This window comes from Sphingomonas sp. CCH15-F11 (assembly GCF_001557005.1).
In the GTDB taxonomy this organism is placed as follows: Bacteria; Pseudomonadota; Alphaproteobacteria; order Sphingomonadales; family Sphingomonadaceae; genus Sphingomonas.
Genome location: NZ_LSKG01000099.1, coordinates 1 through 57,392, shown reverse-complemented (window position 1 = coordinate 57,392; position 57,392 = coordinate 1). Strand labels below are relative to the sequence as shown.

At 61.5% G+C, this 57,392-nt stretch carries 53 protein-coding genes and 1 pseudogene; 31 read left to right on the top strand and 23 right to left on the bottom strand.

Annotated features, from left to right (window positions below; translation table 11 throughout):
- Together AX709_RS18910 and AX709_RS09040 are read left to right on the top strand one after the other, a co-directional pair.
- Window positions 1–456: pseudogene (locus tag AX709_RS18910) on the top strand (ATP-dependent nuclease); the annotation flags it as partial.
- Between the two features lie 3 nt (window positions 457–459).
- On the top strand, window positions 460–2,232 hold the full coding sequence (locus AX709_RS09040) for a UvrD-helicase domain-containing protein (RefSeq protein ID WP_066548974.1): 1,773 nt from the start codon (window positions 460–462) through the stop codon (window positions 2,230–2,232).
- A gap of 17 nt (window positions 2,233–2,249) precedes the next feature.
- Here the strand turns inward: AX709_RS09040 and AX709_RS09035 are convergent, their stop codons facing one another.
- The 3 genes from AX709_RS09035 to traA form a co-directional block, all read right to left on the bottom strand.
- Window positions 2,250–3,767: an argonaute/piwi family protein gene (locus tag AX709_RS09035; RefSeq protein ID WP_066548972.1), complete on the bottom strand. Its 1,518-nt coding sequence runs from the start codon at window positions 3,765–3,767 to the stop codon at window positions 2,250–2,252.
- A complete protein-coding gene (locus tag AX709_RS09030) occupies window positions 3,764–5,224 on the bottom strand; it encodes a toll/interleukin-1 receptor domain-containing protein (protein WP_197432027.1) in 1,461 nt (486 codons plus the stop codon). Before AX709_RS09030 ends, AX709_RS09035 begins: the two co-directional genes overlap by 4 nt.
- A gap of 344 nt (window positions 5,225–5,568) precedes the next feature.
- Window positions 5,569–8,391, bottom strand: coding sequence for a Ti-type conjugative transfer relaxase TraA (gene traA / locus AX709_RS09025; protein ID WP_082731712.1), 2,823 nt, complete (start codon window positions 8,389–8,391; stop codon window positions 5,569–5,571).
- A 105-nt stretch (window positions 8,392–8,496) separates the two neighbouring features.
- Here traA and AX709_RS09020 point away from each other — a divergent pair, with 105 nt between their 5' ends.
- From AX709_RS09020 to AX709_RS09005, 4 genes are read left to right on the top strand one after another with little or no spacing between them, the layout of a single operon-like run.
- Complete coding sequence (locus AX709_RS09020; protein WP_197419100.1) at window positions 8,497–8,820, top strand: conjugal transfer protein TraD; 324 nt, start codon at window positions 8,497–8,499, stop codon at window positions 8,818–8,820.
- Between the two features lie 16 nt (window positions 8,821–8,836).
- A complete protein-coding gene (locus tag AX709_RS09015) occupies window positions 8,837–9,091 on the top strand; it encodes a conjugal transfer protein TraD (protein WP_066548969.1) in 255 nt (84 codons plus the stop codon).
- Window positions 9,092–9,126: 35 nt separating this feature from the next.
- A complete protein-coding gene (locus AX709_RS09010; protein WP_156454228.1) occupies window positions 9,127–9,660 on the top strand; it encodes a thermonuclease family protein in 534 nt (177 codons plus the stop codon).
- 32 nt (window positions 9,661–9,692) lie between these two features.
- Window positions 9,693–9,878 (top strand): DUF6771 family protein, encoded by a 186-nt coding sequence (locus AX709_RS09005; RefSeq protein ID WP_066548968.1) that lies wholly within the window; start codon window positions 9,693–9,695, stop codon window positions 9,876–9,878.
- Between the two features lies 1 nt (window position 9,879).
- Here the strand turns inward: AX709_RS09005 and AX709_RS09000 are convergent, their stop codons facing one another.
- Window positions 9,880–10,200: a DUF736 domain-containing protein gene (locus AX709_RS09000; RefSeq protein WP_066548967.1), complete on the bottom strand. Its 321-nt coding sequence runs from the start codon at window positions 10,198–10,200 to the stop codon at window positions 9,880–9,882.
- 404 nt (window positions 10,201–10,604) lie between these two features.
- Between AX709_RS09000 and AX709_RS08995 the strand changes: the two genes are divergently transcribed.
- Window positions 10,605–11,096, top strand: coding sequence for a MucR family transcriptional regulator (locus tag AX709_RS08995; protein ID WP_066548964.1), 492 nt, complete (start codon window positions 10,605–10,607; stop codon window positions 11,094–11,096).
- Window positions 11,097–11,118: 22 nt separating this feature from the next.
- Here the strand turns inward: AX709_RS08995 and AX709_RS08990 are convergent, their stop codons facing one another.
- Window positions 11,119–12,117: a nucleotidyltransferase and HEPN domain-containing protein gene (locus AX709_RS08990; protein ID WP_331709710.1), complete on the bottom strand. Its 999-nt coding sequence runs from the start codon at window positions 12,115–12,117 to the stop codon at window positions 11,119–11,121.
- A 588-nt stretch (window positions 12,118–12,705) separates the two neighbouring features.
- Between AX709_RS08990 and AX709_RS08985 the strand changes: the two genes are divergently transcribed.
- From AX709_RS08985 to AX709_RS08945, 11 genes are all read left to right on the top strand, one after another.
- On the top strand, window positions 12,706–12,909 hold the full coding sequence (locus tag AX709_RS08985) for a helix-turn-helix transcriptional regulator (RefSeq protein ID WP_066548959.1): 204 nt from the start codon (window positions 12,706–12,708) through the stop codon (window positions 12,907–12,909).
- Between the two features lie 708 nt (window positions 12,910–13,617).
- The gene (locus tag AX709_RS08980) at window positions 13,618–15,795 is read left to right on the top strand and encodes a type I secretion system permease/ATPase (RefSeq protein WP_066548957.1); all 2,178 of its coding nucleotides are present in this window, start codon (window positions 13,618–13,620) and stop codon (window positions 15,793–15,795) included.
- Window positions 15,796–15,822: 27 nt separating this feature from the next.
- Entirely contained in the window at window positions 15,823–17,214 is a 1,392-nt protein-coding gene (locus AX709_RS08975; RefSeq protein WP_082731711.1) for an HlyD family type I secretion periplasmic adaptor subunit, read from the top strand.
- Window positions 17,211–17,816, top strand: coding sequence for a hypothetical protein (locus AX709_RS18610; protein ID WP_156454227.1), 606 nt, complete (start codon window positions 17,211–17,213; stop codon window positions 17,814–17,816). Before AX709_RS08975 ends, AX709_RS18610 begins: the two co-directional genes overlap by 4 nt.
- A 4-nt stretch (window positions 17,817–17,820) precedes the next feature.
- Entirely contained in the window at window positions 17,821–23,661 is a 5,841-nt protein-coding gene (locus AX709_RS08970) for a peptidoglycan DD-metalloendopeptidase family protein (protein WP_082731710.1), read from the top strand.
- Window positions 23,662–23,705: 44 nt separating this feature from the next.
- Entirely contained in the window at window positions 23,706–24,158 is a 453-nt protein-coding gene (locus AX709_RS08965) for a toxin-activating lysine-acyltransferase (protein WP_066548953.1), read from the top strand.
- Between the two features lie 3 nt (window positions 24,159–24,161).
- Window positions 24,162–24,701: a tetratricopeptide repeat protein gene (locus AX709_RS19565; RefSeq protein WP_082731709.1), complete on the top strand. Its 540-nt coding sequence runs from the start codon at window positions 24,162–24,164 to the stop codon at window positions 24,699–24,701.
- 324 nt (window positions 24,702–25,025) lie between these two features.
- A complete protein-coding gene (locus tag AX709_RS08960) occupies window positions 25,026–25,739 on the top strand; it encodes a hypothetical protein (RefSeq protein ID WP_066548985.1) in 714 nt (237 codons plus the stop codon).
- Window positions 25,736–26,944, top strand: a complete 1,209-nt coding sequence (locus AX709_RS08955; protein ID WP_231727475.1) for a M48 family metalloprotease — start codon at window positions 25,736–25,738, stop codon at window positions 26,942–26,944. The genes AX709_RS08960 and AX709_RS08955 overlap by 4 nt, the downstream gene beginning before the upstream one ends.
- Complete coding sequence (locus AX709_RS08950; RefSeq protein ID WP_066548952.1) at window positions 26,941–27,540, top strand: hypothetical protein; 600 nt, start codon at window positions 26,941–26,943, stop codon at window positions 27,538–27,540. The genes AX709_RS08955 and AX709_RS08950 overlap by 4 nt, the downstream gene beginning before the upstream one ends.
- Entirely contained in the window at window positions 27,467–27,940 is a 474-nt protein-coding gene (locus AX709_RS08945) for an excalibur calcium-binding domain-containing protein (RefSeq protein WP_331709708.1), read from the top strand. The genes AX709_RS08950 and AX709_RS08945 overlap by 74 nt, the downstream gene beginning before the upstream one ends.
- A 173-nt stretch (window positions 27,941–28,113) precedes the next feature.
- Here AX709_RS08945 and AX709_RS08940 read toward each other — a convergent pair whose 3' ends face one another.
- The 3 genes from AX709_RS08940 to AX709_RS08930 form a co-directional block, all read right to left on the bottom strand.
- Window positions 28,114–29,337: a tyrosine-type recombinase/integrase gene (locus tag AX709_RS08940; protein ID WP_066548949.1), complete on the bottom strand. Its 1,224-nt coding sequence runs from the start codon at window positions 29,335–29,337 to the stop codon at window positions 28,114–28,116.
- A 909-nt stretch (window positions 29,338–30,246) separates the two neighbouring features.
- Window positions 30,247–30,768 carry an aspartyl protease family protein gene (locus AX709_RS08935; protein WP_082731706.1) on the bottom strand — a complete coding sequence of 174 codons (522 nt, stop codon included), beginning with the start codon at window positions 30,766–30,768 and terminating at the stop codon, window positions 30,247–30,249.
- Window positions 30,769–30,825: 57 nt separating this feature from the next.
- A complete protein-coding gene (locus AX709_RS08930; RefSeq protein WP_082731705.1) occupies window positions 30,826–33,453 on the bottom strand; it encodes a TonB-dependent receptor domain-containing protein in 2,628 nt (875 codons plus the stop codon).
- Between the two features lie 159 nt (window positions 33,454–33,612).
- On the opposite strand from AX709_RS08930, the gene AX709_RS08925 reads away from it, so the two are divergent.
- From AX709_RS08925 to AX709_RS08905, 5 genes are all read left to right on the top strand, one after another.
- Window positions 33,613–34,338, top strand: coding sequence for a response regulator (locus AX709_RS08925; protein ID WP_066476950.1), 726 nt, complete (start codon window positions 33,613–33,615; stop codon window positions 34,336–34,338).
- Window positions 34,335–35,705 (top strand): sensor histidine kinase, encoded by a 1,371-nt coding sequence (locus AX709_RS08920; protein WP_066476953.1) that lies wholly within the window; start codon window positions 34,335–34,337, stop codon window positions 35,703–35,705. Before AX709_RS08925 ends, AX709_RS08920 begins: the two co-directional genes overlap by 4 nt.
- A 117-nt stretch (window positions 35,706–35,822) precedes the next feature.
- A complete protein-coding gene (locus AX709_RS08915) occupies window positions 35,823–36,272 on the top strand; it encodes an acyl-CoA thioester hydrolase/BAAT C-terminal domain-containing protein (protein ID WP_066548942.1) in 450 nt (149 codons plus the stop codon).
- A 139-nt stretch (window positions 36,273–36,411) separates the two neighbouring features.
- Entirely contained in the window at window positions 36,412–37,155 is a 744-nt protein-coding gene (locus AX709_RS08910; RefSeq protein WP_066548938.1) for a class I SAM-dependent methyltransferase, read from the top strand.
- Window positions 37,156–37,258: 103 nt separating this feature from the next.
- Window positions 37,259–37,855, top strand: a complete 597-nt coding sequence (locus AX709_RS08905) for an HAD-IA family hydrolase (RefSeq protein ID WP_231727474.1) — start codon at window positions 37,259–37,261, stop codon at window positions 37,853–37,855.
- A gap of 640 nt (window positions 37,856–38,495) precedes the next feature.
- On the opposite strand, the gene AX709_RS08900 is transcribed toward AX709_RS08905, so the two are convergent.
- Entirely contained in the window at window positions 38,496–38,807 is a 312-nt protein-coding gene (locus AX709_RS08900) for a UrcA family protein (protein WP_197419101.1), read from the bottom strand.
- Window positions 38,808–39,016: 209 nt separating this feature from the next.
- On the opposite strand from AX709_RS08900, the gene AX709_RS08895 reads away from it, so the two are divergent.
- Together AX709_RS08895 and AX709_RS08890 are read left to right on the top strand one after the other, a co-directional pair.
- Window positions 39,017–40,063 (top strand): helix-turn-helix domain-containing protein, encoded by a 1,047-nt coding sequence (locus AX709_RS08895; RefSeq protein ID WP_066548934.1) that lies wholly within the window; start codon window positions 39,017–39,019, stop codon window positions 40,061–40,063.
- A 76-nt stretch (window positions 40,064–40,139) separates the two neighbouring features.
- Window positions 40,140–40,958, top strand: coding sequence for a sterol desaturase family protein (locus AX709_RS08890; protein WP_066548931.1), 819 nt, complete (start codon window positions 40,140–40,142; stop codon window positions 40,956–40,958).
- A 150-nt stretch (window positions 40,959–41,108) separates the two neighbouring features.
- On the opposite strand, the gene AX709_RS08885 is transcribed toward AX709_RS08890, so the two are convergent.
- From AX709_RS08885 to AX709_RS19175, 3 genes are all read right to left on the bottom strand, one after another.
- Window positions 41,109–41,825 carry an MOSC domain-containing protein gene (locus AX709_RS08885; RefSeq protein WP_066548930.1) on the bottom strand — a complete coding sequence of 239 codons (717 nt, stop codon included), beginning with the start codon at window positions 41,823–41,825 and terminating at the stop codon, window positions 41,109–41,111.
- A 112-nt stretch (window positions 41,826–41,937) separates the two neighbouring features.
- Complete coding sequence (locus AX709_RS08880; protein WP_231727473.1) at window positions 41,938–42,498, bottom strand: GNAT family N-acetyltransferase; 561 nt, start codon at window positions 42,496–42,498, stop codon at window positions 41,938–41,940.
- A gap of 77 nt (window positions 42,499–42,575) precedes the next feature.
- A complete protein-coding gene (locus AX709_RS19175; RefSeq protein ID WP_231725983.1) occupies window positions 42,576–42,704 on the bottom strand; it encodes a helix-turn-helix domain-containing protein in 129 nt (42 codons plus the stop codon).
- On the opposite strand from AX709_RS19175, the gene AX709_RS19170 reads away from it, so the two are divergent.
- Window positions 42,642–42,971, top strand: coding sequence for a hypothetical protein (locus tag AX709_RS19170; RefSeq protein ID WP_231725984.1), 330 nt, complete (start codon window positions 42,642–42,644; stop codon window positions 42,969–42,971). The two genes, AX709_RS19175 and AX709_RS19170, sit on opposite strands and share 63 nt — an antisense overlap.
- 134 nt (window positions 42,972–43,105) lie before the next feature.
- Here the strand turns inward: AX709_RS19170 and AX709_RS08870 are convergent, their stop codons facing one another.
- The 6 genes from AX709_RS08870 to AX709_RS08845 all read right to left on the bottom strand — a co-directional run bounded on the left by AX709_RS08870 (window position 43,106) and on the right by AX709_RS08845 (window position 48,119).
- Window positions 43,106–43,537, bottom strand: a complete 432-nt coding sequence (locus AX709_RS08870; protein WP_066476979.1) for a VOC family protein — start codon at window positions 43,535–43,537, stop codon at window positions 43,106–43,108.
- A 151-nt stretch (window positions 43,538–43,688) separates the two neighbouring features.
- Window positions 43,689–44,699 (bottom strand): alpha/beta hydrolase, encoded by a 1,011-nt coding sequence (locus AX709_RS08865; protein WP_066548928.1) that lies wholly within the window; start codon window positions 44,697–44,699, stop codon window positions 43,689–43,691.
- An 83-nt stretch (window positions 44,700–44,782) separates the two neighbouring features.
- Window positions 44,783–45,682, bottom strand: a complete 900-nt coding sequence (locus tag AX709_RS08860; protein ID WP_066548923.1) for an alpha/beta hydrolase-fold protein — start codon at window positions 45,680–45,682, stop codon at window positions 44,783–44,785.
- A complete protein-coding gene (locus AX709_RS08855; RefSeq protein ID WP_156454225.1) occupies window positions 45,673–46,809 on the bottom strand; it encodes a hypothetical protein in 1,137 nt (378 codons plus the stop codon). Before AX709_RS08855 ends, AX709_RS08860 begins: the two co-directional genes overlap by 10 nt.
- Window positions 46,806–47,117: a PadR family transcriptional regulator gene (locus AX709_RS08850; protein ID WP_066548919.1), complete on the bottom strand. Its 312-nt coding sequence runs from the start codon at window positions 47,115–47,117 to the stop codon at window positions 46,806–46,808. The genes AX709_RS08855 and AX709_RS08850 overlap by 4 nt, the downstream gene beginning before the upstream one ends.
- Window positions 47,118–47,366: 249 nt before the next feature.
- Window positions 47,367–48,119 carry a helix-turn-helix transcriptional regulator gene (locus AX709_RS08845; protein ID WP_066548979.1) on the bottom strand — a complete coding sequence of 251 codons (753 nt, stop codon included), beginning with the start codon at window positions 48,117–48,119 and terminating at the stop codon, window positions 47,367–47,369.
- 107 nt (window positions 48,120–48,226) lie between these two features.
- Between AX709_RS08845 and AX709_RS08840 the strand changes: the two genes are divergently transcribed.
- The 5 genes from AX709_RS08840 to AX709_RS08825 all read left to right on the top strand — a co-directional run bounded on the left by AX709_RS08840 (window position 48,227) and on the right by AX709_RS08825 (window position 53,539).
- Window positions 48,227–48,679: a VOC family protein gene (locus AX709_RS08840; RefSeq protein WP_156454224.1), complete on the top strand. Its 453-nt coding sequence runs from the start codon at window positions 48,227–48,229 to the stop codon at window positions 48,677–48,679.
- Between the two features lie 414 nt (window positions 48,680–49,093).
- On the top strand, window positions 49,094–50,224 hold the full coding sequence (locus AX709_RS08835) for a helix-turn-helix transcriptional regulator (RefSeq protein WP_231727472.1): 1,131 nt from the start codon (window positions 49,094–49,096) through the stop codon (window positions 50,222–50,224).
- An 82-nt stretch (window positions 50,225–50,306) separates the two neighbouring features.
- Complete coding sequence (locus AX709_RS08830; RefSeq protein WP_066548913.1) at window positions 50,307–51,020, top strand: CPBP family intramembrane glutamic endopeptidase, BDIM_20840 family; 714 nt, start codon at window positions 50,307–50,309, stop codon at window positions 51,018–51,020.
- Between the two features lie 173 nt (window positions 51,021–51,193).
- The gene (locus AX709_RS18605) at window positions 51,194–51,367 is read left to right on the top strand and encodes a hypothetical protein (protein WP_156454223.1); all 174 of its coding nucleotides are present in this window, start codon (window positions 51,194–51,196) and stop codon (window positions 51,365–51,367) included.
- 492 nt (window positions 51,368–51,859) lie between these two features.
- On the top strand, window positions 51,860–53,539 hold the full coding sequence (locus tag AX709_RS08825) for a hypothetical protein (RefSeq protein WP_066548911.1): 1,680 nt from the start codon (window positions 51,860–51,862) through the stop codon (window positions 53,537–53,539).
- Between the two features lie 83 nt (window positions 53,540–53,622).
- Here AX709_RS08825 and AX709_RS08820 read toward each other — a convergent pair whose 3' ends face one another.
- From AX709_RS08820 to AX709_RS18905, 5 genes are all read right to left on the bottom strand, one after another.
- On the bottom strand, window positions 53,623–54,069 hold the full coding sequence (locus AX709_RS08820) for a hypothetical protein (protein WP_066548910.1): 447 nt from the start codon (window positions 54,067–54,069) through the stop codon (window positions 53,623–53,625).
- A 4-nt stretch (window positions 54,070–54,073) separates the two neighbouring features.
- Window positions 54,074–55,513, bottom strand: a complete 1,440-nt coding sequence (locus tag AX709_RS08815; RefSeq protein ID WP_066548908.1) for a hypothetical protein — start codon at window positions 55,511–55,513, stop codon at window positions 54,074–54,076.
- Window positions 55,514–55,597: 84 nt separating this feature from the next.
- On the bottom strand, window positions 55,598–56,038 hold the full coding sequence (locus AX709_RS08810; protein WP_156437633.1) for a hypothetical protein: 441 nt from the start codon (window positions 56,036–56,038) through the stop codon (window positions 55,598–55,600).
- Between the two features lie 137 nt (window positions 56,039–56,175).
- On the bottom strand, window positions 56,176–57,042 hold the full coding sequence (locus AX709_RS08805; RefSeq protein ID WP_066548905.1) for a DUF1521 domain-containing protein: 867 nt from the start codon (window positions 57,040–57,042) through the stop codon (window positions 56,176–56,178).
- A gap of 45 nt (window positions 57,043–57,087) precedes the next feature.
- Window positions 57,088–57,392 (bottom strand): hypothetical protein (locus AX709_RS18905; protein ID WP_197432026.1); only part of this gene is annotated, 305 nt, incomplete at its 5' end.

Genomic DNA, 57,392 nt, shown 5'->3' with positions numbered 1-57,392 from the left:
GTCGCCGTGCACGGTGTCCATTTCGGGCCGTTCTCGCGCCTTTTCGCAGAAGGCTGCTTACCCAAGAAATGCGCCATCGTTGGCGACGCTGATCAGCCGGAAGCAGTCCCGGAGGGTGACGACGTGCCGATACGGCCGAACCTCGCAGAGCTCGTTGGCCCGTATGTTCGCGTGTTTGTCGGCGCGACGACGTTTGAGCGTGAAATCACGCTTGAGCAGAATCTGGGGATGCTCATTGCAACGGCTGGCGATCTAGGCGCGCCGCGTATTCGCGGCGATCTGGAAATGCACCAGCTACTCGGCGGCGCAATACCCGAAGCCGTCAAAGACAAGGTGCTGCGCACGGCCAAGCGTTTCGGCAAAGGTCGATTTGCACAGGTCGCCAATCGCCATGTGGCTCAGGCGGGCGCGCTGCCCCAATACATTATCGACGCCGTGAACTGGCTGCGGGAGTAAGTCGTGACAAGCCTCACTCCCCAACAGGCAGAGGCAGTCGCGCACGGCGGCAACATGATGCTCACCGCTTGCCCCGGCAGCGGGAAAACGCGCACGCTGATCGCCAAGCTGGTCGCTGAAATCGAGGGCGTCCGAGGATCACCCAAGCAAATCTGCTGCATCACCTATACGAACACCGCCGTTCAGGAAATCGAGCAACGCACACGTGAGCAGATGCAGCCAGATGACGAGCGCCACTTCGTCGTCTCAACCATCCATGCGTTTTGCCTGAATGATGTGGTCAGGCCGTTTGGATGGTTGCGGCCGGATTTGGCGGCCTGGCGAAGGATTCTAACGCGCGAGAATCCTGATTTTGACCTCATATGCGGCGCTGCCGCCGCGCAAGTGAATTTGCTGCAATTGACGATCAACGACCTAGACGCGTTTGAGAATCTGTCCCTTGATTCCAATGGGCAGATTGTTGGTCAGGCCGCCGAAAACGACGCCGTCGCCCGAGCCGCGCCGTTCTTCTGGGCCGAGTGTCAGGCACGCGGCTACATCACTTTCAACAGCATCATCTACGGAGCCTATCAGCTCCTGCGTGACTATCCGGTGATCGCCGCTGGGCTGTGCGCTCGATACCCATGGTTCCTGATCGACGAATTTCAGGACACGACGGAACTTCAAATCGAAATCCTGCGGCTGCTCCATCGAACGGGTCGGTCACGGTTCTTTGCGGTCGGTGACCTTCACCAATCCATTTTTGGCTTCACCGGTGCCCGCCCGGAGTTGGTTGCGCCGTTCGCAAATGACATTGGTGCTCGAACCGATCTGTCGCTGTTTGGAAACTTTCGTTCCAGTCAGCGCGTGGTCAATCACGCCGAGCGTCTGTTTGGGCGGGTTCCCGCAATGGCCGCCGTCGGCAGAGACCGAGATTATCCGGTGGACCCGTTCCTGATACGGGGCGTGTCAGCCTTCGCCGCCATTACCGAGAATTTTCTACCGGCCTTGGCGGCGCAGAACATACCCATAGGATCGGCGACGATCTTGGCGAAGGATTGGAAATCGCTCATCGCGTTGTCGCGACAGCTCCGCGACTTTGGGACGCCCGTTGTCGGTCCCGGAGCTCGGCCCTATCGCCGCTCGCGTCTGTTCGCGGCGTTAGCCGAACAGCTGTGCGGCGCGGTAACTGATCCCAACCCCGAGACGACGCACCAGCTTGAGCGAGCGTTGTTCCACGCAGTCCAGGAACTCACCGGCAGTGCACGGCTCGACATTTCTTCATACGACGGAAGGCGCGTGATCATCAGGCTATTGCGCGAGGCTGAGCGCCTTGCCGCGCCCGGCGGCGGCGCTCTCGCCTGGCTTGACGCGATGTCGACGAGCACCGGGCGGATTCTGCAGGACGCCGACTATGTCGGCGCGCAGCAAGCGGGCCTATTCTTCGCGTCGGTGCAAGAAATGAAGGCCGATATGGTTCGTCAGGAGATCGACACTGCGAACCTGAGCATTGACGATCTGGGACTCTTTGCCAGCCCGACCCGTGCGCTGCGGTTATCGACCATCCACTACGCAAAGGGCCGGGAATATGATGCAGTTGCTTTGATCGGCCTAAGAAGCGGATCGTTTCCGTTCTTTCGCGCTCGTACCCCCGAGGCAATCGAAGCCGAAAAGCGCCAGTTCTATGTTGGCGTGACGCGAGCGCGGAAGCTGCTGATGTACGTCGCCGAGCAGGATCGACACGGGAATCCACCGAGCATGTTCCTTGGTCCGGCAGGCGTAAATGTCGTGCAGTAAATGGGCGGGTTTCCCACTCAAATATAATGACGGAACGGAAGCGGCGGCAGATCGCTTACCGGCGCGGCTGTAAGAATCTCACCTACGGCGTCCGCAAACTTGAGCGTTACAGGTAGACCGTCAGCAAACACGCACGCATTAAAATTGACCTTCGTAAGCCCTAACACGTCGATCATGACCTGCTGAAGGTCGCCCGTTCCGCGAGTGATTTCGATGCTCAGTGGATTGGGCGTTTCCCAGCCCGGATAGGTATCCAGACGCGGCACAAATCCCTTCGTCCAAAGGTAGCCCCGCCGATCTGACACCAGCATGGCGGTGCCGCGCAGCACCGGCTTCTTGCCCTGTCGATAGAGCTTCAGATCACCCGTTGAACGGATGCGCACGCCAACAAGATTGGTTTCGGGCGGAACGACCGAACAGAAACCGTCCCACTCCTCGTGATTGAAGCGCGTTTTGCCGTGGATGAACAATTCGGCGGGAGGCTTCCCGTGTATATCGGTGTAGGCATCCACGACGAGCCGCATGAGGTCGGCCGCCTTCTCCTTAGAAAGGTGAAACTCCTCGCCGATCTTAGAATACCAAGGGCCGACCGCGCCGCGAAAGACCACGCCGTCGCCGCTGTCCAAAAACATCTGAGCGCCGCAGCACGCGTTGCCACTTTCGGGCGAAGTCTCATCTTTCTTGAAGACCAACCCGACATAGCACACGCCCGGGCGCACCGAAGCTAGCCGCCAAGGCTTGCCGCTCGCTTTGAAGAATGCCGTCGTGCAGAGGTTCCACGCTACAGTCGCTGGATCTTGCGGCGTGCGGATCATCCGCCCATCGACAACGAACTTCTCAGGCGTGAGCGTCGTGTCGCGCACGATCTGCAAGACGACTTGCTTTTCCAGCAGCCGGGCCTTGAGCTGATGATGGAAGTTCAGATCAAACCGATACATATCCGCCGCCTCACGCTCTTCGACGAAAAGGCTGCCTGTCTCCATGATTTTGCGGGCGGTCTTGCGATTGAACAGCGAGGTCGATTGTCCGCGCTCCGCTTTCGGGATGGTCGATTTCGGACGACCGTAGCGATGCACCTCTTCCGGGATGACAACGAACCACAGCGCAGGCGGCGCCTCATTCTGGCGAAGGTTTCGCCGGATCGCGTCCTCGAAAATAGATACGGCCTTGTAGATAGCCTCGTGGCGATTTTCGATCCGGATGGCCTTGCTCAGCTGGGCCTCATCCACTGTCAGTTCAACAAGTGCCTTCTCGGGCCACTTCGTCCCAAACACCGCTTGGAAGCCCGGCCAACTTGCATGGTGTGCGACCTCGGCGTTAGCCGAAGGAATGTAGCCCCTGATCCGTTTCGACCACTCGTGGAAGCTAGCAATGCAGTCGGCAGTACCCACGATACCGATACGCATTTCAGCAGGATTGGCGTGGTCTGCGAGCGGCCCGAATAGAAACAGGCCATCCTTGGGATGCTCCATTTGTTGGCCGTAACCAAACCCCAACAATGGCTCGGGGAGTTGCACGATCGTCCGCGCAGTCATGCGATTTCTCCCTCGTCCATTTCATCGGCGAAAAAGACGTCTTCACCATCGTCGAGGTCATCAGCCTCAACGTCGTGATCCGCGTTTTCGTCGTCATCCGAAATGGCGATTGAGTCACCGACGATCGACAATTGAGACTCGAAGGAAACCAGCCGGCCTTCAATGCGTGCGACTTTATCTGACCCGAGCGGCAGCAGGATATGCTCACTGTCACCCGCCAGATAGGTGACGAATGCCGTCAGCAAGCCGTACCAGCGATCGTTCCACCAGTTCTTGCAGAAGCTGCGACGCAGCCCCGCAGCCTTCGCCTTGCTATCGAGCGGCGTTCGTCCGTCCGTAGTGAAGACAACCTGCGGTCGAAATACGAAGTGGGGATCATCGCCCAGGGTGGCGTATGCGGATACGGCAAAGTGCCAATAGACCTGCCGCTTCTTGCTGTACCCGACGAGCCATTTCTTCCGCCGCTTTCCAGCGCCATCGACGTAACCGACCTTATTTCCGTCGATGAGATCGAGCGGCACGTACCAGCCGGTGCTGTTGGCGAACTCGTACGGCAGGAGGCCGCTATCCTTGGCGAATTTTTCCCACGCCTGACGCAGGAGGTTCGTGAGCATATTGGATGCGTCGCCGCGTCGCACCTCAGGTCCGGTCTGGCGCTCACCATTCAGGAATTTCTGAAGATCGAACTCGTAGGCGTGTTCCACGCCGATCGACGGTGCATCATCCATCAAGATGTTTGGCGCGTCGGAGAAAGTTAGCCCCAATCGATCGAGCGGTACGATGGGTGTGCCTAACCCGGCGAGCGCCTTTGCCACCGCTTTGGAGTCGGCTGCGAAGCGACAGAAATTGATCTGCGCAGGGAGCTCAACAATACGCAGCCAATTGCTCGAAAGCTGTTCTGGCACCTGCGCGACTGCGCCGCTCTGACGAAGGCGGAACGATCTCCATTGATCGAAAGCGTGCGCGGGAGCGCATTCTTCCTTAGGCACGCCAGCCTTTTCCAAGGCGTCCTGCAACCGGGACAGGCCGTCCGCCCAATTCCCAGCGAAATTGATCGCATTCAGGCGAATGAGCTGTTCGGGGAAATCCGAATACGGAAGATCGTCGAGACGAATAGGGATGACGAAGGAAGGCTTCTGCAACTTGCGACCAGTACCGACCGCAAGCGCAATCTCATCGAGCACGCCATCCTTTTTGTACGAGGCGCGCGATAGCACGGTAACGACCGTCGCCGCGTCATCCTTGATGGCGGTGCCGATGTCTCGCCAGAATGTCTCACCACCGACCAGCTGCGAGACATCCGCCCACACCTCGTAGCCGGCTCCTGCAAGGCGGGTAGCCAACCACGAAACGAACTCATTATCTTCGGGATTGGCATGGCTGATAAAAACCAGCTTGCGAGAAGCAGCAGCGGGTTCTGCTGCCTTCGCAATGATCTGTGTATCGTTTGCTGCCAAAAGGCTGCCCCCAGATTTTTTATCGAAAGAGGAAAAACATACCACGCCGTAGAGTGAATCGTAATGCAAATTAGAACAAATCAGGTTCGTTCCGCGGCCTTTCGGCCCGCGCTCTGGGCGCGCTTGGAACCGTTTGGTTTCCGCCTTCCGGTGACGATCGCTTGCGGTGAGCTAAGGGGCTTTGCCTCCGCGCACTTCTAGGCGCCTAGCTCTTCAGACTAGCTGGATCAGACTCTACCCAATCACAACTTTCGATTTTCACTGTGCCGCAATGTCGGCTTTCAGGATGGCTCGTTAGTGTTCCGAACGGCCGATATTGGGGCGCGAAGCGGACCCCATGCTCTTCATCGACCGAGCCCCCTTCCCCGCCCCAAGTCGATCCCATGGTTGAACGCGAGCTCGGCACCCAGCCTGCGCCCGGTATCGATCGAGATGCCCAGCTGCGCCTTGCGTGCTGCAAGGATGGATTCCAGCTGCGGGTCACGTTCGAGGCTCTTCGCCAAGCCCGCCATTTGGTTCTGCGCTGATTTCCTGCTCGCAAGATCCCCGCTCACATAGGCGCGTTCGGCCTGGGCGCTGAGCCTGGTCCAGCGTTCGACGAACCGGTCGGCTCGATATGCGGGATCGGTGCGCATGCGGGCTTCGTGCCGCAGCGCTGCGTTGGTGCGCGTGAAGTTGCCGCCTGATGCGTCTTCGGCAAGCGTCCGATCGTTCTTGTACGCGGCTTCGAGATCGATCGACGCATGCGCCCGCAGCCCGTTCAGATCGTGCCGGGCTTTGGTCAGTTCCTCTATCTGGTCGGGGGTGGCAGCAAGCCCCTGGTCGAACCGCTCGAAGATGTTGGCCACTGCGCGGGCGTGGCGCTGGACGATGGCCCGCCGCTGGTGCGCTTCGTCCTCGGGCGATCTGGCCAGCTCCGGCGCTTGTTGGACCGGCAGGCGCAGGCCATCGAACATGCCGCGCATCTTCTCGGGCACCTTGCGCGCCAGTTCGGCGACGCGCTCGCGGAACCTGATGCTGCGCGCATCGGCGAAGCGCTGCTCCGGCTCGCGCGCATAGTCACTCGCCATGTCCTTGGCCCGGTCTCGCGATAGCGTGCGAACGAGCCTGCCCTGATCGGCAAAGTCGTCCTGGCCATAGTGCAGGTCGACCCGGTCGCGGTGGCGCGACAGCGCGACATAAGCGGCATGGCTATCCATGCCGGGCGTGGCCAGCACATGGGTGCGATCGACCGTCATGCCCTGTGCCTTGTGGATGGTGGCGGCATAGCCATGGTCGATCTGGTTATAGTCCTTGAGGTCGAACGCGACCGCGCGACCGTCATCGAGCAACACCGCCATCCGCATCGCGTTGACGCTCTGCACATTGCCAAGCGTGCCGTTTTTCACGCCCAAGCTGCGCTCGTTCCTGAGAAACATGATGCGGTCGCCGGTCGCAAAGTCACGGCTGCCCCGCTCAGTGGTGATCGTCACATCGTCACCAAGCGAGCCCGCCTCGCGCAGCCGCTCGCGCGCGGCCTGGTTGAGCGCCAGCACCTCGTCGTTGGTGTGCGTAAGGATGATCCGGCTCGCGTTCGGATCGACCTGGCGATCGCGATCCCAACGATCAATCAGATTGCCACGCGCCTCCTCGCGCGTCTCGGCGACATGGACGCGATCATGCTCGGCATAGGCATGGATCGCCGCGCCGGTTCGTCCGGTCGCCAGATAGCGCGTCGCATCACGCTGCCAGTCGTCGCGCTGGCGGCGCACCTCGGTGATCTCGACACTGCCATGCCGCTCAGCGAGCGAGCGGAACGCCGCACCTGCTTCGATGGCCTGAAGCTGCTCGGGATCGCCGACCAGCACCAGCTTGGCGCCGCGCTTTTCTGCTTCGGCGACCAGCCGCTCCATCTGGCGCGAGCCGATCATCCCGGCTTCGTCGATCACCAACACCGAGCGATCGGTAAGCAGCTCGCGACCTCGCGACCATTGATGCTCGAGGCTGGCGATCGTACGCGACGCAATGCCTGAGCCGGTCTCCAGGTTCTCGGCAGCGATGCCCGACAGCGCGAGCCCCTGCACCTCGTAGCCGGCGCGCTCCCATGCATCGCGCGCGACGCTCAACATGGCGGATTTGCCGGTGCCGGCATAGCCGGTGACGATGGCAAGATCGCGTGGGCCGGTTATGTGGTCCAAAGCGGCCTGTTGCTCACCGCCGAGGATCAGACCGTTACTCCCGGCAGCAGCGATGGCGCGATCCATCGCTGCTGCCGGGAGACCATGGCCTGAGCGCGCCGCGAGCCGGACCGCGGCACGCTCCAGTCGCTGCTCGGTCTCGATCATGTCGCGCGACGTGAACCGCTCTTCGCCACGCCCGTCCGTGCCGAGCGCGACCAGCTCGGGGGACGAACGAATGGCGGCCATTGCCTGGTCGAACTGGTCCTTGCCGACACTGTGCCGGTGAATGAACCGCGCCAGATCCCGGGCGGTAAATGTCGCCTGGCTATGGGTGATCGCATCAAGCGCGATCTGCGGATTGGCGATGATCTTCGCGCCGTTCGACCGCACGATCTCGAGGTGCTCGGCCGCACGTTCGCAGTCGAGACCCTGCGCCGCCATCCGCGAGGCCGCAGGGCCGATCTTGTGCTGCGGCTCGAGGTCGATGCCCTGCGCTTCAAGGCTGCGGTGGTCGATGCGGGCGTCGATATCGAGCTCGACCAACCGGGCATTGACGTGCTCGGCCCAGCGCTCGCGCCACTTCTCGAGCAGATCGGTGCGGTTCCAGTCGCGGTTCTTCTTGCCGAACCCGTCTCCGTCCACGTCGCGCATCGTGAGCATCACATGGGCATGCGGCTTGGGTTGACCATCGGCACCGATATCCCAATGCACATTGAGATCGGCGATCATGCCGCGATCGACGAACTCGTCGCGCACGAAGTCGCGCGCCAGCTCGATGCTCTGTTCCCGGGTCATCTCGCGCGGAATCGCGAACTCGACCTCGCGCGCCAGCTGCGCGTCCTTGCGCAGCTCGGCCGCCTCGACCGTGTTCCACAGCTGCTCGCGATCCGACAACTGCTCGGGCGCGCCGTTCGGCAGCAACACTTCGGAGTGCACCACACCCGTCTTGTTGGAAAAGTCGTGATGGCGGTCGAGGCGCTGGTCGTACAGCCGCGCCCTCGAAAGAATTCATCTTTCTCGGGAACGCGAAGTCCCATGGGATTTCAGCGCGTTGCGACTGATCGAGTGCAGCGATAACGGGTGTGTCCTCACCCTGCAATCGAGGACATGATCATGCGCAAACCCCGAGACTATGACGCCGAACTCAAGGCACTCGACGACAAGGCGAAGTTGCTCAAGACGCGCAAGCTTCAGCAGCTCGGCGAGCTGGTGATAGCGTGTGGTGCAGACGCGCTGCCGGTCGAACGCCTGGCGGGTGCGCTGCTCCTGGCGGTCGACGAGCAAAGCCAGTCAGCGAAGGAGGCGCAGCGCGCACGGGGCGCGGCGTTCTTTCAAGGCGCGCACGGCGCTGGCGGCCGAACTGGCAACCACCGCGGCAGCGCTCAAGCGGACGATCGCGGCGCGCCACCGCCGGCGAGCCAGGCTGGCGCGCCATGACCGGCGCGCCTGGGTCGTGAAGCGCCGCGAACGCACCCGCCAGCTGATCGAGCTCGGCGGGCTGGTCGCCAAGGCGGAGCTCGTCATCCTCACCGATGACGATCGCGCGGTGATCTACGGCGCGCTGCTTGAGGTCGCCGCAAAGCTTCGAGGTGAGGACCGCGAGCGCCAGATGCTGCTGTGGTGGCGACGCGGGGTACGGGGGTTCGCGAAGCACGAAGAGACGCCGACGTCGGGCGTTCAAGACGAGTCCGCTGCATCCAGTCGGTAGCCTCGCCTTAACGGTGCCCATGTCAGAGCTTCACCATGATCCGACGCCGCCCAAAGACCATCACGATCGAAGCGCTGATCGGCGAGAAGCGTCGGGTCGGTTGGCGAAAATGGTGGCTGCCGGTCACCGTGCTTGGCGGTGCGGCGTTGCTCGGCACGACCATCGGCGCAGGCTCGTTGGCACTGCCGGACATCGCGTCCGCACCGGTCGATTACCCGCAACCACTTGGCGGGTGCGTCGCGGTCGACGGCGACACGCTTCGCTGCACCGGCGAGCGGATCAGGCTGCTCGCCATCGACGCCCCCGAACTACCCGGCCATTGCCGGCCCGGCCGCGATTGCGCGCCGGGTGATCCTTTCGCATCGACCGCAAACCTGCGCGAGGCGGTTACGGGCGATCTCACGATCGAGCGGGTGGGCGAAGATCGTTATGGCCGGACCCTGGCGCGGGTCTCAGGCGCCCACGGCGACCTGTCGTGCTGGCAGCTTCGGCGGGGCCATGCGATCTACAAGTCTGGGTGGGATAATGGCTTGCGGATCGCTCGAACCTGTCCGGCCGATCTGCGCTAGTTTTTCCGTCCGCTGTCGACGATAGGAGCGCCATGACCTCCCGCCTCGCCGACCTTATCGCTGCTGCTCTCGCCCGCGCGCCTGAGTGGATCCGCCATGACCTTGGCGGCAAGGATGCGGCGAGCCGCACCCGCGCCGAAGAAGCGCTCGCAGCGATGATCGCGAGCGCTTTGGCTGAGCGGGACGATGGCCCGGCGGCAGTGCCGCCGGGCGCTTAGGTCAGTCCGCGGGATTCCAGATGATTGCGAACCGGTCGTCGCCACTATCGGCGGCGCGGCCAAGGTTGGCGTAAAGCCGGCGCGGCCCGAACTCGGGTGCGGCAAGGCTCAGCGACACGTAGTTGTTGCCCGAGCTTTCCGAGCGACGGTTCCAGCCGGCACCGATCTCGACATCGCCCGAGTGGACCCGATAGTCGGGCTGCGCATCGCTGGACTTGCGCGTGTTCGCGGTGATGGTGATCTCAGCGCGAATGCTGAGCGTCTTCAGTTGGCCCTTGAACGAACCGTTTGCATCCTTGGTGACATATCCGATGGCAGGCATTGGTCTTGCTCCTGATGATCGAGGGGACCTGTTCCCGTCGACGCCGACCGAGAGGACCGGCAATCAGGGGGCCGGCGCATCGCATGCGACCGTAGCGTCAAGCGGAGGACCTGCGGGCGTGCGATTTTGTTGCGCGAGGAGCTGCCGCAGGCGGCGGGGAAAATCGTGCGGGCATAAGGTTGCGGCGGTTCCCGGCCGGTCCAGAGACGAGGCGTTGATGACGGCGACAGGTCGCGCGGCTCAGCAGCGATCGAGGCTGCGGTTCGCAGTAGTTGTCACCAATCGAGACCCGGTCATTAGCTCAGCTGATCGTCTCAGCTTGCGTTGCATCGAATTACCTCCGAAATGGAGCAATATTCTACCCGCGCAGATAAGCGTCACGGACGACGCATGGAAGGAAGATCATGACCGAAGAGATGCAGCTCAACGCCGTTGAACTCGCCACCGAACTCACCATTGCGTGGCTGGGTAATCAGAACAACCGGGTCGCGGCGGACGAAGTGCCGGCGTTTCTGCGCACGATGCATGCGACACTGACCAGTCTTGCCGATGAGACCAGCGTATCCACTGAAGCGGCCTCTTCTGAAGCCGGTGAATACGCGCCCGCTGTGTCGGTCCGAAAATCCTTGGCATCGAAGGACGTGATCATCTCGATGATCGACGGCAAGCCGTACAAGACGTTGCGCCGTCATCTCTCGACGCACGGGCTGACGCCGGACGAATATCGCGAGCGCTACAACCTGCGGGCCGACTATCCGATGGTGGCGCCCAGCTATTCGGAGCAGCGCAGCGCCATGGCGAAGAAGATCGGGCTCGGCGCGCGCGGGCGTAAGGCGAAGGTGCCCGAGGCCGCTCCCGCTCCCGCCGCCCGGCGCCGCACGCCAAAGCAGGCTTGATGATCGGTGAGCGCCGCGCGGGTCAGCCGCGCGGCGCGAGCCGCTGTTCGCACGCTTCGCGCACGAGTTGCTGCAGCAGCTCGACGCGCTCGGCGATCCAGTCGAGCTCGGCGGCGGTGATCTTGTAGTGCGGTGAGTAGCGCGCGTTGACATAGGCCTGGCGCAGCAGCTCGAAGCAGCGCTGCGCGAACTTCGTATCGCGCGGCCAGACCGCGATCAGATCGGGGACCAGCGGCTCGGCTTGGCTGCGCAGGAAGTTAAGCTTGTGTGACTTGGGGCTATAGAGGGTCAGGGTCAGTAGGACGCAGTGATAGAGCTGCTCCGCGGTCTGGTGCAGGTCGAAGGCAGCTTTGCGATTATCCCCGTCATTGATGGCGTGCTTCGCACCCCTAAAAAACTGACCTGCGCTTAGTGACCATTGATCAAAAAGCTTCTGCGCCTCGGCGCGCTGCGCTTCTTCGGTTAGCGGCTGTGGCGCTGCGAGCGGGTGGCCCTCGGCTTCATAGAGGACGATCCCCTGCTCGATCGCATCGATGAAGAACGGCTTACCGCAGCGCAGGAAGTTGTTCACGTCCTCGAGGCTGTGGACGATGAAGGTCACGGGTGCGCTGATCTTCTTCGAGATGGTCACCTCGCGGGTGAGGTGATCATCCGCCTTCGCCCAATAGTCGATGGGATCGGTCAGCCGCTGGTCGCTGACCAGCACGAGGATGTCGTAGTCGGAGAAATAGCGACCGACCGGGTCCTCGACCCAGTCGCCGCGCGCATAGCTGCCATAGAGGATGATCTTGAGAATCCGCCCCTGCTTCTTCCACTTCTGGGTGGCGAGCCGGGTGGCATTCTCGAACTCCTCGAACAGGATCGCGACGATCCGCTCGAGATCGCGGCGCTTGGCGGCGGGGAGATGATCGAGATCGCTACGCATTGTGCTCAACCCTAACCACTTGGAACCGCACTGCCCAGCGTCTCCAGACCATGCCGAGTGAGGCCGGGTAACGCAAAGACGGCCGCCATCGGTCATGGTTCGTTCTCCGCCGGATGGCAGAGCAGCAGGTCGGCGGCTTTGCTGGCCGCGCTCGCCGCGCGGAGGATGGCACGGTCACCGGCCACAGAGGCTCTGGCGATCGGTCATAGATGTTCCTCCTCTCACGGTACCGCAATCGGCGCCGGGATGGCGGGGTGGGCGGCAGGCACGCACCACTGGTCCCGCTCGATGAGGCGAGCGGCACCTGCAAGGCCGGAACAAAGTGGAGGACCCCGGCGCAGCCGGGGTTGCGGCGCGCCACGGCGGGACCACAGGGCAGCGCGGCCCACCTCGCCAGATCGACGCCGGAGGCATTACGACGCCGCGCGTGCGCGCGGCGACCGCATCAAGCGCGAGCGGGCGACTCGAAGACGCGACCGCGACAAGAGCGCGCAACGATCAGCGTTGCCGATACATCCTGGGACCGTCACGCAACGTAGCGACGATCAGCCTGATCGTCCTTTGTGCCGTCGTTCGCCGAACAGGGCTCTACTGGCCCCAACAGGGCTCTTCTGCTTGGCGGGAATAAGGACCAGCTTGTCCGACAGCGGACCACGTCATCGCTCGGAGTTGAAGGAGTAACCAATGCAGACCGATCTTCCCGACCGCATTCTGCGGCTCAATGCCGTACTCGATCGCACGGGACTCAGCCGCTCCACCCTCTACCGGAAGATGAGCGCCGGCACGTTCCCCCGGAACGTCCAGATCAGCACTCGATGTGCGGGTTGGCGCGAATCAGCGATCCGGGAATGGTTGCAGAACCCGATGTTCTATGGTGCTGAAGACTAAAATCAGCGCTAAGCAGTTCATAGATATTTGATTGATTATTTCATTCGACCCGACCAGGCCCTGCGCATTTTATGTGTCATTGATCGCGATTAGCTTCGGATTATACGCTCGTGGAAATGTAAACACTGCACGCTTATGTCATTCTCAATGCTTCTGAACAGATGCTTCACAATTACCAGCCGGCGCACCGGAACGCATGATTTGCTTTAGTGACCATGCCTCGCAATGCGGTTTCATTAATTACACACGACACTTCCGAGCAGCAGAAATTGAACGATCTGCCTGTCGCGTCGACGACCGTAAGAACAACGGAGTGATCCAGCCGCTAAGCAGCCCCTCACCCGGCCGACTTGATCCACAAGCGCAGATTGCAGGGTAGTTTAAAGACCGTCCGAAATTCGTTTACGCGGTCGATTAAGATAACGACTGTCGGCTATCTGCGCGCTTCGGTGTTATTCCGCCCGCGGACATCGATAATTGAAAGCGGCCGCCGCGTACAACATCGATTTGACCACATGATGCGGATCCTAACTCGACTCTTCGGACCCGTCCGTTTTTTGCCGGACACAAGGAGCTTCTTGAAAGCTCGAAATCCGCAATATGCTGCAATTGTTTGATAGAGCCGAGAAAGATGACACAAAACGGTCACACATCATGGGCTAAGTCTATCGCTACCGTCAGTAACATTTCGGCGGTGAGTGGGGGCGTATGGCGGATAGGCCGGACCGCGTTGAGGCGCAGGTCGCGAGATATGATAGCGGGCTTATAGCCCTCATGCAGTTGCTCGCCTTTCTGCAAGTCAGGGTCGATCCAGAGCAGATTCTCCATGAGCGCGGCCAAGGCCTAGCGCCATTTCATGCGGACGACATCCTGCGCGCCGCCAAGCGTCTGGGTGTCAAAGCCCGAACGATCATGAGCACGCCCGCAAAACTACCTCACATGCCGCTACCGGCCATTGCCGAGGCACGGGATGGCGAGTTCTTTTTGATTGCGCGCGCTCTGGAGCAGCAAGCGCAAGCAGGCGTGAAGGACGGCATCAGGGCTCTTGTTCAGCGCGTGACCAGTGGCGAGCCCGAGCTCTGGACAGAAGAAGAACTCGTTGACCGCTGGAACGGGCGTTTGGTGTTGATGACCACGCGCGAAGCACTGGCGGGTGGAAAGCGACATTTTGACGTGACGTGGTTCATGCCATTTCTCGTCAAGTATCGCAGGCCCCTTATCCAGGTGCTCGTCGCTTCGTTTGTCATCCAGATTGTGGCCCTGATCTCACCGATCTTCTTTCAACTCGTCATCGACAAAGTACTGGTGAACGGGACCCTGAGCACGCTCGACGTGCTTGCAGTCGGGCTGACGGTCGTATTCGTCTGGGAAACCCTACTGACCAGTGCTCGGCAATGGCTCCTCTCCCATACGACTTCGCGCGTCGATGCCGAGTTGGGAGCGTCGTTATATCGCCATATGCTCAATTTGCCGCTTGGGTATTTCGAGACGCGCCGCGTCGGCGACACGATCGCGCGCGTCCGAGAATTGGAGACGATTCGCGAATTTCTCACCGGCCCTGCGCTCGGCGTCGGCTTGGACCTGTTGTTCACGGTGGTGTTCCTCGCCGTGATGTACCTCTACTCGCCGATCCTGACACTGATCGTAGCATTATCGCTACCACTTTACATGCTGATCACCTTCGTCGTGGTCCCCCCACTCCGACGCAGACTGGACGAAAAGTTCAATCGCGGCGCAGACAGCCAGGCTTTTTTGGTCGAGAGCGTGGGCGCGGTCCGCACGCTGAAGTCCATGTCGGTCGAGCCTCGAATGCGCGCGGATTGGGAACGCAAGCTCGCCGCATATGTCGGCACTGGCTTCTCGGTAGCCAAGCTTGCCGTTTGGGGTTCAGGCGCTGTGCAGTTGATTTCCAAGCTCACGACGGTGATGATCCTATACATCGGCGCAAAGCAGGTCATCGGCGGCAGCCTGACGGTAGGCGGCCTGGTTGCATTCAACATGCTCGCCGGCCGCGTTGCCATGCCAATCCTTCGCCTCGCACAGCTCGCTCAAGATGTGCAGCAGGTAAAGATCTCGATCGAACGCCTCGGCGATGTACTCAACGCCAAGCCTGAACCGGAACACGATCCGAACCGCGCGGCGCTTCCGACAATTCGCGGGCGCGTGCGGTTTGAGCGCGTGCGATTCCGCTATCTCGTCGACCAGCCCGACGTTTTGAAGGGGATCGACCTCGATATCGCTCCTGGTGAAATGATCGGCGTGGTCGGGCCTTCCGGTTCCGGTAAATCGACCTTCACCAGCCTAATTCAGCGCCTGCATGTCCCGACACAAGGGCGGGTCCTCGTTGATGGCGTCGACCTCATGCTTGTCGACCCGACATGGCTCCGGCGCCAGGTTGGCGTCGTCCTGCAGGAAAACGAACTCCTGAATCGTTCCGTGCGCGACAATATCGCGCTGGCCGATCCGATCGCATCCATGGAGCGCGTCATCGAAGCTGCGGAACTCGCCGGCGCACACGAATTCATCCTCCAGCTTCCGTATGGTTACGATACAGTGCTCGAGGAGCGTGGCCGCAATCTGTCCGGTGGACAGCGTCAGCGGATCGCCATCGCACGAGCGCTAATGAACGATCCGCGCATCCTCATCTTCGACGAGGCCACGTCGGCGCTCGATGCGGAATCCGAGGAAGTGATTCAGGCAAACCTGAAGCGGATTGCGGAGGGCCGAACGGTGATCATCGTGGCGCATCGGCTGTCTGCCGTGCGCGACGCAGACCGGATCGTAACTATTGAAAATGGCGAGATAACCGAGATCGGTAGCCATGAAGAGCTCTTGACTAAGGAAGGTCGTTATGCGGATTTATATCGGCGGCAGACCAGAACATAGCGCCGCGACCAATAGGTGGCGTTGAGTATGGTCGCAGGAGTAGCCCGTCACTGGTCGGTGCTGACGTCCGCTTGGGCGATCGATGCCGAGCAGGCCAGAAACAAGCGGCACCGCGAGCAAACGGAATTTTTGCCCGCCGCCCTCGAAATCATCGAAACACCCGCATCGCCGCTCGCTCGCTTCGGCTTGTGGTTGCTGATCGGTGGCGTCGCTGTCGCCCTGCTCTGGGCGTTTATCGGTAAGCTGGACGTAGTAGTCACCGCGCCAGGACGCATCATCCCCGCTGACCGGGTAAAGATTATTCAGCCGACCGAACTGGGTGTCGTGCGCGCAATCCACGTACGTGACGGGCAGCATGTCCGTGCTGGCCAGCTTCTTCTCGAACTCGATCCGACCGCCGCCGGCGCGGATGACGCACAGGCACGTACCGGGCTCATGGCCGCCAAGATCGACCGGGCACGGAGTCGGGCGCTGCTTTCCTACCTCAACGGCGGCGATGGCGCGTTCATCGCGCCGGAGGGCACGCCCGGTGAACTCGCCTCCATTCAGCACAATCTCGTCGCCACGCAGATTCAGGAATATGAAGCCCGACGCGCGATCCTGACCCGCCAGCGATCCGAGCACGTCGCGGAGGTGCAGGCGGCCGAAGCCGAAATCCGCAAGATCAACGAGACGATGCCGCTGTTCGACCAGCAGATAGCGGCGCGCGAGGAGCTGGTACGCAAAGGGCATTTTCCGCGGCTGCGGCTCTACGAGCTTCAGGAACAGAAGATCGAGCGGACGCGTAATGTTGATGTGCAGCGCGCGGCCGCAGCGAAGGCCCGGGCGTCGATTGCCGGCGTCGATGCCCAGCTCGGCCAGCTTCGCTCCGAGCTCGCGCGCAGCACGGTCAAGGAATTGGCCGATGCACAGGATAATAGCGAGCTTCGCCGCAACGAAATCGCCAAGACCGACCTGCGCAACCGCCTGATGCGAATGGTCAGCCCGGTGAGTGGCACGGTGCAGCAGCTTTCGGTGCATACGCTGGGCGGAGTGGTGCAGTCGGCGGAAACGCTGCTGGTGGTCGTGCCCGACGACAGCCAACTCCTTGTCGAGGCCAAGATATTAAATCGCGAAGCGGGGTTCGTGCGCGAGGGGCAACCGGTGCGCCTCAAGATCGAGGCATATCCGTTTACGGACTACGGTACCGTGCCCGGCCTACTGGAAAGCATCTCGCGTGACGCTGTCGAGGATGAAAAGCTTGGCCTAGTGTACAGCGCTCGCGTGCGCTTGGACGTCGATAAAGCAAGGCGAAATGGTCTCAATCTGTCACCAGGGATGGCGATAACCGCTGAAGTGATGACCGGAAAGCGGCGAATCATTCGGTATCTTCTTTCGCCGATCTCGACGCGCTTGCATGAAGCGGGGAGAGAAAGATGAAGTTTTATTCACGACGTATGATTATCTGTATTATCGCCGGTACCATCGCGATTTCGGGCTCTGTTATAGCATTCGGTCAGAATGGCATTGAGGCGACCGGGATGAACGGACCGTCTATTTTGAGGACATGGTTTGGTGAAATAAGAATTGGCATCCAGGACTGTTCCGAGCCGGATTGCCCGGTTTTCCAACGCTTACAATCGCCGGTGCCCCACATACAATTCTGGTCGTTTCAGGGGGTGGAAAATAGTGGAGTTTTAGCGATTGATACTATTCACGGCGAGATGATCCATGTCTTTGGAATTCCCGACTTTGAGCCGAAAAACAAATTGTTTATTACTTTAAACTCCGAGGAGAACAATAGTACGCCGGAGCAAAATGGAACCTTTGTATGGCGTGTTACTGAAGAGGGTTTTATTCAGAGAGTGGCGCACTTTGACCTGTCAAAACTAGCTGATCATAAACTTGATGGGTGGATCTCTTCCAAGTGTGCCAACCTTAGTGGTGTGAATTGGAGCGGCGGCAACACTGCACGTCGAATGGTTTCTGTAAGAGAGCAATCACACGGCTGGACTCTTTCCAGCCAGCCTTGCGGAGGTTAGGCATATGTCCGATCCAGTAGCTCCCCGTCCGAGTTCGTTTCGTTCGCCCACGGATCCCGCTAAAACAAAGATTTCCAGTCCCTTTGGAAAGCTTCGAGGCGGCAAGCCGCATCGGGGCATTGATATCGCGCCGCGAGCTGGGCAAAGTAACCTTCCTGTCGTTGCGGCACAGGCCGGGACGGTCGTTTATCGAGGGGTGAACGGTTCACTTGGTTCAAATCCAGCCTTGGGGAAGGCCGGCGGCGGCTCAAGTTTTGGCAACTTGGTTATTATTTACCATGGTAAGGATGCTGGCGGCCAACACATCTACTCGCTGTATGCGCACTTAAGCAGTTTCAACGTGACTCTAGGCTCGACTGTTGCTGCCGGACAGCAAGTTGGGGTTATGGGAAATACGGGTGGCTCTGAGGGCGAACATCTACACTACAGCATTCTGCGAACGCGAAACGGTAAGCGCCTGCCAATTCCGGCAAGCGGTGCGGGTTCAATTGGATTTATGGAAGGGACAGTCTCGATCAACCCGACCTCGCCCGACCCGGCACGCGCTGGCAGTCGAGAGCCATACCTTTCCCCAAACCTCGCACCACCACGGGGTAATGGTGGGCGAGGCGGCCCGGAACTAAGCCCGCTGGAGGAGTTTGCCTACGAGGAGCTTAAGGCTATCGCAGCAGCGGGATCTGCGCCACCTGAATGGGCCTCGTCAGTAATCAACATCGTCGGTTCAAGCGTCTCAGGCTATCTATTTCGTGACCAACCCCTGCAGCAGATATTTGGGTCAGCACTGATAAATGTGGTTAGCCAGAACTTATCCCAGGCAATAGCTCAGGGAGGGATCAGCGCAGATTACTCTTTGGAAATTGATGGCAATAGATTTGACCTTAGAAATAACGTTCTGGACGATTTCGGTCCCGAGTTGGCGTCAGCTTTCAGATCGGCTGCGGTGGGCTCATTTTCGTCGTTCTTAGCGCTGGAGCTGGGAAACGCAATCGGCCTGACAGGTTTTGGAGCCGAGCTTATACAGACCGGCGCATCGTCGGTCTTGGGCCAAGTTCTAAACAACGCCGTTTCGCTCGCTCAAGGGGGTCAAGCGGCAGCGAACATTGGCAGCAACCTTTTTCACGGTTTAAACGGATCTGGCTTGTTCGGGACAGCCGCAGATCCTGCTAAGCTCGCCAATTGGACGCCCGGACTCCTTCCATCGGCAGTGGGTAGCTTCCTTGGCGCAAAGCTAGGTTCCTTGATACTTAGCCCGACTAATACGGAAGGAGCTATTCTCTCGTCCATCGGATCGGCTGCCGGAGCTTGGGCCTTCGGTGCGGGAGCATCTGCGGCAGGTACGATCGGCAGCATCGGCGCTTCAATTGCCAGTGCATTCGGGACATTGGGGAACGTGTTTGCGCCCTTTGTCGGTTCCCTAGTCGGGTTTCTGTTGGGTTCGCTGATAGGGCGGCTCTTTGGGCGAAAAAAACCACGAATACCGACCGCCAGCGCAGAGACCTTTCTTAATCTTTCCTCGGGATACTGGCAAACGGGATCAATTGTCTCGGCGAACAATGGCAATCGACAGCTTGTTTCCGCCATGGCGACGACAGCACGCGACTCAATTAACGCGGTCATTGAGCAAGCCGTCGGCGGTTCAGATATTGCGCGAGTGTCAAACGTGACGTCTATTACGCATCGATATGGCCACACGGGCTCAACGCTCTATCTTGATGAAAGTCTTGGTAGCGTCTGGACTCGTCTGTATAGTGGTGCTGATGCGTCACTCGCCACAGACATAGGCGCCACTAGAGCAATAAAGACAAGCCGTATATCTGGTGGCGATATTTTTATGAAGCGAGCAATATATAGCTCGGCGTCTAGTAGTCTTACTTCAATGTTTGGTAACATGGTTGCAGCAGCGGATTATGCCAGATACGCTGATAACCGGGAACTCATCAATCGCGTCGTTGCCGAGAACCCCGGCTCTGCCGTTTCAGTGGGTTGGTTGGCTACATGGGCCAGGGCCCAGGAATTGGGCCTTAACCGTTTTCAAGCCAGCGACTTCTTTGGCGGCTTGAAGGGCTTCTTGGACAGCTTCGGCTTCGACCAAGAGGGTGTTGCTGATCTCAATTACGAAGACATGGACTTTCGGTGGGACGGTGGGCCAACGACAGTTACCATCAAAGGCGGACTTGCTGGTGAAGGGTTGTTTTCGGTCCTACCTTCGGCTGCCGCTGACGGGCGTAGCGTTCGTATAGACAACCTTGCGGACATCGGGTTCGCGCCCAACCACCCGAGTGTTTTTGGAGCGGGAAATGACTTTACCGATCTGCGCTATCAAGGAGCATACTATGTCGATGGCCGGGATGGTGACGATATTATAATTGGTTCGGAATATGGCGACACTCTAGTTGGTAGCGCAGGTTTTGATTGGATTGATGGCCGAGGAGGCAATGATGACCTTAGCGGGGGTGCTCAGAACGACGTGCTGATCGGCGGCGCGGGCACTGATCTTCTGTCAGGTGGCGAAGGTGACGACTATCTCGCTTTGGGCGCAGACCATGATTATTTGCCCGGCGGGATTGGCGGGCCGGCACCTGGCGGCGCCTACGGTGGCAACGGTCGCGATACGCTGATCGGTGGCGCGGGGCATGACGCATTGTTCGGCGATGCTGGCGATGACGAGCTGATCATCGACCAAGATGGTGGTTATGAATTCGATTATGTGAGCGGTGGCGAAGGTGTCGACGTCGTCTCCTTTGAGCGATTCTTATCTGGCGTCAGTGTGGACATGACTTCGAACTCAGGCGGGGGTTACACCGCGGTCACATATGGTGACGGCTGGGTGGCGATTGAAGGAATTAAGGGGTCACAGCATTCGGATCAACTGTTCGGGGATGCGAACGCCAATCTGCTGCGCGGGCTTGATGGTAACGACAGCATAGACGGCCGAGACGGTGCCGATACGATCGACGGTGGATTGGGAGCAGACACGATCAATGGCGGCGCCGGGATCGATCTCGTTTCCTATCAACGATCCGATGAAGGCGTGGTGGTCGACCTGACAACGGGAATGACACTGGGCGGCGACGCGACCGGCGATGTGCTAATTGGCTTCGAGGGTTTGATTGGATCGCGATTTGCCGACGAGTTAACGGGAAGTACTGAAAGCAACAACGTCTATGGTCAGGAAGGCAACGACGTTATTTACATTTCGGGCGGCTATGACCAGCTGCATGGCGATGGAGGGTTCGACATTGTCGATGCCAGCTCCGCCTCAACCTCGCTGACGCTGACCGAAGGTCAATATGCCTCCTTCAACGGAGTCGCTGCGCGTTATCACGACGTCGAAGGCTTCATCGGCACGCAATTCGGCGACTATATGGAGGGGTCGACAAAAGACGAATATTTTGATGGGGCTGCCGGAAACGACTATCTCGTCGGTGGAGCAGGCTCGGACACCTATCGCTTCGGCCGCGGCTACGGCTACGACGCCATCAGCGAAACCAACGACGGCGCCAATAGCATCCAAATCGCTGCGGGAATCGATTTCCGGGACATCCTGATCAGCGGTGCCGGCGGGAACGGCGATCTGGGCATCTATCTTCGTCCGACCGGGGAGCAGATCGTCATCGGAGCCAACTGGTCTTATGGCACCGGTGGCATCCATAACCACAAGATCAAAAGCCTGTCTTTCGAGGGCGGTAGCACGGTCGATATCGATAGCCTCGATTCGACTGGCGGCGATCCGAACCCGGATGGATCGACAACCGCCACAGGAATAATCGGCAAGTCCGACCTCTTGTTCGCTTACGGTGGAAACGATGTGATCTACACCGCGGGGTACGCAGGTGGCTTCGAAAACAACGGTAACGTCATTTACGCTGGGGACGGCGCAGACTCAGTTTTCACATCGGGCGGAGACGATCAAATCCTGTTCGAACGCGGTAACGGTGTCGACATCCTGTACGACGGCGGCGGTGACGACACGGTCATCATGGGCCCCTCCGTTCAGGCTGACGACGTGATTTACGAGATCGTTCCGACGAGTAACGACGCGAATGGAAACCTCAGGTCGGATTTGATTATTGGCATTCGTGATCCAAACAACCCGTCGCTAAGCGCGAGCCAAGTTGCAGATCATATCCGGATTGCAGATGGCGGAACCCGGTTCCAAGACATAAACAGCTTCACAATAAAATACACGACGGTTGAGTACGTCCGTGTGGGTGGCCAAGAAATCGACTTGATGAAGCTCAATCTTCCATTTAGCACCTTCTTTTATTCCACTTATCCTAACGGCGGCGGCCCAATCCCGCCGATTGCCATCGACCTTGATGGTGACGGGATAGAGCTGCGATCGGCTGAAGGTTCTCGCATCGTCATCACCGATTCCGAGGGCGGTCTGTGGCGGATGGGCTGGCTGGGCCAGGACGACGGCTTCCTTTCGCTCGACCGCGATGGCGACGGGGTCATCACTCGGCTTTCAGAAATCTCGTTCAAGGATGACAAGCCGGGCGCAGAAACTGATCTCGAAGGGCTCGAGGCATATGATAGTAACTCGGACGGGCGATTTGATAATCAGGACGTGCGCTTCCATGACTTCCGTATCTGGCAGGACATGAACCAGGATGGCGTCGGCAGTGCCTCCGAGTTGCGCACGTTGGATGAGGCGGGCATTTCCTTCATCAGCCTCAATGGCCAAAAAACTGGTTTCGACTTCAGTGACGGCCTGGACAATGCTGTTGTCGCTACAACCGAAATAGGCTGGAAAGATGCCACCCGGCAGGGTCGTGGCTATGACGTGATGCTGGCGACCCTTCAGGTTCGTTCCGATGGGGGCGACGCCAAGACGACGGAGAAGTTCAAGAACGGCCAAGGGCTGGGCGGAGACGACATAGACTCTTTGGTACATGGGATCCAAGGTCTGTCCCCAGAACAGATTGCCATGCGAAAAGAGCGGTCGGCGAAGCGCGCTTCGTCTGCTGATGAAGTCGATGTTGCGGGCTTAATTACTCGAATCGAGAATGTGCTTGAGGGGTCGGAGAAGAGTGACGACGGCCTTCTAAAGGCGTCCCGATCGAAGCTCACCGACATGCTATCGAAGTCGGGCAAAGCGGATAAGGATAAAGACAGTTTTTCTGATTCGATCTGGACCAAAGCCGGAAAGCGCAGCGCAAAGTCGTTTGATCTCTCGGTTGATCTTGTGAAGTTTGAAACGCGCGATCTCACCGACTCGATGCGCGCGGAAATCGAACGCTCCAAAGCTGAGCTCGAAAAGGTTGTCAAGGACAAGGAAGACCGGGATCGACTGCTAGAGGAGAAGCAGAAGGCAGACGCAGCGAACGCACCGAGCGGCGATATTCCGTCAATCGATGCACTCGAGGCGCTAGCTCGGACCGACAACTTTAAACTCCTGCCAGCGGATTCTCAGGTTGACGTGGAGGACGACGTGTCCACCTTCGGGGGCCCAGTCGCCGTCACGAATGTCCAGGTTGATTTTGGTGAATTGTCAGACCTTGGTCAGAATGAAGGCGGTGAAGTTGAAGACAGTGACGCAATCAACAGCGCTACACCTATGCGTTCAGGTGGCACACTTTCGCGATCTTTGAATGACGATGACTATGAAATCGGAACTGGCGCACCAGAAGGGATGCCAACGCAGAACCCTGACTTAGACGCGGAGGCGTACAAAAACGTGGTGCAGTTTGCAAATGCCCGCCTGGTGCAGGCACTGGCGAGCTTTGGGGATGCCTGGACGATGATGGCAGACTATCAGCGTCTGAATGTCGGTAATGACCCGCAAGCCGCGTGGCTTAGCGTCGATGCAATGCCGTCCGTCCAGCGGTTCGTCACCGTTTAGTGAGGGTGGTTCCCGATCAGGCGTGAAAGAGAGAAAAAGTAGAGATGCAGACCATTAATGTTCAACCGGGTGACGCGGCGGCACCTCCCAAGACAATGAGCCATGTGCTGGGCGAGATCACCTGGCTGCTGTCGCAGAGCCCACTCCATAAGAATCTATTCATTTCCGATCTGGAGTGGATGGTGATGCCAGCCATCTTGCTGGAGCAGTTCCGCATTTTCCCCGGGCCTAACGGACAGCCGGCGGGTCTTGTGACCTGGGGCTCGATCAGTGACGAAACCGAGCAGCGGCTGCGTGAGCACAAGGTGCGGCTCGCACCGCACGAATGGAGAGGCGGGCCCCACCTGTGGCTGATCGAGATGGTTGCGCCCTTTGGCGGACAGGAGGAGATGCTTGCCGATTGCGCCGCGACGATCTTTCAAGGGCAAGCATTCAAATATCAGGTGGCAGGACCAAACGGCGTCGAAGTCGTGACACATGAAATGACGTTGAACTGAGCAATGGTGCGGCAGCTCCTCTTGTTGGGAAGTGCCGCTGCCAGCCTTGCGGCTTGCGCTACGACGCCAAAGTCTTGCCGTTCACTGTTTTCCGACACGAGCCAGCTGAGGAACCGAGAGGAAGGTGGCGAGGTTTTTGCGGCCCCGTTTAATCAGGCCAGCGCATCGGTATTGCATTGCGCGGCCGATCAAGGGAACCGATCTGCACAAGTCGAACTCGCGAAGCGTTACGAGATGGGCGAAGGTGTTCCGCGCGATGTCCGCAAAGCCGTGACTCTATATGAGCGAGCTGCCCGAAATATCGCCCCGAACACCGCGATCTACTCACCCCCAGTGCGCTTGGGCGGTCGTGGACAAGTGCTCTTTATTCAAAACGAAAACGCTGGCCCCGGGTTGGCGGAGGCTCAGTATCGACTAGGGCGCCTGTTGCTCGAAGGTAGGGGTGTGCCAGGGAACATCAGGCGTGGCCGCTCGCTAATCGAGCAAGCGGCCAAACAGAATTATGCGCCAGCGATTGATTATCTGGCTTCCCCGCGATCGTAGGTGGAGTGACACGCTAGGTTTGCATGATAACCGTGTATATCTTCCGATCGCCGTGGAGCGATGCGTCGAGGATTTTAATGTGTTCAGAAACTCGAATGGTTCGCACTAGGCCGAAACCTCAGGTGATGAGGCCTACGGCAGCGTCATAACACTCAGCTAATGCCGGCACGGTTGGGGCGGCCGGCACAAGCAAGCGCAAAGAGAACAAAGCTGCGTAACCTACTTGCCTGACTTCACGATTGTGCTTTACACACAGCGAGTTAGAGTTTTGACAAGGCCGGGGGGTAGCATATGAGATCAGTGGTGCGCCTGTGCGCCCTGGCGATGACTTTTGCGGTCGTTGCAGGCGGCCAAGTACACGCGCAGGAGCGCTCTGCCGTAAAACAAGGATTTTCGTTGCCGGAGAAAAGCGGCAAGCGTATCCTCGTATTCAGGCCTTCGGTAAGCGTAGGCGCTCAATCAACGGGCGGCGTGTTCGAGCCAAATGCTGAATGGACCGAGACCGCCAAGCGGAACATCCAAACTTCGCTGGAGCAGGTCCAGTCGAAGCTCGGGAACACGGTCATCGTCGCTCCCGAAGCCTATGGTGAGCAGGCGCAGTACCTTCAGGAGCATATGGCTCTGTTCGCAGCGGTTTCGCAGGCAGTCATCGAGTATCAGTTCTTCGTCGGCAACAGGCTGCCCACGAAGAAGCGGGAGAACAAGGCGGAGGTCTTTGATTGGTCGCTGGGGCCGGGTGTAGCCGAGCTTCCCGGCGCCCAAGATGCCGATTATGCCCTCTTCATCTACAACAAGGATGCCTATGGCTCGACCGGCCGGAAGGTGCTGCAAGTCCTGGCTGCCCTTGGCCCAGGGATCCCGGTCCAGTCAGGTGAGCATATCGGCTATGCTGCTCTCGTCGATCTGAAGACCGGCGACCTTCTTTGGTTGAATGCCGATGCTGCGATGGGCGGAGACGTGCGTGAGGTGGAAGGCTCGCAGAAGCGCGTGCGTCAACTGCTCGAGGGGCTTCCCGGCAGCCAGCTGGAAAAGGAATGATGGTGCATTCTCGGCTTGCTTGCCTGGCGATGGGCATAGTGGTCAGCATGGTCCCCTGGGCATGCATGGCGCAACCCGCACCTGCTCCACCGCCCTACACAGGAGCTTATCAGCCCAGTGGCACCGACGAGATCGGTTTGTGGCGCGAGGATGATGAAAGCGAGCGCGCGCTAGCTGCCTCCGCCTTAGTCATTCGCGACGAGCAGCTCACTGGCTATGTGAAAAGCGTGTTGTGCTCGACCGTCGGAGCTGACCGGTGTGGTGCCGTCCGGGTCTATGTCATGCGCGAGCCGACCTTCAACGCGTCGATGTCGCCCAACGGCACCATGCGAGTGTTCAGCGGGCTGCTGCTCCGCATGCGTAACGAAGCCGAGTTAGCCGCAGTGCTCGGCCATGAGTTCGGGCATTTCGAGCAGCGTCATAACGTGGGCCGGTTCAAGGCGTTGCGCAAGGGAACCGACATCCTCGCTTGGAGCGCGCTGCTTGCGAGCCTGGCGCCAAGCTACGATGTCGCCCGATCGTATCAGAGTCTTGAACTCTCCATTTACGGCAACCTGTTTCGCTATGGTCGCGACCAGGAACGCGAAGCCGATCGGCTCGGGCTTGGCTACCTCAACAGCAGCAACCTGCGCCCGCAAGCCGCGTCAGCGGTTTGGCAAAACCTGATGGGTGAAATCCAAGCATCGGCTCAGGTCCGGGGCCTACGAAAGCCCAATTTCAAGGCGATTGCGTTTACGGCATCCCATCCACCGGAAGCAGAACGAGCTTCGTACCTGCAGGCATTAGCCCTTCCCGAAGCCGCGACGCGCGATGACGGAGCGGGCCGTTATCGGGAAGCGATGGCTCGGTGGCTACCAATTTTCCTAGAAGACCAGATCAAGCTCAATGATTTCGGGGCAAGCGAATACATCATCAACCGGCTCGCGGAATCCGGCTGGACGGCCCCTCTATGGTTCGCTCGCGGCGAGCTTCATCGGACACGTGGCCACCAGCGAGATCTCGTCAGCGCAGCCGAATTCTATTCCAACGCTATCTCGATGGATCCTACGCTATCCGAGGCGCACCGGGGCCTGGGGCTGGCGCTGCTTAAGACAGGGCGGCAGGCTGATGGCCAAGCAGCGCTTCGGACATACCTCGTGCTCAAGCCTGATGCGTCCGATGCAAAGATGATCCGTATGTTGGTGCCGGGAGAAGCACAGAAATGAACTTCGTCGCGCTTCGAGCCGCAATACTGGCTCTTTCATTGGCTCTACTGCTTACAGCAGGCTTCGCCGACGCACATAAGCTTCGGGAAAAGGGTATCGCGGTTCAGGTGGCGGACTCCAGTCTCACCGTAACGCCGGACCGGGATTGGAATCGGCTTGATCAGAAGCTCGGCAAGAACGCGGAGACGTGGACCCTCGATGGCGAGCAACTGAACGATGTCACGTTCTTCGCGGGCATCGAACCAGGCAAGCCGCTGGTGAAGGAGCGTAGCAAAAAGCGTGATCCGCTACCTAAATTCACCGCGACGACGCTGCTGATAGAAGTGCCTGAGCTGCTTGAGGGGACGTATCGAACTTACAAGCGCATCGGCAGCTTCCAGGTTCTCGACACGCAGCCAACCACATTCTTGGGCAAGGAGGGCATCTCGTTCAGCTACCAGTATGTCGATGCAGACCTCCTCACGCGCAACGGCGAGGCGAAAGCCGCAATTATCGGTGGCCGTCTGTTCATGATGACATACGATGCACCGCGGCTTCATTATTTCGCGAAGGACATCGAGAAGTTTCGATCGCTCGCGGTTTCGGCGCGGCTGTGATTCGGCACTCCATGTAATGGCTTGTTTGGTTGGCCGACGCCCATCTGATGACCAAGGCATTCGGACAATGACCTTTCGGTTGGCAGTGGTTGTGCCAGCTGTCCTCTGCATCTCGCTGGGTCAGGATCCCGTTCGTGCTCATGGCGGCGGGCTTAACAAAGACGGCTGTCATCATGATCGGAAGGGTGGCACCGGCTACCATTGTCATCGCGGATCATCATCGCGTTCTGGACAAGCGGCGCCTCTGCAGCGCGACTTTGTTCGGACCGGTCCCAATGACGTCAGAGCATTCGCAAACTGCGCGGCAGCGCGCGCGGCTGGGGCCGCGCCAGTCCGTGCCGGCGATGCTGGTTATGGACGGCATCTTGACCGGGACGGGGATGGTGTTGGCTGCGAATAGGCCGGTACTTCACGAGCGCAGCCTGCGCGTCGATAAGTTTTGAAGCTTTCATGCCCCCTCCTTGCACAGCGAAGGAAACTGACGTCAAAAACTTCAGATCAAGCCAATCCAGTTTTCACGTGGCGGAGCATGGGGTGCGCGGCATCTACAGAGAGGTTTCTCTAGTTAGATCATCACAATAGAATATGCTCTCTTTGCTGGATCGCATCATGCTTCGGTGAGGTCTCTACCTCAGATTTACTAAAACAATGGCCGGCCCAAGCCTCCATCAGGTACCGTCGCTTCTCGAGCAAATCTCCCCGCCGGTAGGCAGCCTCGGCCTTGTTACCGATCGAATGCGCAAGCGCGATCTCGCACACCTCGTGGGGAAAGCCGGTGGTCTCTGACGCCCAGTCACGGAAAGTGGATCGGAAGCCGTGAACGGTGATCTCCGCCTTCATTCGCCTGAGCAACATCGCCATCGCCATAGATGACAGCGGTTTACCCTTCTCCGCACCGGGGAACAGATGACCCTCTGTTCCAAGCTTCGCCATCGCTTCCACGATCTCCATGGCTTGCGGCGACAGCGGCACGCGATGTTCTCGTCCGGCCTTCATCCGCCTAGCCGGTATGATCCAAACCTTCTTCTCGGTGTCGATCTCATTCCACTGCGCGCCTAGCACTTCCGCTGAACGTGCGGCGGTGAGAATTGTGAACTCCAAGGCCCGCGCGGCGACTGCGCTGCGTCCCCGCAGGTCTGCCATGAAGTCCGGCGTGGCATCATAGGGCAGCGCCGCGTGGTGACCACGCGAAAGCCGCTGACGCTTGGGCAGGAGCTGGTCGAGATGCCCGCGCCAGCGCGCGGGGTTCTCACCCGAGCGATAACCCTTGGCCTTCGCCGCGTCCAAAACGTTCTCGATCCTGCCACGCAGCCGCTCGGCGGTTTCCGGGGTCCGCTTCCACAAACTTTGCAGGACCTCGAGAACGTCCTCTGTGCCGATGGCATCCACCGGCTTGCTGCGTATGGGCTTAGCGTATTTGGTGAGTGTCATTGTCCATTGTGCTGCGTGCTTGGCGTTGCGCCAGGACGGCGTCATCGCCTCCACATAAGCATCAGCGCATTCGCCGAAGGTGGGGATGCGTTCATCTTTCGCGCGTTCGCTTTTGGGATCGCCGCCCATCGCCAATATCTCCCGCAGCTTAGCAGCTTCGGCGCGAGCATTGGCAAGCGACAGGTCGCGTCCGCCACCGAGGCCAAGCTCGGTGCGCTTGCCGTCGCGCGCATACATGAAAATCCAGCGCCGCCGACCATGTTGATCGACAAAGAGATAGAGACCGCCGCCATCCGAGTGTCGGCCCGGCTTGGTGACTTTCGCCGCCTGCGTAGCGCTAAGCTTGTTGAGTGCCCGTATTGTCATGACCGCGCCCTCTCATTCGCTGCCGGTCCCACTGTCGGTCCCATTTTATGCGTGCGATAAGGTGCTATGTCTAGAGATAAGTTGGAACTAAGGATCTGGCTAAGTATCTCGGATATGGCGTTTATTTGCCGTTTCGGCGTGTGCCAAGAGTGCTCACAGAATCCTAGGTTTGGCGGACTCCGTCTCCGCCACTATCCACCGATTTTCGGCGATTAAATTCAAGTTAGGCTGCCGGTTCCCATAACCGCTCCCCGATAGGCGTTGCGCTTGGGGCGAACGCGTGCGGCTGAATTCGTTCAATCGGCGCGCACCTCAACATTTCTCAGCAGGGGCGCGGCCGTCGACCGCAATGCCATTCGAGCAGCCATGCCGGTGCGACCGTGGAAGCTGGAAACCAGTACACCCCCTACGCGAAACATCACGTCTTGAACTGGCGGAAATCCCGGCCTTTCCGGGAATGGAAGCTTCTCCGCCAAATCTGACTGGCCAGGTCAGGGCAAGTCAGATCCAAATTGAATGAATGCAAGAGGTTGAAAAGGCGCGCATCGTTGAGATGGGCAACCCTTCTGGTTCCAATTCAAACTTGATTGGAACTGACAGCGGTACACTTTCGCCCCGTGCCAAATAAACATAACGAATGCACTTCTCCGTCTGTACTACCATAGCGCGGGCGATGGGCGCTGGCTGCCGACGCGCGCCGAGCCCTGCCACCGCTGATAATTCGATGGGTGTCGTTCGACTGCCAGCCGGGCAGGTTCGGCCCGACCGGTGGGAAGACACGGTTGTCGGCTTCCGACCCAGTTTCAGCTGCCCACCGCCGATGGTTGGAACGTCTGCTTCTTTGCAGAAGCTGCCGGACCGTCTTCCTTATCGCGCAGCGACCGTGCCAATGAGCCTTTCTGTGTCAGTTTAGTCTGCGGGAAGCTTGAGGTAGAGCTCGCTCGATCCGATGTTAATGATCCCGGAAAAACCGCTGAGGATGTCCTGGCCGACGACCCCGTCGATCTCCGTGCCCGTGGCCGTCTTCAGCCGCGCGACAACGCTGTCGAGATTGGTGCTGTAGACCCGCTTCAAGGGCACGGCCCTGCCGCCGAGCGCGATGCTCTCGATCGGATGGCTGGTAATCGCGATGCTGCCCCCGGCGCCGGCTCCCTGCGCCTCGCCGGATGCTGCGCCGAGCCCGAACTTCCCAAGCCGGTCATGCCGCACCACGGTCGCACCCGCGCCGGAGTCGAGCACGAAGGTGCCCGCCTGCCCATTTATCTCAACGTCGACGATCTCGTGACCAGTGGGAAGCTTGGTGAGCTTCAAGACCGTAAAGCCCTTGCTCGCGAGGAAGCGGCTGACTTCGCCGGGTTTGAGCGGTGCAGCCGGTGCAGGTGCAGGAAGGATCATGGCAAGGGCGACGATGATTGGGGCAATGGGACGCATGAAGAATACCTCACAAGTGGCGGTTGAATGGATGGCCGACCCGGCGGCACCGGGCGGTCAGATGAGCTTGCGCAGGCTGAGGCTGATCACCCTGCCGAGCGGGTCGAGATAAGCCGGCTGGTAGCTCAGCGGCACCGAACCGACGGCGTCGCGCACCTGTGGGCGGGTGTTGAACAGGTTGGTGACTCCCAGCGATACGCGGGTGCCCTTCAGCCATGCAGGAGGCTTCTTGCCGCCGAGCGCTTCGGAGAGATTGGCAAACAGGTTGAGGTTGACGATCGCATAGTCGTCGAAGCGCAGGTCGCTCGCGGGCTGGCCCGGATCGCGCACCGCGGTCGCGCTGCGCCAGTTGGCAGAGACCCGCGCCCCCCACCCGCCCTTGAACGCGCCCGCCTGGAGATCAACCTCGTGCCGCCGCCGGCCGCCGAGGAAATCGACCGCGCCGCCATCCAGCAGATCCAGCCGCGGTCCACCGCGGCGCAAGGTGATCTCGTCCTTGAAATACCAGTTATGGTAGAGGCTGAGATAAAGGCGGCTCGTCAGGTTGGCCGCCCCTTGCGCGGTCGCGCTGCCGGGTTCGGGGCGGATCAGTTGAGCGTTCGGGAACAGCCGCTTCACCTCGGCCTCGCTGGTTACCACCTTTACCCGCGCATCGCGCAGGTATTCCGGCACCTTGCCGAGCGGGCGGGTGAAGTTGATCCCCCAGCGCAGCTGCTGCTGGCGCGCCTCGGCGAAGTTGACCGCGCGAGCATCGATCTGCTGCAGGCGGCCCGTCGCATCGCGGGAAAAGCGCTCGGGAAAGGCTGTCTCGATCAGCGAGGTGAGGATCGGAAAGGTGGCAACCGGATTGTCGGTCCGGCTGCGCACGTAATCGGCGCTGATGCTGAAGTCGGTCCTGGCCAGCGGCCGCAGCGTCATGCCGAGCCGGAACAGGCTGCGGTCGTCATTGGCAAGTGCAGAATTGCCGCCGGTGACGCGGTCAATGTCGACCACTTCGCGACGGACGAAGTCGAAGGTGCGAAGGTTCGGCGTGATCAGCGTCGGCCCGCCCAACTGCTCGAGCGTGGGCGCGCCCTCTTCGCGCGTGAACGAGGCGACGAGGTCGATGGCCTTGGCCGGCGACCAGTTGAGGCCAAAGCCATAGGTCCAAAGCGTTCCCGCGTCTGACAGACGGTCGTAGGCGACATTGGCGTTGAGGGTCAGGTTTCCGAATGGCGATGCCTTCTCTTCGGTGCGGCTCAAAACGGGGATGGAGACATCCGCCTGCACGCCCCCACGGTCGCGGGAAAGATCGGCGACAGTGGCCGCACCGCCGAAGCTCGCCCGACCCGTAAAGTCGCGGAATTCTCCCCCGATCCTCAGGCTTGCCGACAGCGGACCCGCAGGCAGCGTCGCAACCGGCCCCGAAGCGAGGAAATCGGCGTTGAACAGCGTATCGGTCGACAGCGCCGCATCGCGCCGTGACGGCGTATCCGCCGCATCGGTCAGCACCTCGCCCTCGGTCCGGTCGAAATTGCCGAGCGCAGTCCATTGCCACCGACCAAGGCGGCCGCCGATGGTGGTGCCGACATGCACCAGCGTCTGGTCACTGTCGCGCTGCAGGATCCGCCCCTGGCCGCGCCCGAGCAGGCTGTCGTTGCGGCTGACATCGACCCGCCCGTTGAGGGTTGCCGAGATGTCCTTCAACACATGCCCGCTGAGCACACCGTTGACGCCGAAGCGCTCGTTTTCGGGGAGCAGCGTGCGGACCTCGCCCAGCTCGGGGCTTGCCGCGAACTGTTGCACGTCGCGCTCGCTCTCGAGCAGGTTGCCTGCGCGCGAATAGTTCGCGCCGAGCGCGATGCGGGTGTCGCCAGCGATCCGCAGATAGTCGGCGTTGCCGATGCCGGTCTCCCGCCCGCCTTCACCCGGGGTCAGAAAGCTCGCCTGCCCCGCCCGCGACCGGTAGCGCGCGAAGGTGACGATGTTCACCACCTTCTGGTCCGCCCGGTAGCCATATTGCAGTGCCAGCTCCTCCGGAAAAATCTCCATGCGCTCGATCGCTTCGGAGGGGATTCGGGCGATCTCCGCGAAATCGGAGACACGCCGCCCGTTGAGCAACGTCACCGGCGGGGCGTCACCCCTTCCGCGGTTGCTGGCGGTCTGGGGGGCGATGGTATCGAGGAGCGCGCCGATGTTCTCGGCCCCAAAGGCGCGGATGTCGAGCTGGCTGAAGCTGCGTTCGGGCGGGATATCGCTGTTCACCGAGCCGCGCGGCCGCTCGCCGGACACGACGATTTCATCGGACTTCGGCGGCGCATCGCTTGCAGCAGCCGCACCTTCGCCGGCTTCCGCCTTGCCCGCAGCCGCGCGTGCGGCCTCGCGCGCTTCGGGGGGAAGCTGATCGCCATATTGCTCGAGCAGTTTCCGGGCGAGCTCGGGCGGCAGCGGTTTGCCGTCGAGTGTCTGAACCCGCACTGACGGCTGCCCGGCTGAGGCGCTGGGCGGAGGCAGCTGGTCCTTCAGTCGTTCCTCGATCTGCCGCGCGAGTTCCGGGGGAAGCGGCTTGCCATCGGGGCCGTAGAAGACCCGCTTCGGCGGGGCTGCGGCCTCGCTCTCCTGAGCGCCTTGTGCATCGGCCGCAACTGGGGGCGCTTTCGCCCTGTCGGCCGCCTGCGCCAGCACCGTGCTCGGCGCCGCGCCCACAAGAAGCCCCGCTGCAATTCCGCACCATCTGCCTGTCACACAAATCTCCAAGTTTGTGAACCTGGCGGGGACAAGAGCAGCCTTGCGTATCGACCGGATGGCGCGGGTGTAACGAGTCGTGATACGCGAATGCTACAAAGCCCTGTTATCCCGTCCGCCATGACACCCCTGTCCGATTTCCCGAGCGCGATCCTCGTCGTCGACGACGATGCGAGCATTCGCGACGCAATCGCCGATTTTCTGGGGATGCACGGCTATGCGGTGCGCGCGGCGGAGAATGCGGTGGCCTGCGACCGCGCACTGACGGCAGCGCCCGCCGACCTGATCGTGCTCGACGTCATGATGCCCGGCGAGGACGGGCTGTCGCTGTGCCGGCGACTGGGCGCGGGCGGGACACCTATCCTCATGCTAAGTGCGCTCGACGCCGTGACCGACCGGATCGTGGGGCTTGAGGTCGGCGCCTGGGATTACATGACCAAGCCCTTCGAACCGCGCGAGTTGCTGGCGCGGGTGCGGGCGCTGCTGCGACGTCCGGCGGCCGACCGGGGCGAACTCCGGGACGCGTCAGGTGAGGCATTGATGTTCGCGGGGTGGTGGTTCGATGTCGAGCAGAGACGCCTGCGCGCTCCTTCAGGCATTCCCATGATGCTGACCGAAGGCGAACACGCGTTGCTCGCCGCCTTTGTCAGGCGGCCCGGGCGCATCCTGTCGCGCGATGTCCTGCTCGACCTTGCCCGCGGGGTCGATGCCGCGCCCTATGACCGCGCCATCGACATCGCCGTCAGCCGGTTGCGCCGCAAGCTCGCCGAAGCGGACCCGGCCCCGCTGATCGAGACCGTGCGCGGCGCGGGTTACCGGTTCCTTCCGGCGGTGCAGCGGGCGTGAAGCGCGCGCCCAGCGCCCTTGTGTCGATCGGAGGCTTCGGGGTCGCGGTGGCGGTGCTGAGCGTGACCACCACCGCAGCCATCGTGCTCGCCGCGCCACCGCCCCCGGCCGCGCGGATCGTGGCGTCAGAAGCGATCATGGCGCTACGCACGCAGACCCTTGGGTTCGACCGGCGCATTGCCGCCGCGCCGCCCGCCGGCCCGCGTATCCCCGTGGTCGAAGGCCTGATTGCTGCCGAACTCGGCAGGTCTGTCGAGGATCTGCGGGTGACCCGGCTTGATGCGGCACCGGCAGTCGCGATAAGTGTTCGTGCGATGCCGAAGGACGAGGTGATACGTGTCTTCGGCAAAGACCTGCCCGCTACAATTGTCCTGCGCGAGCGCGACGCAGCGAAGCTCAAGGTGGTTGAAGCTGGTGCTGCAACAAAGGCCTTGCGTCAGGTGCTGCTCGATCTGCCGCTGCCGGCTTACGCCGCCAGCCTGAGACAGCCAGACGGCCGCTGGCTGGTCGTCAAGCCTGCCGAGCCGTTCCTTGGTGGATGGCAGCGCAGCATCCTCATTGCACTGGCCGTCAGCCTGCTGCTGCTGGCGCCGCTCGCTTGGTTCTTCGCGCGGCGGCTGACGCGCCCGTTCCGCGCGCTCGCCGGGGCGCTCGGTAGCGATGCCGCGTTGATCCGGCAGGAGGGGCCGCGCGAACTGCGCGAGGCGGCAGCTGCGATCATTGCTATGCAGAACCGCTTGGCCGAAGAGGCAACAGAGCGTGCTCGTATGCTTACGGCCATCGCCCATGACCTGCGCACACCGCTCACCGGCCTGCGCCTGCGGATCGAAGGCGTGCTCGAACCGCAACGTGCGCGCATGGTACATGACGTCGAGCGGATGCAGGCGATGATAGGCGAGGTGCTCAATTTCGCCCGCGACGCAGCGGCACCGGCCGCGCTGATCGACGTGCGCGCTGCACTCGAGCTGATCATCGACGAGATGCATGCCGGGCGCGAAACGATCGTTCTCGAATCTGGCGAGGATGCGCAGATCCGGGTCCCGGAATCCGCTTTCCGCCGGGCGATCGAGAACCTGCTCAGCAATGCCGTGACCTACGCCGGTGGCGGCACGGTCAGTATCGCGAATTCGCAGGGTGAGGTTGCCATCTCGGTGCGCGACGAGGGCCCGGGCATTCCCAAGACGGATCGAGAGCGCCTGCTGCGTCCCTTTGAACGCGGTGAAAGCTCGCGCAATCGCGACACAGGCGGGGCAGGTTTGGGGCTGAGCATAGTTCACAATTTCGCAGCACAGCATGCAGGCGCCTTCGCGCTACGCGATACACCGGGCGGCGGAATCACAGCGATACTGCGCTTGCCGGCGGCGTGAATTCTAATCGCGGATCGATACGTCATGCCATGCCCACGCAAGACGATCGAGACCAGCCACCGTCGTCACTCCGGAAGTGTAATGGCCGCTTCTGGCAATTCCCCTTATGTAATTGAGTTGCGGGGCTGGAGCGAGGGCGGCAAGCCTGTGCCCTTCCTGCCACTTACACCGGGCGGGTTCAGCAGCGATGTCTATACCCCGGCGCTCGCCGCGCTGCCGCGGCATCCCGAAGCGGTAATACCGGTGGAACGGATCGCCGGGCCGGTGCTGCTGCTGTGCGGCGAGGAAGACAGCCTGTGGCCGTCGTGCCCGATGGCGCGCGCGGTCGAGGCGCGGCGTGATGGCAGCGGCGCGGGCCTGGCAACCACGCTGCTCGCCTACAAGGATGCCGGGCACTTCGGGGTCGGCCCGCCGCTTCCCGAAGGCAAGCCGGTGCCCTTCATGCTGACGGTGTTCGGCGGCACCGGACAGGGCAATCTCGCCGCGCGCAAGGATGGCTGGCCGCGCACCATCGCCTTCCTTGCAACTGCTCTGAACGAGCCCCCTGCTGGCAAGGCCGCTCCATGACGATCAGTCTCCGGGCATTGCGGCTGGGCGCGAGTGCGCTTGAGGTGGTCCCGGCCAGCCGGCTCGCCGCCTCGCAGGGGATGACCCGCTGGGGTTCCCGGTGCCATTGCCGAGGTTTTGCAGATGGGAACCTGGACCGATGACGGCACGCTACGACAAGATCGGGATCAATTACGACCAGCTGCGATTGCCGGATCCCCGGATCGCCAGGCAGATCAACCATGCTCTGGGAACGGCCGCGAGCGTCTTGAACGTCGGAGCGGGAACCGGGTCATATGAGCCTGTCGATAGACAAGTCACAGCTGTCGAGCCGTCGATTGAAATGATCCGCAAGCGAAGGTCGTCGGCCTATCCCGTAATTCAGGCGAGCGCCGAGCACCTTCCCTTCGAAGATCAGTCCTTCGATGCCGCGATGGCAATTCTGACCATCCACCATTGGCCCGACAAATCTGCAGGCCTGCGCGAAATCCGGAGGGTGACGCGTGGGCCCATCGTGCTGCTGACTTTCGACCCGGCGCACCAGCCATGGTTGACCGACTACCTGCCCGAACTCGTTTCGCTCGACGAAGGCCAAATGCCGCAAATGAAGCAATATGAAGAATGGCTCGGCTCGGTGTCGATTGCGCCGGTCCTGGTTCCGCATGATTGCACGGACGGTTTCCTCTACGCCTATTGGCGGCGGCCGGAGGCCTATCTGGACGCGCGGATCAGGTCGGGAAGCTCTTCTTTCTGGTCGATCCAAGGGCTGGAGCAGGGCCTTGCGCGTTTGTCGCATGATCTGGAAACCGGGCAGTGGGACAGCAAGCACGGCCATCTTCGCGATCAGCAGGAATATGATGCAGGATACCGGCTGGTGATCGGCAACCCGCAGCAGGACGGCTAGCCACCCGGCGCCGGCCATCAGCGGGGAGCCACCGCGATCGTGGCAGCCCTCGCGTGCCTTCGGGGAAGAAGGCGGAAGGGGAAGTATGCGGCGAAAGGCAATCATGGTGGATGTCGACGGCGTCCTCATTACGCACCCGAATGGAGGTGCATGGTCTGCCAATCTCGAAAACGACCTCGGCATCCCGCCTTCCGTGCTGCATGACCGATTTTTCCGTCGCCATTGGACTGATGTCGTGCACGGACGTGCTGCACTGCGGGATCGACTGGCACTCGCTCTCGCCGAAATTGCGCCCTCGGTCTCTCCGGCAGCGCTGATCGAATACTGGTTCGAGAGTGACGCGCATATCGACGAGCGTTTGCTGGCAGAGCTTCAGCACCTGCGAAACGAAGGCTTCGCGCTCCATTTGGCCACAGTCCAGGAGCATGAGCGTGCCGCATACCTTTGGGATCGGCTGGCGCTGCGCGATAGCTTCGACGGGATGCACTACGCTGCCTCGCTCGGCTGTTCCAAGCCCGATCATGCCTTCTACCGGGCGGTTGAAGCCGCTGTGCAGATCCCTCCCGCAGCGATCTTTTTCATCGACGACAAGATCGAAAACGTGGAAGCGGCAAGAGAATGCGGTTGGACTGCCGCACTGTGGACTGGGAGCAGCACTGTCCGGGAACTGATGCAAGTGATGCAGTGGGAATACCGTTGAACAACCCGGAGCCAACCTCGGCGGCAGTGTTCACAAGCACTATATCCGCCATGCAGCGTCAACGGGTTTCTCAGCGCAAGCCACCATTCTGAAAACGACCACGTTGTTGCGTGAGGGGGCGCGGTTCGGTGAGATATTCTTATGAACGATAAGTGCTTTGAAGATCAAACCGTCGCGATGCTGAATTCTCTTTAGCTGCCACTCCGGAATCCGCCCATCACCGGTCATAGCTGAGGCCAGCCCGCGATCTCGAAATCTGTCCGGCTGCTTCGGCCTGTTTCTGCCAGCAGCCGACATTTAGACGCCGACCCCGTAGCGAACATTGGCGTGAGGGTCTGCTCGCGCTATCGTCTCAGGCGATGCGCAAGTTTCTTCGAGAGTTTGGCATCTTCGGTGTTGCCCCGCTGATATTCGCTTTTTTCTGCCTGTTCGGTTTGGTCGGAGGCTGACCGGTGGCATGGATGTGCGGGGCGCTCGGTGTCTCGCGAAGCGGGTTTCATGCCTGGCTAACTCGATCCCCGTCCCCGAACGAGCGGTCCTGAATGTCAGCCGACGCGCGGAAGTTGAAGCGGCGATTCCGCTCTCCACCCGATGGCAGCCTAGCGCCGTCCTCCCCGCCAGCTCGATCAGGTCTGCAGCGTCAACTGTCCTTGCTCGACGTTAACGAGGCGGCCGCAGTCAAGGTTTTCACAGCGGCTTCGGCGCTGGCTTTCGCTTCCCGGATGCACTCCCGTTCCTGCCGGAAGTTGGACGGCAGGCTCGGCACCACTTGGCTTCTGCACAACGCGATTGCCGCGCGCTGAATGCGCATCGCCAAAATGCGTTGCCCTTTGTCCGAACCGAGATCGAGGGTGCCGACCTTGACCGTAATGCTCTGCGGAACGGAGGCAGCGGCTGCGTTGGCCGAGGCCACGAGGCTGGTGGCGGCAAGCAGGGCGTGGAAACGCTTCATGATCATTTCCTTCGATACCTCGCCGCCCACTCATCTGAGCGGTGATGCATCGGGATTGGTCGCCGGGCGCGCCTGACGCTTGCTGCGTATCAAAACGGGCTGATTGTTTTCGGATCCGGGCGGGCTGGTCGTGTTTGTAACCGCTGGTTGATTCCGAAATCGGCTTGTCGCTCTTGCCGGGCTCTGGCAGCCGAGCCCCGATGACAGGCTTGGAACAGCTCGATCTGATGGCGCGTGGCGGGTCGATCGCTTTGCTTGCCTTGTGGGGCTGGATCCTGGTTCGCGATCACCGTGATCAGCTTGCCGCTAAGCTCGCGATCGCCATGGCGCTGGCGATCATCTGCTACCTGCTTCAGACCTCAAAGAGTCTCTCGATTCCTGCGATCGGGAGCCTTGCCCTTTCAATATTCGGCGCTTCTACGGCGGGGATATTCTGGCTGTTTGCCAAGGCCTGGTTCAACGACGAAACGCATATCCGGGTCCGCGATCTGGCCTTGGTGGGATTGGCCGCGCTCAACAGCCTTGTGATGTTCGTTAGCCGTGCTGATGGCGGGATCATCAATCAGATCGCGGGCGCGCTGTTCCGGGGCGGTATGCTTTTGTTCGCATCAGCCGCCCTGTGGGAGGTCTGGCGCGGGCGTGAGGGCGACTTGATCGAGAGCAGGCGCCGCCTGCGGCTCCGGTTGGTCGCAGCGGTCGCGTTCTACGTCGTCGTTATCGCGCTCACGCAGATCGCGGTGCATAATCTGGGCATGCCCGATTGGTTGCTCGGCATCGTCAACGGCAGCATTGTTGCGATCTCGCTCGGCTTTTGCGCCGTGATGTTCGGGATGCGGCAGGCCGACCTGTTCGGACCAGTGGAGGCCGCACGTCCTGGCTCGGCACGGCCAGCGGTTGATGGCCCGCTCGCTGACAAGCTGCGCAGCCACATGGAGGGGCACAAGGTGTGGCGGGATGAAGGGCTGACCATTGCAAAGCTCGCCGCCCAGCTGGGTGAGCAGGAATATCGCCTGCGCCGCACCATCAACGGACAGCTCGGGCACCGCAATTTCTCCGCCTTCCTTAATGGTTACCGCATCGCCGAGGTGAAGTCTGCGCTGGCCGATCCCGCGCAGAGGGGGGTGCCCATCATCACCATCGCGCTTGATGCCGGTTTCGGCTCGCTCGGCCCGTTCAACCGCGCCTTCCGAGAGGCCGAGGGCATGACCCCGAGTGAATTCCGCGCCCGCGCGCTGGCCGTTTCCGAAATCGGCTAGCCGGTTTCGAGCAGATGAGCGCATGGCGGGGCGGTCTCCGGAAAAGACCCCGAGAGTCTGCCTTGAGGATCGCACCATGCCGACCGGAGTTCCGCCGCTCGATATCCTGCTGGAACGGGGGCTTTACATCTTCACCTTCGATCTCAACCGCTACCTGATCGCCGCCTCGGTGACATTCGCGATCGTGTGGCAGCTGCGGCGAACGGTGCTGAAGGCGCGCAAAATCCAGAAGCGGGAGGCAAGCCTCGCCGATATGCGGCGCGAAGTTGCGCAGTCTCTGCAATCGGTGTTCGTCTACACCATCGGCATTTGCCTTCTGCTCTGGGGGCGCGAAGTCGGGGTGTTCTACGATGTCCTCGGCGTCAGTGTTGGGTTGGGTGTGGATGTGCTGATCCTGGCTGCGATCACCATCGCGCATGATGCCTATTTCTACTGGACCCACCGGATGATGCACCACCCGCGCCTGTTCCGGTTCTTCCACCGCGCGCATCACAGGTCGATCACGCCGACGCCATGGGCCGCCTACAGCTTTGCGATCCCCGAGGCGGCAGTGGCGTTCGCGTTCGTGCCGCTGTGGCAATTTTTCGTGCCGACGCCCGGCTGGGTGATGTTCACCTGGCTGAACTTCCAGATCATCCGCAATGCGATGGGGCATGCCGGGTTCGAGTTCTTCCCCCGCTGGTGGCTGGATTCGCCGCTGACGCGCTGGATCAACACCACGGTCCACCACGACCTGCATCACAATGGCGGCTTTGCCACCAATTACGGCCTCTATTTCACCTGGTGGGACAAGTGGATGGGGACCGAGCATCCGGGTTACCACGAGAAGTTTCGCGAAGTGACGGGGCGCACGCAGCAGATCAAGGCGGAAAGCTGCGACGAAGTGACCGCGTAAGCGTACCTTCCTCACAATTGCTTCCAAATAAAAAGGGGCCGGCCCATTGATTGAAGATGCGCCAACTGCGCTCGGCCCATCAAAACGCCTCCCCGATCCCCTTGATCCATTCGGATTTCATTCGAACGGTCGGTTCCGGCAATTTGAGTTTCAAGGCCCGACGATCCTCACTTCGTCGCCTTCGCGCAGGACGCCAGGCCGGGCAATCGAGGCATACATTGTGAAGGCGTTTCCAAAACGCTGCGCAACGGTGCGTAAAACCTGCGCGTCGCGCTTGGCCGTGTCAGGGTCGATCGTGATCATAGCGCAGCGCGGCGCCCCATAAGCGATCAGGAGTTCAGCGCCGCCGGCCTCGCCGAAACCGATCCGCTGCCCTTGCCAGGCCTCGTCCAGGCAATCGCTCTCAACGATTATGTTCGTTCGGAACCGGCGTCGATCGAGCGACGCGCCATGAACCGCGTCTAGTTTCTTCAAGCTCGCGGTGGTCACGATCGAAACGGGCATCAGATCATAAGCGCCGATACCGAGTTGCATCAGATTTAGCGGTTCTCCCGCCTCTGCTTCCAGCGCTGCAATTAGCCCCGGATCGCTGAGCGAAAGCTCCCTGCCGTCGGGAGCAACCACCGTTACTTTCGAGTTACGGGGACTTCCAGGATCGTCATAAGCCGCTCGGTAAAGCACCAAGTCCGACAATTCGCGGGCCGTTAACCACGGGAAGCGTGTTGTATTGCTACGACGCACGAACCCGTATTGCCGATCGCCCTCGAGCCCTTGCCAGTCCATCTCGGCGACAGGCATCCGCTCCCCCGCCATCGACTTTACCGGATATCGCACGATCTCCAGAACGCGCCCGAGAATTTCGTTCATTGAAATATAGCCTCGTTGTGATGGCTAAAAAGCCTCTCCGCGATTTCCCGGGTAGCGACGGATCAGCGCTGACCACCCCGGACCACGTTGCAGACCATTCGCCTGCTCCGGATCATGTGCAGGCGGCAGCGATCAGCTGCTGAGCGCTGTCAACCGTCAATGCAGGTGCCGCTAACACCACGGATGTCTCGATCTGCCGTTCGGGCACATCCCAATATGTCTTCGGGAGTTGCGCCATTACCGGTTCGGGGACGAGCCCGAAACCATGTCTCCGATAGAAACCTATGGCCCAGTAAGCAGCGGCCCAAGTTCCGATCAGGATGGGAGAAGTCCCAGTGCCACGCAGGTGGTGGATCAAAGCCGAGCCGATCCCGAGGCCTTGGTGATCCGATAGCACGTAGGCATGCCTGATCAGGCGGACGTTGCGAACATGCTGTATGCCCATCACGCCGACCAAGTGACCGTTGATGGTGTAGCCCGTGAACCGGACCCCGGCAGCGACCTCGGCTTCCAGCTCATCCGATGGCATACAAGGCTCATGCCAGCGATCGTCGGGGATCACGCCTTTGTATGCGACTGCGGCATCATTGATGATGGCATTGATTTGCTGGTTTTCGCGCTTGGAACACAGCTTGATGGCATGGGGGCGGGCATCTTTTGCATTCCGGTCCACTGACTTCCCCCCGACAGCTGCGGTGCACAGGACCTATCCGAGCGGCACGTTACGATCTTGAATGAAATTGCAGCCGCTCAGCGCATGGCCGCAGCATAGGCACCCGGGGTCATGCCGAAGCGCCGAACGAATGCGCGGTGGAAATGGCTCTGGTCAGCAAAGCCTGCCTCGCAGCCAGCGTCGGCGAGGCCAACGCCGCTGCGGATCAGCGATTTGCCCAGTTCGAGCCGCCGCTGGATGATGTAGGCATGCGGGGTCAGACCCGTGCCGAGGCCAGCGATGCCGAGCGCCAAGAGTTTGCCGAGGCTCTGCTGCTGCAAGCAGCCATGCTGGGATCGGGCCTTGATCAATGGGCGCGCGAACCTGAGATGCTTGAACGGCTTGCCAAGGCCGCACGTCAAGGGGCGCTGGCGAGCGGACTCGACCTGGCCAAGATGACGCTCACGCCCGATGGCTTTGTCTCCAGAAGATAAGGTTCCCGTCGCCTGTTCGTCAGTTGCTCTCCACAGGAAAACCGTACATCCGTTATCCATCCCGCCGCGATCAGGAGCGGCGTGAAATCCTTATAGATGTCTTCAAAACAACCTCCCTAGAAGGCACTGCACGATCAATCGTCGAAGACCTTTACGATCTTCGAAGGATCACTTCGATAGTGAGCTAGTCTCGTTTCGATATCGCCGACATGAACCTCCAGCTTGTGCCCATCCGGATCGAGGAAGTAGATTGAATCCCCTTCGCTGCTATTGTCCTTCCAGACTTTGCAGGCTTCTCGCAGTCTCGCACTGATCTCAGCGAATTCGCCGTCAGGGACGCTGAATGCGAAGTGCGTGTAGTCTGGATGCGGCGACGTTCTCACAAGATCGTCACGCGATAGGCATAGCCAGAGTGCGCCAGCCTCTAGGTAGGCGCCATCATCCCACAACGCCCGGACCGAACAACCGAGGACGTCTCGGTAAAACATCACGGACCGCTGTACGTCGGCCACCGCCAGCGTGATGTGGTTCAGCCCGCATACGCCCGCACTTTTGCGCTCGCTCATTTGGAAGCCCCGGGTAGAAGAAACGAAATTTCGCCTTGTTCGAAGTTATTCAGTCCCATCGCTTTTGGCCCCAATCGGCAAGAACAACTCCCCGCCGGCGTGTTGATGGTCGGGCTTCGATCACCGCCTACCTCACTCCTCCTGCGATCACTCACAACATCTTCATGTCGCGCAGCCACTCTTCAAGATGCTGCGGCCACCGGCGGGTGATCGGATCCGCAGTCGGCCGCATGCCGAAAGCATGTCCTCCCTTTGCATAAAGCCGCATGTCGACCGGCACGCCCGCGTCATTGAGTGCAAGGGCGTAGGCCATCGGCTCCCGCACATCGTCGACGGAGTCGTTCATCGCATGAATGATGAGCGTGGGCGGCGCGTCCGGGCTGATCTCGACCCAGGGCTGCAGTTCCAGACTGTTCCTGCCCTTGCTGTTGTCCAGCACGCGAGCGTTATAGGCAACAACGGCGAAATCCGGCCGCGGTGATTGCTGATCCGCCGCGTCGGTCAAGGGGTAGGTCCGTTCGACCGTGTTGCTCATGTTGATGACGAGATAGGCGCCTGCCGAAAACCCGATCGCTCCGATCCTGTGCGGATCGATGCCATAGGTCGAGGCCCGTTCGCGCAGCAGACTGATGGCGCGCTGTGCATCTTCCAGGCCCAGCAAGACCTTTGGTCGCTGCTGTTTCCCATCAACACGCGGCCAGACTTGCGGCGTACGGTATTTGAGCATGGCGCAGGTCATGCCTTGCCGGGTGACCCAGTCGCACACTTCGGTGCCTTCGAGGTCGGTTGCCACAGCGTAGAACCCTCCCCCGGGGATGACGAGCATGGCGGCGCCGGTGTTGCGACCCTTCGGGCGATAGATCGTCATGGTCGGCCGGGTGATATAGGTCGCCCAATGCCATTTGCGTCCGCCCACCAGCGGCGAGCCGTTGCCGGTGTATTCAGGATGAGCGCCGCTGTCTGGCTGCGCCAAAGGGACGTTGGCAGGCCACAGCGGCAGCTGCGTTCCGCCATCGTCCGGTTTCCACACCCCTTCCTTCTCCACCTTCGGAATCTCGATCCGTTCAGGCGCGGTTTCCTGCTCCTTGGCTTGGCCGCAAGCAGAGCCAGCAATGCCCAGACACAAGAGAAGGGAGGTCACTAAAATGAGATGTCGCAGCACGTTTCAAGCCCTTGTTTTTAATCAGCAATGTTTTGCGAAGCTGGCTTCCCAGGCCTCATCATCGTGTTCCCCTTTTGTGGCCGTCACGCGACCAGAAACGCGGCAACCGAGGGCGCGTCCAATGCGCAGTGCCCCCCGTAAAGCGGATGCCACTCGGTCTGGACGGCGCGGGCGCGGGCCCGCTCGGCCAGTGCCTGTGTTCCCTCGAAATTGCCGAAGGCGTCATACAGTCCGTTCGACAAATAGAGCGCCGGGGACTGGGGCCCCGCCTGCTCGATCAAGGTCAGCGGTGAGGTGGCGCGCCACTCGCGGTCATTGCTGTAGTGACGGCGGGCCAGCATCCAGATGCCGAAGGCGACCTTCGGATCAGCGCCAGTACGAACCAAGCCGGCCCTGATTTCACTGATCGGCGCAAAGGGAGAGACCTTGTAGACGCCGGGGCACAGCGCGGCGATGCGGGCAAAGCGATCAGGATAGGCCAGCCCCGCGATCAGCACATTGAGCCCGCCCATCGATTCCCCCAACAGGATACGCCGCCGCGGCGTGCCCAGCTTTTTCTCGATGGCAGGAAACCGCTCGATCATGTCCTCCAGCAAACCGCTGTCGGGGGCAGCGCCCTTGGGGGACAGCAGCCAGCTTCCGCCATAGGACAGCGTCACCACCGTCGGCGGGCGAACGCCCTTTGCCTGCCACTGCGCCTGGAGCAGGCCCGCGTAATAGGTCGCGTCGTTCCAGATGCGCTCGTCGAGATTGCGGCCATGCAGGTGATAGACAATATCGCCATTGGTCCCTCCGCGCGCGCGGTAGACGCAGTACTTCATGGGCCCGTCGCTGGCGCATTCCTCCGACGCGGGGGTGAAGGCTACGGTCTGCGCGCCCTGCGGTGTCGTCAGCGTGCGCCAGGCCCAATAGCCGCAAGCCAACAGGACGGCGACCAAACCTAGGGTGATCGAACGGCGGGGATGGCGCAGGGTCAGGCGCATGACGTTCTCCTCGGGAACAGGCGGGCCAAGTTGTCGGGCTGCGCGCGTGCGGACTGCTTGACGGCGGAATGAAGCCCTTGGCGGGCCAGCGGCGTTGGCGGAAGCATGCAGGCGCTGAGCAGGTATCCGATGATCGCGCTGCCGCCGTATCCCACCAGCGGCGTCGGATAATTGCCGATCACAGCAGCCAGAATGATCGCGAGCCAGATTGCGCCGAATACCGCGCATTGCCGCGCGCAATCGCTGTCACGGGGGCCGAAGGCTGCAGCTGGCAATAACAGCAGCGCGCCTGCGCTCGCTACAGCAAAGCCGAGCAGCGGGTGCACCTGCCAGGTCTGCGTGAACACGCCCTCGGTAAAACGCACCGGGGGAAGGTTGTCGGCCCGCACCAGCGTGGCCACAAAGCCCGACGCGCTTGCCGCGAGCACAATGGCCACCTGCCGGTTGCGGTGCAGCAGCCAGAGCATCGCGATCCCTGCTACCATCGCGCCTGCCATCGCCCGGTCGGGTTGCATCGCCATGGCCACCGCAGCAACCACCAGCGCCGCCGCGCCCGCAGCCGTGGTCTTGCGCGCGAACATCGTCAACAGGGCGGGCAGCAGGATCAGGCTCGATTGCACCAGCAGCGGCCCGGCCGCGACCCAACGCACAACGCCATGTGAGGCAACTCCGAACAGGCTCGTCAGCACCAGCAATCCGGCCATGCTGAGCGCTGCGATGGCGCGTCCACGGTCAGAAGCGCCTTGCCAGACTGCCGCGCTCGCCAGCAGCGCCAGACCGACGCCAAGCGAGGCAAGGTTCACGAGGATCATGGATGACGATGCGTCGGCAACGTGGAGATGGATCACGCCGATCATCACGGCCGCCGTGGCAGCCAGAGCGGCAAGACGGCGCGGCCCGAGGCGGTCGCTGGCAAGGCCAAGAGCATCGCTCAGCCGGGTCTTGATGAAGGTGAGCGCCAGACCCGAGCCTGCCCCGGCGGCAAAGCGCAGTGCCTCACCGTCGTCGGCAATGGCCGCAGCTTCGGCCCGCACCGCCTCAGCCCAGTTCTGCATATGAGCGGGTGCCAGTGCGACCAGTCGGCCAAGGATCCAGTTGGACAATTGGCGCAGGGCCCTGCGGCTCATATGCGCACCTCCCGCAGCGAGGAGCGATCCGCGCCCGCCGGCACGATGGGGTTGGCTCGCGCCACCTCGATCCCCGCTGCCGTCAGCCTGTAAATGTGGCGGGGCGGACGACCGGTTTCGGCGGGCGGCTGCCATTCGGTTTCAAGCAGGCCTCTCTCTTCCAGGCGGATCAGCAAGGGGTAGAGCGTGCCCGATTTGATCCCGGTGATTTTGGCCAGATCATAGCCATAGGACCAGGATCCGGCTTTATCGAGCAGAGCGGCGAGTACCCGCCTGGCAGCTGGCGAAAAGGAGCGTGTGCGAGTCATGTGGCAATAACTCTACCTATGTAGAGTTGGCGTCAAGTTGTTTGTCGATCAGACTCTGGGAAGAAGGGCGGCACTCACTGGTCAGGCAACGTGCTGGTCGACGAGCGGGCTTGCCGAGGAAAACATCGAACCGCTTCTCAACGCATGGCAGAGGCCTGTCGAGGCGGGGCGCGGTGCAGGGCAAGACATGCTGCAATTCGTGCCCTGAGCTGCGCCTGCGTTCTTGACAGGTTCTAGCCAGCACCAGCTTCAGCAATCTTTGGGCGCAGCCGCGGGATTTTGCTCCTGACGCTTGTCGTCTTCGGCACGGACATATCGTTCCCGCTCCTTGTCCATGGCGTCGCGCCATCTGGTGCGTAGAACCTGAGCGCGCTCAGGAATGACCTGCTCCAGAACATCCATTGCGAGCATCCGGTCGGTCCGGAAAAAACGGAAGTCGCCGCGCAATTCGCACCAGGCGGCCAGAATTCTACCGGCGTCGCGGTAGCCCAGCATGACTGGCCAGATTGTCCGCTCGCTGCTGCTTTCCAAAGAATCGCGGTAGACGATGTGAACCTTGCGCCGGTCACGGATCGCGCGCCGCAAAGCAGCGCTGCTGATCAGGTCGGCGGATGGTGGGACGGGGGCCACCGAAGTGGTCGGAACCGCGATCTGACCACGCATCGCCTCCGGCACGACGGCCTCGAGCTTGGCAACGAGGTTGCGCGCGGCAAGCGCCATCTCCGGTTCGCCACGGGTCAGGACCCAGTTCGCGCCGAGAATGGCTGCATCGAGCTCGTCAGGGGTAAGCATCAGCGGCGGAAGATCGAACCCCCGCTCAAGGACATATCCGACGCCTGCCTCGCCCCGGATCGGCACCCGCAACGCCAGCAGGGCAGCTATGTCGCGATAAACGGATCTTTTCGACACCTCCAGTTCACTGGCAATGGTCTCGGCCGTGAGGGGCGTACGCACACGTCGCAGGATCTGCAGGATCTCAAACAATCGCTCCGCACGCCGCACCGAGCACTCCTCTATCGGCTGACATGCATAGTCGTAGCATGCTGACAGCATGTTGGCAGCAGAGCCGTGGCACATGGTGTCACACTTCAAGAAGGAGGGATGAAGCTATGAAACTGCGGCAAGCCCTGATTGCGACCTTGGTTGCTGGAGCGCCGACCACGCAAGCCACCCCTGCGATGGCGCAGTCGATCTCCGTGGAGCGGTTCGGCCTCTACGTCCTTGCTGACGATGTCGAACGGTCCGCGCGCTTCTATGAGGTGCTTCTGGAGACGTCGCCCGAAGTGCGAACCCCTGCATTGATCGGTTTCAATTTGGCCGGCGGTTTGTTCGGCATCGTCTCGCGCAAAGCCTATGCCGCCAATGAGCCACGAGCCGGAAGCGTCCGGCCGTACATCAAGGTCGCCGATATCGAGCAGGCCTTCGCGCATGCCTCTTCAATTGCGCCCGACAGCATTGAGGCGCCCGGCATCGTGAGCGAGGGACCGTTCAGGTTCTTCCGCATGACTGATCCTGACGGCAACGTCCTCGAGTTCTTCGAGTTCAAGCCCAGCGCTGGCTGAGCATGTTCGGCGTGATATCCCGGTGGCTGACTGGGCGATCGGGTGGCGAACAGAGCTTCAGCTTTGGCCGTCCCCCACTCCGAAAACTGGGCCGGAGTGTGTCTCCGGCCCTCTTTTGCAGGCAGCGGGCCACGACTTCGGGAAGCACCCGAGCGCCCGGTCGTCAGCTTGGTGAATCTTCGTTCTGGGCTATTCGCGAGAGGTTCAACCCTTCTGAGGGGGCTGCTTTTTGACGCTGACAAGCGGCAGGCGTCGTGGAGTGAGACTTCGATTCTGAACGACTGAAAGCTTGTCGGTTTGAGGGTTTCGGCTTCAGAGGAAAAAATGACCTAAGCAGCCGGGCAGGTTTCGGGATCGCCCCGCGTTGCCGGCGATGGCTGTTCGCAGCTGGGGATGCACAGGGCAAATCCCATATTGAACCATCGGATTTGGCGCTATTATCTGGACATGATCATCGGACAACTGGACCTAGTCTTACGTATTGGGTCTCTGAGCATTCTGTTTCTGCTTGCATGGCTTTTGTTCGGCCAGAAACGCCGGGTTGGGTTGCCGGCTCTGCTGTTTGCGCCTTTGGCTGTGTGCCTGGCTGGCTTCCTCCTTGGCAACACGCCGCTCGTATCGTTCCAGCCTGCAGGGCTGGTGGGAAATCTTGCGAGCGCAGCAAGCGGGTTCACAGTCATTTTTCTGTGGTGGTTTGCCCTGTCTTGCTTTGACAGCCGGTTCCGGTTGCAGGGCGGCGTGTTGAGGGTCGGGCTTGCTTGGGCGGGTATTGCGGCAGCGGGCCGGGGGCTGCTGGGAAACAGGCTCGCCGATGTCGGGTTATCGCATGCGCTTGTGATGATGGGCTTCGGGATCGTCGCCCATCTTGTCTGGCGCCTTCTGGATGAGCGGCAGGGCGACCTGATCGAGCAGCGCTACAACGCGCGCGTTCTGGTGGCGGTGCTGCTGGGCGGGATGCTGTTCATCGATCTTGCTGCGGATGTGCTATTCGGTTTTGATTGGCGGCCGCTTGCTTTCTCCATGGCCCAGAACGCGATGATCCTCGGGTTCGGCGTATGGCTGGCAGGTCGGGTTCTCACAGTTCGGGGCGATGCCTTATTCTTTGGCGTGGTTGAAGCCCGTGCAGTTGCTCCCGAGCCCATTCCTGACGGGACCTCTGACCGAACTGACCCGCTGCACGCCCGGCTGTGCACCCTGATCGAGAACGATAGGGTGCATCTCGATTCCGAGCTTACATTTCCGAAGTTTGTCGAGCTTATGGCGGCGCCGGAGCGCGCCGTCAGGACGCTGATAAACCAGCAGTTGGGCCACGATCACTTCCGCGCCTTCCTGAATACCCATCGGCTCGTGGAGGCGCGCCGTTTGCTCCAGGAACGGGATCGCAACGAAAAACTGATCACGATCGCGTTGGACAGCGGCTTTGCCTCTCTGGCCAGCTTCAACCGCGCCTTCCGAGCCATTGTAGGTTGCACGCCGAGCGAATATCGGGCTGCCGCCCTTCACAACGCCGGAACTGCTCTCAGTAGCCCCGAGGCCGGATTCTGAGGAAAGAAATTCCGTCTTCTGAGGAGCGTGACCGGCGGTCATGCGCTAGCCACCGTGCTCACCGAAACGGAAGGGCGGCTGCGTGAACGGACTGATCGGACTAGCGGGGACCTTGGCTATTCTGCTTTGTCTGGGAGCAGTTTTGGGCCTCGCCGACCGGCGCAATTTCTCGGTGCGTTGGCTCGCCATTGCTGCCTTGCTGGTGGCCATCAACGATGTCCTTTTGACGCGCTGCTATGGCTTGCTGCCAGATCTGATGGGAGGGGCGTGGAACTGGCAAGGCAAGCTTATGGCTCTGGCAGTCACCATCGCTATTGCGGCCCGCCCGGCCTTTGGGTTCCGCCAGGTCGGATTAACCTTGTCGCACGAACCGGGCAGTCTGAAGGCTGCGGTCCCCGTTGCTGTTGCCTATTGCGCCTTCTTCGTTGTCATCGCCATGGTCTTCCCTGCCGACCAACCCGGCGTAGAAGACGTCGCATTCCAAATGACAATGCCTGGCCTTGAGGAAGAGCTGTTCTATCGCGGCGTCCTGCTTTTCGCGCTCAATAAGGCTTTCCGCGGGCGCAAGCGGCTGTTTGGCGTTGATTGGGGCTGGGGGGCCGTGTTGTCGTCATTCCTGTTCGGCATGACGCACGCGTTCGGTTATGCCGATGGTGGCTTCTCGTTCGATCCCATTACGATGGCGCTGACCGGTATTCCCTCATTCATCGCGGTGTGGCTGCGTCTGCGGACTGGAAGCTTGGTGATCCCCATTCTGCTTCACAATTTCGGCAACTCTTTTTCATTTCTTGTATGAACCACCACACGCCTTTCGATCTCGAAGTAGTAGGCGTTGCGCTAGCGCTTTCCATGATTCCGAGTGTCGAGGCGATCTTGCGCTACGAATCGAATGATCCAATGGCTAAGACAGCAGATCAGCTCGGGGAGCCATGCAAACGATAGACGGGGCGTTTGGCACTTGACGCAACGATGACGTCGATCGGCATCATCGGCGCGGGCGAGGTTGGCACCCACGTCGCTCGTGCCGAAGTTAAGAGCGCCAACTCGCGGGGACACCTCACTGACGTTTCACCCCCTCAGGATTCGAACTATGTCGCAGCCTATCATCGCCGCGTTTACGACTATGAGATCGCTGCTTTGTGATCGATCGCAGTGAATGCGACCTAAGCGGATTTCACGGCGGCTAACGGCGGTGAATGGCGCGCCGGGAAAGATTCGAACTATTCGCTGGTCGTGAGGCTACCTAAATGAGCTTCGTCCGCTTTCGGGTGGCGCCGATCTACGGCTGAGCGTCCGACCTTGGGGCGCTAAGCGGCCACCCGATGTCAGCGTGATCGATCACGTCTCTGACCCGATGTGGGGAAAAGTGTGGGGTAGACGAAGTCTGGGTTCAGAAAAACGTCATTACTATAGAATCTTAGAGCTCAATAAGGGGTGCCTCCGTCTCCGCCACATGGCTATCCGTTCCGCCTCGTCGCGGTACGTCGAGAGGGTCCGCCGGGCCGGATCTGGAATCCGCGTGCATGGGCGTCCGCGCCGACGGGATGTTGCCCCTCCGGCGCTAGTCGTTCCGATTATTGCGTGGTGACGGCACCAGTCGGACACTTCGCTCCCACCATAACGGGAGTTCGCGTGATGACCGGGCAGCTCGCAGGCGTAACCGCCAACATATTTTCCGCGCCCCCATCGGATGACGCGCGTTTGTCGGCGCAAGCGGTCAATTCCCTGCCGCGCGATGCGTTGGGCATCGACGTCGGCACGCTGGGTGCCGAGATCGCGCTGCGGTTCGGCGGTGATCCCCAGCGCATCCGGGCGGAGGCGAACGCGCTTCAGGCGGTACTGACGCCCGTCGAGCAGGGTGAACTGGCCCGCGCGCTGGCGGGCCGGGACCAGGTTTCGACCATCCTCGTCGCCGCGCGCACCGATTCACCAAACCGGCATGCACCCGAAACGCGGCTCGGCAACCCGATCTGGGGCACGCGCGTCGCCGGCATGGAAGCGCAATTGCAGCGCGAGTCCCAACTTCAGCGCGGCGTGAACGCCGATTACTCGCGGGACCTCGCAACCTCTGCGGGTGATGTCGACGAGCTTGTCAGCGGCTTTGGCCGGAGCGACTATCGCCAGGCCGTCCCGCGTGAGCGCGTGTCGACCGAAAGCGGCAATCCGCTGGCCGTCGACGCGATTTCCCAGCGCAATGCCGAACTGACCATCCGCGACCTGACCCGGCGCATCGGCGCGAACGACGCCGAACTGCAGCGCCTGACCGCCGAGAATATCGGCCTGTCCGCGCGGATCGGCATCAACATCGTCGGCAACAACCGCGAACTCGAGCAGCGGCGCGATGCCAATACCAACCGGATCGCCGAGCTGGTCGTCGACAACGTCTCGCTGTCGCTCGAGCGGAACAAGGCGGTGAACGACGCCCGGTTGCAGGCGAGCCGGCCCGAAAATGCGAACATGTATCGCGCGCTTGCGGGCGGGGCGGACGCCGGACGGCCGCCGGTCATTTTCATCAACGGGGTGAACACCGACGTCAATCGGTCGGCGATGCAGGCGATGGAGCTTTCGGCGCTGTTCCGCGCGCCGGTGGATCACGTGGTCAACGTGTCGTCGATGGACAAGATGATCTCGGTCGGCCGCAACGTGCTCGAGGACAATCCATCCAACCGCCTGCCCGACCTCAACGTCACCGATCAGCGGCTTCAGCAGCTGATGTCGGGCAATCGCCAGGCGGCCGCAACTGCCGCGAACGCGATCCTCGACCAGCTCCTGAACGGCGACGGAAAGGTGAAGTTGATCGGCTACAGCCAGGGTGCCGCGATCGGCAACGAGGCGCTGCGGATGGTCAACGACTATTTGCGCAACAGCCAGGGCATGAGCGAGAGCGCGCGCGCGCAGATGCTAAGCCGCGTCGAGTTTCTGGGGATTGGCCCCGCAGCGGGCGAGCGTCATATCGCGCACAGCTTTGCCGGATCGTCCCAGAATCCGGGCGTGCGCGACATTCCCGAACTGCGGGCGGTCAATTACCATACGCTGTCGGATCGCAACGATCCGATCCCGGCCCTGCTCAACGTCAGCAATCCGGACGGGTCGTCGCCGGCGACGACCAATATCGGGCGTGCGCTGCAGGCCGCGGTCCGGCTCGCTTCGCCGACCGGAATCCTGCCGCATCTGTCGTATTTCGAAAGCTATGCCACGACCGATCCGGGGAGCCAGTACAATGCGCAGGCGGCGGTGAAGCTGCACGAATGGTATGCGGGCAAAGCGTTGCCCGACAACATCCTGTTGTCGCCGAACGATCGCCAGGGGCGATAGCGCCGCAAGGCCGATACGTCCCCGCAGCGGGTGAGCTGCGGGGAGCTTGCGCATCGCGCGCGTTTTCGCCCTGGGGACCCCGGCTATTGCGGTGACGACAGCGCAAGTGTCGCGTCGTTGCGGAGCACCATCGCCGGCACGATCGCGCCCCCTTTCGGATCGATCCGCAGCACCGCGTACAGGGCGTCGCCCGAATGCCAGGCCACCAGTTCGGCGTCGCGGAGCTCGACATCGCCCAGGTCGAGCCGCGTCCAGCCCGGCGGCAGGTCGCGCGCGACCAGCGGGGCGAGCGCGCCGGCATCGGGCGCGACGGTGTAAAGCCGGCCCTGCAACTTGCCCCATTCGGGCTCCAGCCGGTCGAGCGCCCCGGTCATCGCCCGCACCAGCCGCCGGTTCAGCGCGTCGCCGATGGGCGGCTCGGCGTGCGCGACGAATGCGGATGGACGCCCCGGAGGCGCCTTGGTCGTCCCGGCCGGCGAACAGGCCGCGATCGCCATCATCAGCATCAGTCCCGCGCGCACGCCCGTCACGCGCCTATGGCTTGGCGAGGCGGGCGACGGTCGCCAGCGTGTCCTCGAACGCGCTCACGACGGCGTCGCCCACGCCCAGCTCGCGCGTGCGCTTGTCCACCGGCAATGCCGCGTTTTCCAGCCGGATGCCGGCATCGGCGCTCTCGTTGCGGATGGCACCGCTGACCGCGAACTGCACCCATTCCTTGGCGACGCTGGCGGTGGTGCCGACCGCACTGGCGGCAGGCCCGCCGACCTTGGCCTTGTCGACCACGGTCAGTGCCGATTTCAGGACGGCGGTGGTCATCGCGCGCTCCGCCGCGACATCGGCATCGATGGATTTCACCGCCGCATGAACCGACCCCACGAAATAGCCGAGCGTCCCGGCATTGGGCAGGCGCTCCTGATCGGTATTGGCGACGATTTCACTGCGATAAAGCCGTTCGACTGCGTTCTCGTTTCCGGCGTTCCCGACCTGAAGGCGGCCCATCTGCTCGCCCAGTTCGGCGGCACGGCCCTGGTTCAGCATTTCCTTGGCATAGGCCGCGAAATCGCTGCCGTCGCGCGTTTCGGCATTATAGGTGAGTTCCCGCATCACGCCGGTCGTGTTGCTGTTGATCACTTGGGTCAAGCCGTCGACCATCGTGCGGGTCGCTTGAGTCTTGCCGACCGTTGTCAAGCCGCCGATGACATCGTTCACATCGCGCACGCTGCGCAAGGTGCCGACCCCGGCGTCAAAGATCTGCGCCTTCAGATCGGCGTTCGAGGTGCTGGCGGCTGCCTCCATGATCCCGCCATAGGCCTTGGCGTCCCAGCTCGCGACGTTGACAGCGACGCCAGCGGTCGCGTTGGTGGTGACTCGCGCGTCGATCGATGAGGCGAGCACGTCGGGCAGCTTGTCGCCAATGGCGCGAAAAGCCGCCTCTGCGTTGGCCCCGCGCATTGATCCGAGGACGAGCCCGACCGCGTTGGCTTCTGCGTCCTCACGCCGCAGCGTCGACGCGCCGACCCCGGAATCGACGATCGTGCCACGCGCTACATCAGACTTCTGGGCGGCGATGTAGGCGAGCTTTGCCTGGGGCGACCCATGCGTGGCGATCGCCTGGCCAAGTTCCGACACCGGCGCGAAGCCGCCCGTGCGCTTGTCCGTGCCGGCAAAGGCGTCGCTGAGCGTGGCCAGGCTTTGTCCGTCAAGCTTGCGCGCCATGTCGGCAAAGAAGGCCTTGCGCTCGTTTGCGCTCAGTCCGCCGAGACCGAGCGGCGATCCGTCCATGATCTCGCCCGCGACGCGGCCGAGCTTCCCCGACTTGGCGAGATCGTCGATCAGGCGATCGGCATCGGCGGCCTTCAGGCCGGTGATCTCGGCGACGACGGCCTTGATCTCGCCATTGGTGACGGGGTTCAACACGCCGGTTTCCAGCCGCCGGTCGATGTTGGCGGTGGCATTCTGGACAGCAACGGACATTGGCTTACTCCGCGTTCGGTTCGTCTCGCCCGCGACCATAGGGGTGCCGCCGAAGCGGGGCGCTCGACGATCCGATTATCCGGCCTAGTCGGATCGACTAGTGACCGGCGCGGGTAAATCCGCGCCGGGGGGCAGCGGCGGCAGAATCTCGATCGCACGTGGGGCCACGGCGGGCGTCGCCGATGCGGTATCCCCGTCCGTGGCAGGCGGAGCCGTATCGGCCGCGGCGGCATCGGCATGCGCCCCGGCTGCCGGTGGACGAGAGGGATCCAGGGTGCCCGGCATTGCTTCGACGCGGCGAACGACGATGCGCTGGTCTGTCGTGGTCAACGAGGTGGCGAAAGCATCGAAACCCGCATCACCAGCGCCCGATGCGTTGCCATCGGCGGGACCTGCGCCAGTCCCCGTCGCACGAGGACGGTCGGCGGCGGCATCCATCGCCGCCGCCAGCTCGCCCCGCTCGACGGGGGTCATGGCCGCTTCAATCGACGCAAGCGCGGCCTCGTCGACGCCATCCCAGATCATCGCCCGCGCCAACGCCGCGACATCGAAGCCGGCGCCATCGCGCCATTGATCGACCCATGCGTGCGCGTGGTCGGTGGTTGCCCATGAACGCGATGGTGTCGCGCCCGCCCCGGCGATGCCGTCAACGGTCATCGCGGTCAGGCGGCCTCGACCTCACGGCCGCTCAGGATGAGCGCGAAGCCGAGCAGCAGGAAATTGGCCAGGCTCTGCTGGAGTTCGTCGAAGCTGGGCAGGGTGCTGCCCGGTCCATAGGCCTCGCCGACGCGCGTGACGTCCAGGTCCGCCTGCGTTGCGACCTCGCCGGTCAGGCCCGACCGCCAGCCCGATCCCGTCGCATTCTCGTTGAGCACGAAGCCGTCGCGGGTCGCGGCATCGAGCGCGCGGCCGTTCTGCGACATCGACACCGACAGATCGCCCAGCTGGTTCTGGCTGATCCCCGTGACCACGATCGCGCGATCCTGACGTGTGATCGTCAGCTTCGACGCGACATAGGCATTGGGATTGTTGTTCCACTGTTCGGTATCGATCGTGATCTTGGTACCGTTGGCCAGCGTGAAGGTCGTCGTGCCCCAGAAGTCGAAGGCATGCTTCCCGTCGATGTCGACATGGGGGTCACCCCAGATGCGGGTGGTTTCACCGGTCGCCGTGTTGATGACGGTGATCTCCGAATTCCGCTCGTCGAGCTTCAGCCGATAGCCGTCGCCCAGGTCGATCGTCCCGGTGTGTGCGCTGTCGAGCGCGGCGGTCCATTCCCCGCCCGGCACGGGCGTGAAGGATTGCATCGGCGGCTGACCCGCTGCCGCCGCCATGCGCCCCATATGTCCGGCCTGCAGCACAAACAGGGCGTTCATCATCGCCGAGGCGAAGGGGGATGCGCCCAGCGGATTCCATGCCTGGGCGAGGATGCCCGGCGCGATCATGAAGCCTGCGTCAGCACGTGGCGCGGTCGGGGCGAGATTGAGATTGTTGATCATCGCCGACAGGTTGAAGACGGTGTTGGTCATGCCCTTGCCCCTTGTTGTGAATTGCAGGCAGCCGGAGGTCGCGTGCTAGCGCCCGGCCGTTTCGATGTGTTCCGCCGCGCGCTCGAGGAAAGCGATGACCGCGTCGGCGCTGGCCGGGGCGTCGCTGCCCACCAGCGCATCGTCGATGCGATCGAGCGTCCGGCCGTCCGCGCGCGCCGCCATGTCAGCCGCGATCGCGCCGGCAAGCCGCTCGACGGTGCGTTCGATCTCGCCGGCCTGCGCCGGAGTGGCACCGAACCGGGTCGCGATCGCATCCGCCGTCTCGCGCACCGGATAAGCGCGCGCCGCCATCGTGCCGCGCGCATCCAGCCCGAGCGCGCCCGTGACAC

Excerpts from the sequence above, each read along its gene's own strand:
- AX709_RS09035 (WP_066548972.1), bottom strand. The coding sequence starts at position 3,767 with ATGACTGCGCGGACGATCGTGCAACTCCCCGAGCCATTGTTGGGGTTT.
- AX709_RS09020 (WP_197419100.1), top strand. The coding sequence starts at position 8,497 with ATGCGCAAACCCCGAGACTATGACGCCGAACTCAAGGCACTCGACGAC.
- AX709_RS09010 (WP_156454228.1), top strand. The coding sequence starts at position 9,127 with ATGATCCGACGCCGCCCAAAGACCATCACGATCGAAGCGCTGATCGGC.
- AX709_RS09005 (WP_066548968.1), top strand. The coding sequence starts at position 9,693 with ATGACCTCCCGCCTCGCCGACCTTATCGCTGCTGCTCTCGCCCGCGCG.
- AX709_RS09000 (WP_066548967.1), bottom strand. The coding sequence starts at position 10,200 with ATGCCTGCCATCGGATATGTCACCAAGGATGCAAACGGTTCGTTCAAG.
- AX709_RS08995 (WP_066548964.1), top strand. The coding sequence starts at position 10,605 with ATGACCGAAGAGATGCAGCTCAACGCCGTTGAACTCGCCACCGAACTC.
- AX709_RS08990 (WP_331709710.1), bottom strand. The coding sequence starts at position 12,117 with ATGACCGATGGCGGCCGTCTTTGCGTTACCCGGCCTCACTCGGCATGG.
- AX709_RS08985 (WP_066548959.1), top strand. The coding sequence starts at position 12,706 with ATGCAGACCGATCTTCCCGACCGCATTCTGCGGCTCAATGCCGTACTC.
- AX709_RS08980 (WP_066548957.1), top strand. The coding sequence starts at position 13,618 with ATGGCGGATAGGCCGGACCGCGTTGAGGCGCAGGTCGCGAGATATGAT.
- AX709_RS08975 (WP_082731711.1), top strand. The coding sequence starts at position 15,823 with ATGGTCGCAGGAGTAGCCCGTCACTGGTCGGTGCTGACGTCCGCTTGG.
- AX709_RS18610 (WP_156454227.1), top strand. The coding sequence starts at position 17,211 with ATGAAGTTTTATTCACGACGTATGATTATCTGTATTATCGCCGGTACC.
- AX709_RS08970 (WP_082731710.1), top strand. The coding sequence starts at position 17,821 with ATGTCCGATCCAGTAGCTCCCCGTCCGAGTTCGTTTCGTTCGCCCACG.
- AX709_RS08965 (WP_066548953.1), top strand. The coding sequence starts at position 23,706 with ATGCAGACCATTAATGTTCAACCGGGTGACGCGGCGGCACCTCCCAAG.
- AX709_RS19565 (WP_082731709.1), top strand. The coding sequence starts at position 24,162 with ATGGTGCGGCAGCTCCTCTTGTTGGGAAGTGCCGCTGCCAGCCTTGCG.
- AX709_RS08960 (WP_066548985.1), top strand. The coding sequence starts at position 25,026 with ATGACTTTTGCGGTCGTTGCAGGCGGCCAAGTACACGCGCAGGAGCGC.
- AX709_RS08955 (WP_231727475.1), top strand. The coding sequence starts at position 25,736 with ATGATGGTGCATTCTCGGCTTGCTTGCCTGGCGATGGGCATAGTGGTC.
- AX709_RS08950 (WP_066548952.1), top strand. The coding sequence starts at position 26,941 with ATGAACTTCGTCGCGCTTCGAGCCGCAATACTGGCTCTTTCATTGGCT.
- AX709_RS08945 (WP_331709708.1), top strand. The coding sequence starts at position 27,467 with ATGCACCGCGGCTTCATTATTTCGCGAAGGACATCGAGAAGTTTCGAT.
- AX709_RS08940 (WP_066548949.1), bottom strand. The coding sequence starts at position 29,337 with ATGACAATACGGGCACTCAACAAGCTTAGCGCTACGCAGGCGGCGAAA.
- AX709_RS08935 (WP_082731706.1), bottom strand. The coding sequence starts at position 30,768 with ATGCGTCCCATTGCCCCAATCATCGTCGCCCTTGCCATGATCCTTCCT.
- AX709_RS08925 (WP_066476950.1), top strand. The coding sequence starts at position 33,613 with ATGACACCCCTGTCCGATTTCCCGAGCGCGATCCTCGTCGTCGACGAC.
- AX709_RS08910 (WP_066548938.1), top strand. The coding sequence starts at position 36,412 with ATGACGGCACGCTACGACAAGATCGGGATCAATTACGACCAGCTGCGA.
- AX709_RS08905 (WP_231727474.1), top strand. The coding sequence starts at position 37,259 with ATGGTGGATGTCGACGGCGTCCTCATTACGCACCCGAATGGAGGTGCA.
- AX709_RS08900 (WP_197419101.1), bottom strand. The coding sequence starts at position 38,807 with ATGAAGCGTTTCCACGCCCTGCTTGCCGCCACCAGCCTCGTGGCCTCG.
- AX709_RS08890 (WP_066548931.1), top strand. The coding sequence starts at position 40,140 with ATGCCGACCGGAGTTCCGCCGCTCGATATCCTGCTGGAACGGGGGCTT.
- AX709_RS08885 (WP_066548930.1), bottom strand. The coding sequence starts at position 41,825 with ATGAACGAAATTCTCGGGCGCGTTCTGGAGATCGTGCGATATCCGGTA.
- AX709_RS19170 (WP_231725984.1), top strand. The coding sequence starts at position 42,642 with ATGGCTCTGGTCAGCAAAGCCTGCCTCGCAGCCAGCGTCGGCGAGGCC.
- AX709_RS08870 (WP_066476979.1), bottom strand. The coding sequence starts at position 43,537 with ATGAGCGAGCGCAAAAGTGCGGGCGTATGCGGGCTGAACCACATCACG.
- AX709_RS08860 (WP_066548923.1), bottom strand. The coding sequence starts at position 45,682 with ATGCGCCTGACCCTGCGCCATCCCCGCCGTTCGATCACCCTAGGTTTG.
- AX709_RS08855 (WP_156454225.1), bottom strand. The coding sequence starts at position 46,809 with ATGAGCCGCAGGGCCCTGCGCCAATTGTCCAACTGGATCCTTGGCCGA.
- AX709_RS08850 (WP_066548919.1), bottom strand. The coding sequence starts at position 47,117 with ATGACTCGCACACGCTCCTTTTCGCCAGCTGCCAGGCGGGTACTCGCC.
- AX709_RS08840 (WP_156454224.1), top strand. The coding sequence starts at position 48,227 with ATGAAACTGCGGCAAGCCCTGATTGCGACCTTGGTTGCTGGAGCGCCG.
- AX709_RS18605 (WP_156454223.1), top strand. The coding sequence starts at position 51,194 with ATGACGTCGATCGGCATCATCGGCGCGGGCGAGGTTGGCACCCACGTC.
- AX709_RS08825 (WP_066548911.1), top strand. The coding sequence starts at position 51,860 with ATGACCGGGCAGCTCGCAGGCGTAACCGCCAACATATTTTCCGCGCCC.
- AX709_RS08815 (WP_066548908.1), bottom strand. The coding sequence starts at position 55,513 with ATGTCCGTTGCTGTCCAGAATGCCACCGCCAACATCGACCGGCGGCTG.
- AX709_RS08810 (WP_156437633.1), bottom strand. The coding sequence starts at position 56,038 with ATGATCTGGGATGGCGTCGACGAGGCCGCGCTTGCGTCGATTGAAGCG.
- AX709_RS08805 (WP_066548905.1), bottom strand. The coding sequence starts at position 57,042 with ATGACCAACACCGTCTTCAACCTGTCGGCGATGATCAACAATCTCAAT.